Origin of the sequence: Anoxybacillus pushchinoensis (genome assembly GCF_900111795.1) — a bacterium.
GTDB lineage: Bacteria > Bacillota > Bacilli > Bacillales > Anoxybacillaceae > Anoxybacillus > Anoxybacillus pushchinoensis.
Genome location: NZ_FOJQ01000018.1, coordinates 1 through 46,047 on the forward strand (window position 1 = coordinate 1; position 46,047 = coordinate 46,047).

Sequence of the window (46,047 nt, forward strand, 5' to 3'; positions counted from 1 at the left end):
TGATGTGCTCGCATTGTATCATGATCATGCGACATGCGAACAGTTTCATAGCGAACTGAAAAGCGACTTAGATTTAGAGCGACTTCCATCTGGGAAGATGAAAACGAATGCGCTCGTGTTAGTCATGGGAGCATTCGTGTACAACCTTCTTCGTCTGATTGGACAAGATCTATTAAGCGATCCGAGACATCCATTACATCATAAAGTGAAACGCCGCCGCATCAAGACGATCATTCAGACGGTGATCACGATGGCAGGGCGACTCGTCCGCCGATCACGACAGATCTGGATGAAACTGACGCGAAGGAGTGGCTATAGCGAGCCCCTACTGAACGTCTATCAGAAATGGAGAGAGGCAAGATAACGAACGAATGTTCGAGCGCTGATGTCCAACGTCACTCCCTGGGCTTTTTTGTCTATTTTTTGGTTCGTATACCTAAAAAAGAGATTTGTTCCATTTTCGGAAATAGAGATGACATAGGTCATAAGCATAAAAAGGGTTTTATGGATTATCAATCCATAAAAATTACAACAAAATCAAAGTCGATTTCAATTCATCACGGATTCAGGGTCTATGTTTTTATGGATATTATTGGTTAATCAACACACGTGTTTTAAACGCATCTTTCTAACTTTCTCTAGTTGGAGGCTGAATAGTTGCTGTCTCTCTTTATATTTGCAAATAATCGACTAAGTTTTTACATATCGTGTATACTGTTAACAGGTCATATTTCTTCCCCAGCTTTGGTGTCCAATACCGCCCATGAGCCAACCAATGGCGCAATTGCAGTGCGCCTTTATAATCGCTAATATATTTTTTCGCCTGTGGATATTGCTCTTTCCAGCTTTCGAGAATATCTTCATCGAGAGAAGCGCGTTCTGCTTTGTCTTTGTAAATACATCGGAATATTCTGCTAAGGTTATCTTTTTTACGATTATATACTCTTGTTAGATAGTCTATTCTCAGTTTTGCTTCCACAGCGGCCAATAAGTCTAAACACGTTAGATTTTCCAGCTCCTTAATTTTATCTTTAAAATATTGATCCAATTTCTCCGGTGTAAAACCGATGAATTCTTCGGGTATTTCTAGCCCTTTTTTGATATTTTCTTTGTATTTTAAAAGTGCGCTTTTACATAGATTATAAAAATTCACAATATCTTCAAGGCTTTTATTCTCCCCCGAAAATGTGATGCGTCTCTTCACTCGGCAATAACTCCTAACAAGGCATCAGAAAAGGAATCTTTGTTCAAGTCAATAAATTTTATGTTTGGGGGAGGAGTCGCAATTTTCCAAGCATATTCGGGATTTTTCGTTTCACGAATTTTTTCTAAACCTTTTGACAGTCCATCGCCAAAATGAACCATAATTTTTGGTGATTCTGCTTCTTTATCCACTAATAAAAACATAATATTTCCATTTTTACCAATCATGTCTATTCTTCCCATGGCGCCTATAATATTTTTTCCAATTGGCTCTATTACTACTTGTTGATCAGGAAAGTTTACATATAATTTCCTTGTCGTATATTCGCCAAGGTATTCTTCATATTTCTTAACTTCTTCCCATTCAAAAGATAACAGTCCCTTTTCCTGAAGTGGTGTAAGGAACGATTGAATTTGCTTATAAAATGTTGTAATTTCCATTAGCCATTGCTGTTTTTTCTGTTCCCAGTCAATTTTATTTTTTTCGGTTTGTTCCTTTTTCTTTGTTAAAAATTCCTCTAAATTCTCCATTCCCATTTACAATCTCTCCTTTATACAATATTTGTATTCTTATTATATCTTATTTGGCGGCTAACGGGTAGATGCGTTAGAAATGATGGTGAAACAACCGATATATGAAAAATTTCTGTGGCAATCATTAACTTATTCCCCTGTTATGTACTTAAGATGGTAGGAGGGGTACGAAAATTTACTGATTACTTGTGGATACTGTTTAAAATTTTTGTTCAATATCGAACAGAACCCTAATCGGGAAAGAAAAAAGGCAGGGAGTTTTTAGAGTAGTTTGTTTTTAACTGGGCATTGACGTTAAGTTTACTCATACTGCCTGTCATCTGTTGCTTTATATATGTAAAGGCGATTAGTGATAAAATGGAATAAAAAGAGATGGAGGGAAACAAATGAAATGGTCAGAGTTACGTAAGCAATGTCCGAATCAATTTGTTTTGGTGGAGGCTATTTCGGCTTATTCGCAAAATGGCAAACGGATCATTGAGGAAATGGAAGTGATCGATCAGTATCATAGTGCGTCCGATGCATGGAATGGTTATAAGCAACAGCACAAAACTTTTCCGGAGAAAGAATTATATATTTTTCATACAAGTAAAGAAGAAATAGAGGTAGAAGAACAATATTTTATAGGAATTCGGGGGAGAGTATGAATATAAGAATAGAAAATGGATTGCCTATTGTTTCCGTTGAAATAAAGCGTGGTGAAAAAGCTGTTCTTTTAACGGATGTGTTATTGGACACAGGGTGCGCTACGACCATTTTTGATACGGATGCACTCGCACAAATTGGTATCGAATTAGATGGTACCGTCAAGAATTTTGTGTAATGTAAGATAGCAAAAAGTTGAAGAGATTATGTACCAATGTCATTGCCATAAACCAATAGCTGTCAGGCCGCATTGGTACTACTGAAGGAGGTGGCGAAATGATCATCCTAAAACAAGGCAATCTCTTGGAAGATGAAGCAGAAGCTTTGGTGAATACGGTCAATTGTGTCGGAGTGATGGGGAAAGGAATTGCACTGCAATTTAAGCAAGCTTATCCAGAAATGTTTTCGGAGTATGAAAAGGCTTGCCGCCGCAAGGAAGTGCAGCCAGGCAAAATGCATGTCGTTTCCACTAAATCATTATTGAACCCAAAATATATTATTAATTTTCCCACAAAGCGCCATTGGAAAAATAAATCCCGGATGGAAGATATAGAATTAGGGTTAGTGGATTTAGTAAAGGTGGTTAAGGAACTTAATATAAAATCAATTGCGATTCCACCGCTTGGGTGTGGAAATGGCGGATTAAAATGGGCTGAAGTACGTCCTAAAATTGAAGCGGCTTTTAAGCATTTAAAAGAGGTGGAAGTACATTTATACGAGCCTGCAGGAAGCCCTAAACCCGATCAAATAAAGATACGTACGGAAAAACCGAAAATGACAAGATCTAGAGCATTATTTCTTATGCTAATGAATGATTACTCCATTCCAGGTTATCGGCTATCTTTGCTTGAAGTGCAAAAGCTAGCGTATTTTCTCCAAGCAGTAGGGGAACCCCTTAAACTAAGATTTGAAAAAAGCAAATATGGTCCATATGCAGACAATTTAAATCATGTATTATTGCGCTTAGATGGCCATTTTATTCGTGGTTTTGGCGATCGCAGCAGAGATACAGAAATTTACTTAATACCAGATGCAGTCCAAAAAGCGGAGCAGTATTTGATGGACGATTCCGAAGCCTATAAGCACTTAAAAAGAGTAAGGGATATTATTCAAGGGTTTGAAACTCCATATGGGCTAGAATTGCTTTCAACTGTACATTGGGTTGTTAAGGAAAATCCAGATATAAAAGATGATATTCAGTCAATCGTTGAAGAAATTCACAATTGGAACGAACGGAAACGGAAGATATTTAAAGAGAAGCATATTACAAAAGCTTGGCAACATTTGAAAGAAGTAGGGATGCTTAATTAACAAAAATGCTTGTATTACGTTTCATTCAAATTTGAAAATGGGGCTTTTGGTGACAGTATAAACTTTAATTACCTGTAATATTGTTAATTAACTGCATGCTCAACAACAAGGCATTAGCTTGGCTAGTGCCTCTTTTTATGTCGATTAATAGGATTAATTTTTTATTTCGCTGTTTCACTCTCGTTTGTTTATGTACGAAATGACTTCATATTTTTCTTTTCTAACCGATATAAACAGTAGAAACGTATATGTCAAAGGGGCGAACGGTGATGATTGAACGTATTTCTTCTTCTCTTTCTTCCACATATATGTATGAAAAAACGACAGAGCGTCCAGCAGAGCAGCAAAAACAAGAGCAAACCACTGTACAGCAAATGAACGCAAAACAAGAAGAAGAGCGTACTTCAAAAGAAATTTCAAAAGAAAAACTTGAAGAAATCGTCAAAGGAATGAATGAATTTTTACAGCCGAGCCATACGTCGCTAAAATTTGCGGTACATGAAGATTTAAAAGAGTATTATATTCAACTAATCGATGATCGAACGAAGGAAGTTGTGCGCGAAATTCCGCCGAAAAAATTGCTAGATATGTACGCGGCGATGATGAAGTTTGTCGGGTTAATCGTTGACCGAAAAATTTAGGAGGTGGTAAGTTATGAGCATGATGCGAATTGGTGGATTGGCAAGCGGAATGGATATCGATCAAATTGTGCGGGATTTAATGAAAGTCGAGCGTGCGCCAATTGATAAATTAAAACAAAAAAAGCAATTGCTTGAATGGCAGCGCGATGCATATCGCGATATGAACCGGTTGTTGAATGATTTAGACCGCATGATTTTTGATGTCGTTATGCGCCAAAGTACGTTTTTACAGAAAAAAGTGACGAGCTCAAACGAAAATATCGTCACTGCTACAAGCACGCCGAGCGCGTCAAATCAAACAGTTGAGATTAGCAACATTACGCAACTTGCAACCGCAGCAAGATGGACATCGGGAGCAATTGAAAAAACAGGGGGTGGAGCAGTAGACGTAAATGCTTCACTTGCCAGTCAGTTTGGTGAAAGTAACGTACCGAACTCCTTAGAGTTTCAAGTGACAAAACCGGGAAGTACGACGCCAGAAACCGTCAGCATTTCAATCGATCCGAATACAGATACGTTAAATACGCTTATTAATAAATTAAACAGCAACGCGACGTTAGGCGTTCGTGCGTTTTACGATGATTTTACACAGAAAATGGTTATTACTAAAAATCAAACGGGTAGCGGATCTTCTATTGAAGTTACAAGCGGTGCAGAACTTTTCACTAAATTAGGATTTAACCTAGATATACAGGTTGATTCAAGTGATCCATCAAATAAAATCACAAAAACGTTTTTACAACAAGATCCAGGAACAGGACAAAACGCCAAATTTACAATTAACGGTCTTACGACAGAGCGTCCGTCGAACACGTTTACGATTAACGGTATGACGTATACGTTGAAAAACACGCATACCGGGACGGTAACGATTTCATCAACAACAAATACGGATGCGATTTTTAACTCGATTAAATCGTTCGTTGATAAATATAATGAAACGATTGATGAGATCAATAAAAAGTTAAAAGAAACTCGTTATCGTGATTATCAGCCGTTGACGGATGAGCAGCGTGAGCAGTTGACGGAAAAGCAGGCGGAGAAGTGGGAAGAGAAAGCGAGAAGCGGCATTTTGCGCGGCGACTCGATTTTGTCAAACGCCCTTTCTAACATGCGCCAAGCGTTGTATCGAAAAGTCGAAGCCGCGTCAGAAGGGTTTCAACAGCTTGCCCAAATCGGCATCACGACGACAGCAAACTATTTAGAAGGCGGAAAGCTCATTATTGACGAAGCCAAGTTAAAACAAAAAATTGAAGAAAATCCAGAAGCGGTGTATCGTCTCTTTAGCAACAATGGCGAAGGAGCGAACAAAGGCATCGTTTTGCAACTGCGCGATGAAATAAAAAAGACGATCAAAAGCATTGAGGATAAAGCAGGAAATACGTTCAAAGTTGCGAATCAATATGTCATTGGAAAAAGCATTCGCGATCTTGATACGCGCATTAGTGCGGCGGAAGATCGATTAAAACGAGTAGAAGACCGTTACTGGAAGCAGTTTTCCGCGATGGAAAAAGCGGTGCAACGGGCAAACTGGCAAAGCATGTATCTTATGAACGCTTTTGGCGGCTGGGTATAATCATTTAGGAGGTTGAACAGATGAACCCATATCAGTCCTATCAAACAAACGCGGTGCAAACAGCGTCGCCGGGAGAGTTAACGCTTATGCTTTACAACGGTTGTTTGAAATTTATTGCACAAGCGAAAAAGGCGATTGAAGAGAAAAATATTGAAGCGCGCAATACGAACTTGTTGAAAGCGCAAAAAATTATTCAAGAGCTGATGGTGACGCTCAATATGGAATATGAGGTCGCGAAGTCGATGATGACGATGTACGACTATATGTATCGTCGACTTGTAGAAGCAAACATTAAAAGCGACATCACGATTTTAGAGGAAGTAGAAGGGTACGTGAAAGAATTTCGCGATACGTGGAAGCAAGTCATTCAAATCAATCGTCAACGTCAATATGCGCAAGGTGGACAAGCGTGATGAGCGTTGTTTTTACGCTGTTGGAAGCGACGAGGCAGCTTGCGAATGTGTTGCGAGAGCCTGTATCGAAGGAGAAACGCGATGAGGTGATCGCGCGGATTGAGCAGTTGCTTGAGGAGAGGGAGCGGTTGCTTGCGAAGCTCCCTTCTTCTTTGACAGCGGAAGAGCGGAAGATGGGGCAAGAAATATTAGCATTGAATGCCGAGATTGATGAAAAGTTACAGCAATTGAAGCAGCAAATTCAGTTCGACTTAAAGCAAACGAAAAAAACGAAAACGGTTGTCAAACATTATAACCATCCATATGAACCACTGTCTATTGATGGCATGTTTTATGATAAGAAAAGGTAGGTATGAAAATGGTGAAATTATCGCATGAACAATTAGCAGTTATCCAACAGTACGTGGCGCTTTTAGAGACGATTGAAGAAGGATTTGCGTATGTATGTGAAAGTTTTACGAACTATGAGCGAACGCAAGGAGATGTTGTGCTTGCGGATATTTTTATGGCGTTCGGTCAAATTGATGAGACGAATCGGAGTTCGCTCGCACGTTTTTTTGCGGATGATCGCGCGGTGTTAGAGGAAATTGCTCGTTTTTCTGCGGTAGCCGATGAGGCGTGGAAATTAGACGGAAAGCTACATGATCCAAATGCGAAGCAACAAATTGTCGAGAAGCATGTAGCACCAGCATTTGAAGCGTGGAAAGTAAGTGTGATGCAACATCTTCGTCCGTATGTGGAGCAATAATAAAAAGGTGCGAGCGAATCGCACCTTCTATCGTTTAAAACGCCTCTGTAATTGTAATGTTTACTTCTTTTCGTAAGTCAATTTCAAACGGTGATTTCAGCATTTCACCGTTTGGATTTTGTAAAATGCGAATGACCGGACGAAGCGGATATTCAGGGAAAATTTTTGAGACGACACCGCGATATCCTGTGTTTAATACGATGTTTGTGCCGACCGGATAAATAGCAACATACTTTAAAAACGTTTTAATGAGTTCATAATCAAACAACGTGTTGCCTGTTGCGCATAAATATTCAGCTGCTTCATGTGGCGAATGCCGTTTTCGCGCAGTCCACGAATGTATGAGTCGGTGAGTTTTACCCCTTTCGCAAGCAAAACAGCTCCGTTTGGTCCATAAATGTCGACAGCGAGCACATCGCCGCTTTTTGCTTCAAACATGTGCACTTTTCGCATGCGATAACACCTCAGTGAAAAAATAGGAACGCTTTTCATCATCTATAAATTATAGCATAATTATCCATTGTTTTGTTCATCATTTTTTCACAAAAAATGTGACGATTGAGAAGGAGTTTTGTAGGGAATTGTAGAAATAAGTAAACAACCTTTCATAAAAGGAGGAACAGCGTATGAAGTACAACATTCGCGGAGAAAACATCGAGGTTACACAAGCGATTCGAGAGTATGTCGAGAAAAAAATCGGGAAATTAGAACGCTATTTTGAATCAATGGAAGGAGTAACGGTTCACGTTAATTTAAAAGTATATAACGATAAACAGGCGAAAATTGAAGTAACGATCCCAATGCCACAAATTGTATTGCGTGCCGAAGAGCGCCATAACGATATGTATGCGGCAATCGATTTGGTCGTTGATAAACTTGAACGCCAAATTCGTAAACATAAAACAAAAGTAAATCGAAAAATGCGCGAAAAAGAAGCAAATGGTGTGACTCTCACAATAACACCTCCCGTGGCAACAGAAGAGCATGAGGAAGAAGAATTTGAAATTGTGCGTACGAAACGTTTTAGCTTAAAGCCGATGGATAGCGAAGAAGCGATCTTACAAATGAATATGCTTGGCCATAACTTTTACGTCTTTATTAACGCAGAAACGAACCGTACAAACGTTGTGTACAAACGGAAAGACGGCAAATACGGCTTAATTGAAGCGAACTAATCCTATCACTCTCTGTCGAATGAAGACAGGGGGTGGTATAATGTGAAAGGAGGTGAAAAAAGGATGGAAGCGATTTTACGTGAAATTTTAGGAAAGTTGACGAATATCGAAAGTAACTTTCTACAGTTTCAACAAGAAGTGCGTGACCAATTTGCTCGAATTGACGAACGATTCGCACAGATAGATAGACGATTCGCACAAATGGAAGCGCGATTTGCCCAGATTGACGAACGGTTCGCGCAAATTGATGAACGGTTCGCACAAATGGAAGCGCGATTTGCTAACATGGAAGCTCGTTTAACCGCACTTGAACAAGAGATGAAAGAGGTAAACACGCGCATTAGTCGTCTCGAAGAAGAAATGTGTGATGTCAAAAAACGTCTGGAACATGTCGAGATGCAACTAAGCGACGTAAAAGAAACAGTGCATCGTTTAGAAATTCAACTAGCTAACGATGTACAAACATTACTGCGACATATTTATAAAAAAATTGATGAAAAAGGCTATGAAATTTATGCTCTCAACAAACGACTTCACCATGTCGAAGCAACGATCGAACAACTTCAATCACCTCAACGATAACATCTCCCCAGCGTCCCCTACGCTGGCTTTTTCTTTTCTTCCGTATGAGTTGTCACCTTTTCCTGTAAATGATATCATGTAGATTAGTGATTCTATAATTAAGGAGCGTTTTCATATGCTTGGAATGTTGAAAAAAGTGTTTGATCCAAATAAACGGCAAATTGCGCGATTAGAAAAAATCGCAAATGAAATTGATGCGCTCGGTCCACAAATGGCGCAGCTTTCTGATGAACAATTGCGCCAAAAAACAGACGAATTTAAAGCTCGACTTGAAAAAGGAGAGACGGTTGATGATTTGCTTGTCGAAGCGTTTGCGGTCGTTCGTGAAGCTGCAAAACGCGTACTCGGCATGTATCCGTATAAAGTGCAATTGATGGGGGGCATCGCCCTTCATGAAGGCAACATTGCTGAAATGAAAACAGGGGAAGGAAAAACGTTAACGGCGACGATGCCGGTATATTTAAACGCGCTAACTGGAAAAGGCGTTCATGTCGTAACGGTCAACGAATATTTAGCGAGCCGTGATGCGACTGAAATGGGAAAGTTATATCAGTTTTTAGGTTTATCTGTCGGCCTCAATTTAAGCAATATGTCGCGTGAAGAAAAACAAGCGGCTTACCATGCCGATATTACATACGGAACGAACAACGAGTTTGGGTTCGACTATTTGCGCGATAACATGGTGCTATATAAAGAACATATGGTTCAACGTCCGCTTCACTATGCGATCATTGACGAAGTTGACTCCATTTTAATTGACGAAGCCCGTACACCGCTCATTATTTCAGGTACGGCTCAAAAATCAACAAAATTGTACATTCAAGCGAACGCATTTGCGCGCACGTTAAAACGAGACGTCGACTATACGTACGATGAAAAAACGAAAAGCGTCCAGCTGACGGAAGAAGGAATGAACAAAGCAGAGCGGGCGTTTGGGATCGATAACTTATTCGATCTAAAACATGTGACGTTAAACCATCATATTAACCAAGCGTTGCGCGCCCATGTTGTGATGCAGCGCGACGTCGATTACGTTGTCGAAGATGGAAAAATCGTTATCGTCGATCCGTTTACCGGTCGTTTAATGCGCGGACGCCGCTATAGCGATGGACTTCATCAAGCGATCGAAGCGAAAGAAGGGCTTGAGATTCAAAACGAATCGATGACGCTTGCGACGATTACGTTCCAAAACTATTTCCGCATGTACGAAAAGCTGGCGGGGATGACGGGAACAGCAAAAACAGAAGAAGAAGAGTTTCGTAACATTTACAATATGCAAGTCATCGTTATTCCGACAAATAAACCAGTCATTCGCGATGACCGTCCAGATTTAATTTATCGCACGATGGAAGGAAAGTTTCGTGCGGTTGTTGAGGATATCGCAGAACGTCATGCGAAAGGGCAACCTGTCCTCGTCGGTACGGTGTCGATTGAAACGTCTGAATTGTTGTCAAGCATGTTAACGAAGCGCGGCATTCGCCATAACGTTTTAAACGCGAAAAACCATGCGAAAGAAGCGGAAATTATTGCACAAGCCGGCCAAAAAGGAGCCGTAACGATTGCGACAAATATGGCAGGACGAGGAACGGACATTAAACTTGGTGAAGGCGTACGGGAACTTGGCGGTTTAGCTGTCATCGGTACGGAACGCCATGAAAGCCGCCGCATCGATAACCAGCTGCGCGGACGCTCCGGTCGTCAAGGCGACCCTGGTGTATCGCAATTTTATTTGTCGCTTGAAGATGAGCTGATGCGCCGCTTCGGTTCAGAAAATATGATGGCGATGATGGATCGCTTAGGGATGGACGATTCACAGCCAATTCAAAGCAAAATTGTATCTAGAGCGGTCGAATCGGCGCAAAAACGCGTCGAGGGGAACAACTTTGATGCACGTAAACAACTATTGCAGTACGATGATGTATTGCGCGAACAACGCGAAATTATTTATCGCCAACGTTTCCAAGTGCTTGACTCAGAAAACTTGCGCGACATTGTTGAAAAAATGATTCAATCGGTCATTGAGCGCGTTGTACGCATGCATACACCAGATGAAGAAATGCCAGAAGAATGGAACGTGCAAGCGATCGTTGATTATGTGCAAGCGAACCTCCTTCCAGAAGGAGATGTGACTGTCAACGACTTGCGCGGCAAAGATCCAGAAGAAATGATTGAATTCATTTGGAATAAAGTACGTGCACGTTACGATGAAAAAGAAAGCCGCATTCCAGCGGAGCAAATGCGTGAGTTTGAACGCGTCATCGTGTTGCGTGCGGTCGATATGAAATGGATGGAACATATCGATGCGATGGAACAGTTGCGTCAAGGCATCCATTTACGTGCGTACGGTCAAATTGATCCGTTGCGCGAATATCAAATGGAAGGATATGCGATGTTTGAAGCGATGATTGCTTCTATTGAAGAAGAAGTTGCGCGCTATATTATGAAAGCTGAAATCGAAAGCAACCTAGAGCGACAAGAAGTTGCTAAAGGGGAGGCTGTCCACCCGAAAGAAGGCGAAGAAGTAAAACGCAAGCCGGTGAAAAAAGCGGTGGAAGTCGGCCGAAATGATCCGTGCCCATGCGGAAGCGGAAAAAAATATAAACATTGTTGTGGACGATAATCGTCGTTTGCGTACAATAATGATTGAGGTGAAAGACATGATTGATTTAGTAGAAATTAAGCAAGAGCTTGAAAAAATGGCTAAGCGATTAGCGGACATTAGGGGGTCTCTTTGACCTCGAAACGAAAGAGGCGCGCATTGAGCAACTAGAAGCGCAAATGGCTGCCCCTGATTTCTGGGACGATCAAAAAGCAGCCCAAGTGGTCATTAGTGAAGCCAATGCGTTGAAAGATTTAGTTGGTGAATTTCGCTCGCTTGAAGAGCGATTTGAAAATTTAGAGGTGACATACGAGCTTGTGAAAGAAGAGCCAGATGAAGAATTACAAAAAGAGCTCGTGGCTGAGGCGAAAAAATTATCGAAAGACTTTAGTGAATTTGAACTGCAGTTACTATTAAATGAACCGTACGATAAAAATAATGCTATTTTAGAACTTCATCCCGGCGCAGGAGGAACGGAGTCACAAGACTGGGCATCGATGTTGTTGCGCATGTATACGCGCTGGGCGGAGAAAAAAGGATACAAAGTGGAAACGCTCGATTATTTGCCAGGTGAGGAAGCAGGTATTAAAAGCGTCACGTTGTTAATTAAAGGGCATAATGCATACGGATATTTAAAAGCGGAAAAAGGTGTTCATCGCCTCGTACGCATTTCGCCGTTTGACGCTTCCGGCCGCCGCCATACGTCGTTCGTTTCGTGCGAAGTCGTCCCTGAATTTGATGACAACATTGAAATTGACGTTCGTCCAGATGAAATCAAAGTGGATACGTATCGCTCAAGCGGTGCCGGCGGTCAGCACGTCAATACGACGGATTCAGCTGTACGCATTACACATATTCCAACTGGCATTGTTGTGACGTGTCAATCGGAACGTTCACAAATTAAAAACCGCGAAAAAGCGATGAATATGTTAAAAGCGAAATTGTATCAAAAGAAATTAGAAGAACAACAAGCGGAACTTGCGGAGATTCGCGGGGAACAAAAAGAAATCGGCTGGGGAAGCCAAATTCGCTCATACGTCTTCCATCCATACTCGCTTGTGAAAGATCATCGAACAAATACGGAAGTCGGAAACGTTCAAGCGGTGATGGACGGAGAAATTGATGTGTTTATCGATGCGTATTTACGCTCTAAATTAAAACAAGGGTAAGGTGTCCGGCATGGGCACCTTTTGTTGTATATTATTGACGCCTAAAAAAAAGAGCGTGATAATCTGGACATAACGAAAGGAGGGAATAACATGGCAGTAGACAAAAAGTGCTTCATGAGATGATTGAACAGTTAAGCGAATCCGATCAAAAATCAGCCTACGAATTTTTATCGCATTTACTGCAAAGAGTAAAAAAAGATCATAAATGGTGGGATGAAATGGAAGAAGTAAGTGAAGAAGAAGTGTTGTTAACAGGAGAAGAAAAACGCCAGTTACAAGGAGATGAAGGATATGTGACTGGTGGTGATGCAAAACATGAATTTGGCTTACAAGTTGATTTACCGTAAGGAAGCAGTAAAACTTCTTGTAAGCAAGAGAAAGAAGTACAAGAACGGATAGCTATAGCGTTAAAAGGATTGCTTTACAGTCCTCCTCAAGGAGACATTAAAAAATGAGGGGACAACAAGGTTTGTACCGTTTACGTGTTGGCACATACCGCATTCTTTTCCGCATTGATCACCACGAGCAAATAATTTACATCGAGGCGATTGGAAATCGTGGAGACCTATATTAACTTCATTATATTAAATCATTATTGCGTTAATTCGATGTCATTTACTTCCTATATCGGGCATGCTATACTCACGAGGGAAGGTGAGAAGCATGCGAAAAAGAAGCAACATAACAAATCCATTCGTTGAAAAAGTGCTCGAATACGTATACATTCTTGTTGGCTCGGCCGTTGTGGCCGTTGCGTTTAATTTATTTTTACTCCCGAACCGTGTTGCGTCAGGCGGTGTGAGCGGCATTAGTACTATTTTACATGCGACGCTTGGCTGGCAGCCAGCATACGTGCAATGGTCTCTTAACATTCCGCTATTTATCGCAGGCGTGTTGTTGCTTGGAAAACAGTTCGGCATTAAAACGTTAGTTGGCACTGCTTTTTTGCCGTTTGTCGTATATTTGACGCGTGATGTCGCACCGGCAACAAACGACGCTCTACTTGGGGCGTTATTTGGCGGAATTGGTGTCGGCATAGGATTAGGGATTGTATTTCGTGGCCGGGCATCAACGGGAGGAACGGATTTAGCTGCTCAAATTATTCACAAATATATGGGTTTATCGTTAGGGACATGCGTCATTTTAATTGATGGCTTAATTGTGTTAACGGCGGCGTTCGTATTTGATTTAGAACGGGCGTTATATGCGTTAATCGCATTATTTGTCACAAGTAAGACGATTGATTTCGTTCAAGTTGGATTTGGTAACTCGAAAATGGCGATGATCGTCACAAACAAAGAAGAAGAAGTGCGTGAAGCGATTTTGCATAAAATTGACCGCGGTGTGACAAAACTACATGCATACGGCGGATATACAGAAAAAGAGCGGCCTGTTCTTATGTGTGTCGTAGCACAAAGTGAGTTCACAAAATTGAAACAATTGGTGAAAGCCATTGATCCGTCTGCGTTTGTCGTCGTTATGGACGCAGCGGAAGTGCTTGGAGAAGGATTTAAACGTGTCTAACATAAAAATGATGCGATATAATAGAAATGTATGAAAATGTTTACAAGGGGGACGCATATATGAAGAAGAAGCTATTCGGTTTGTTCGCTAGTACGGCGATTGTGTTAGCGGCCTGTGGTGGCGGAAATACTGCAACAGAAAAGCCAGCGACTGGTGGAGAGGCGGTTTCAGCTGCTGAATCTTTGTATAAAAAATCATGTGCAAGCTGTCACGGCCAAAACTTAGAAGGTGGCGTTGGCCCGGCATTAGATAAGACTGGCGGTAAATTTTCTCAAGATGAAATTAAGGATATTATCGTCAACGGTCGTGGAGGCATGCCAGGCGGCTTACTTCGCGGTGAAGATGCTGATAAAGTAGCGGAATGGTTAGCTGCGAAAAAGTAAGAGGATGCGATTTTGTGCATCCTCTTTTTATTTGTAACAGTCTTGAAATATAACTGTAAATAAAATTCGCCCCCTTTTTGCGACAAATGATGATATAATGGACGAGGTAAGAATTTTGCAGGAATATGTAGAAAAACATCGAATACTTAGGTGGTTGCTTATGATTGAAATGCAAGATGTATATAAAACGTATCCGAACGGAGTGATCGCATTAAACGGCATTTCCGTTCGCATTAAGCAAGGTGAATTTGTATATGTCGTCGGTCCAAGCGGTGCTGGGAAATCGACGTTTATTAAAATGATGTATCGCGAAGAGAAGCCGACAAGCGGCAAAATTATGATTAATGGCGTGAACTTAGCGAATATAAAAAATAGCAAAGTCCCTTTGCTTCGCCGAAACATCGGCATCGTATTCCAAGATTTTAAATTGCTTCCGAAGTTAACGGTATATGAAAATGTAGCGTTTGCTTTGGAAGTTATTGAGGAATCGCCGAAAAACATTCGTAAGCGTGTGATGGAAGTGCTCGATTTAGTACGGCTCAAACATAAAGCGCGCTTTTATCCTGATGAATTGTCTGGAGGAGAGCAACAGCGGGTGTCGATCGCTCGTTCAATCGTCAACAACCCAGCAATTGTTATTGCTGATGAACCGACGGGAAATTTAGATCCAGATACATCTTGGGAAATTATGGACATCTTCGAGCGAATTAACGATCGTGGGACGACCATTGTGATGGCGACGCATAACCGCGAAATCGTCAACACGATTCGCAGGCGTGTCATTGCGATTGAGCGCGGCAAAATTGTGCGCGATGAAGTGAAGGGGGAATACGGTTATGAGGCTTAACACCCTTCGCCGCCATTTTCGTGAAAGTTTTAAAAGTCTCGGACGAAACGGTTGGATGACGTTTGCGTCCATTAGTGCTGTCACTGTAACGCTGTTGCTTGTCGGCGTGTTTCTCGTCATTATGCTCAATATTCAACATATAACGAAGCAAATTGAGCGCGATGTTGAAATTCGCGTGCATGTCGATTTGAGCGCGACAGATGCGGATAAAGATGCGCTGCGGGCGAAACTCGAAGCTTTTGCCGGTGTAGAAAAAGTGACGTACTCATCAAAAGATGAGGAGCTTCAAAAATTAATTGACAGCTTTGGGGAAGATGGACAGTCGTTTCGTTTGTTTGAGCAAGACAATCCGTTAAGCGATGTATTTATTGTGAAAGCGGAAAATCCACTTGATACAGAAAAAATCGCAAAACAAATTGAAACTTTGCCTTCTGTCAGCAAAGTCAAATACGGAAAAGGACAAATTGAAAAGCTATTTGCGGCAACGACGACGATTCGCAACGTCGGATTGGCGCTCATTGTCGGATTATTATTTACGGCGATGTTTCTCATCTCAAATACGATTAAAATTACAATTTTTGCCCGTCGTCGTGAAATTGAGATTATGAGATTAGTAGGGGCGACTAACGGATTTATTCGCTGGCCGTTTTTCCTTGAAGGGCTATGGCTCGGTGTATTAGGTTCGATTGTGCCAATTGCCATCGTCCTGTCCGCCTATTCGTACACATTTGATTTATTGTACCCAAGATTAAAAGATACATTTTTTCAACTTCTCCCATTTTATCCGTTTGCATGGCAAGTGGCGACTGTGCTCGTTTTATTAGGGGCATGCATTGGCATGTGGGGAAGCTTGATGTCTGTCAGACGATTTTTGAAAGTATAGAAAGAGAGAGGGGTTTACGGTGCGAAAAAGTTGGGGAATGATTGTTGTCGCTGTGATGTTGCTTGTTTCAAGCGTAGCTGCGCCTGCGCATGCGGTGACGAAGCGCGATATTCAACAGAAAAAAGAAGAAATAAAAAATGTACAACAAAAGCAGTCAACGATTGAAAATAAAATTGAACAGTCGCAACAAGAAATTGAACGGCTAAAAACGGAACAGCAAAGGGTCGATGCGGAAATTAAAAAGCTCGATTTAGCTGTCGAAGAGACGAGTGCTAACATTCGTGCGAAACAACAAAACATCGAAGAAACGAAACGGCAAATTATCGCGCTTCGCAAAGAAATCGAGGAAGTAACAGCCCGCATTGAGCAACGCAATGAGTTGTTGAAAGAGCGGGCGCGTTCGCTGCAAGAAAGCGGAGGAGTTGTTAGCTATTTAGACGTGTTGCTTGGGGCGAAAAGTTTTAGCGATTTTATTGATCGAATGAGCGCTGTTGCGACCATTTTTGAGGCAGACCGTCAAATTATTAGAGAGCAAGAAGCAGATAAAGCGCTAAAGGAAGCGAAAGAGGAAGAACTAAACGATAACTTAGTTCGCCTGCAAGAGCAGCTAAATGAGCTACAAAAGTTAAAACAAACGTTAAGTGAACAAATTGCAGCAAAAGAAAAACTAATGGCGCAGTTGAAAGAGCAGCAAAAGCACGAAGAGGAAAAGCAACTAGCTTTAGAGGAAGAAAAAGAGCTGCTTGAGAAGCAAGAAGCAGCTATGAAAAACCAATTACAAGAAATGATTCGTCGTCAAAAAGAACAGGAAGAAGCGCGGAAACGAGCATTATCAAGCCGCGGATCGTCATCAGAGAGCGGTGGCAGTTTGCCTCCTGTGTCGAACGGTGCGTTTATGCGCCCAGCGAACGGTCCAATTACATCAACATTTGGACCGCGGTGGGGTGAATTTCACTATGGAATTGACATTGGAAAACGAGGGGCTAGTGTGCCTGTTGTTGCGGCAGCTGACGGTTATGTTTACCGCTCATACTATTCCCCGAGTTACGGAAACGTCATTTTTATCATGCATTATATTGATGGACAAGTGTACACGACAGTATATGCCCATCTTGAGTCCCGCCTTGTTGGTGAAGGACAAAACGTAAGCAAAGGACAAATGATCGGCTATATGGGCAATACAGGTCGCTCATTTGGTCCACACTTACATTTTGAGTTGCATCGCGGACCTTGGAATGCATCAAAGTCTAACGCAGTCGACCCATTAAAATATATTCCGTTTTAACGACAAGCACAGCGAATGAGCTGTGCTTTTTACGTATTGGTTGAGAAAGTTGTACGTTCGGTGTAAAATAAATACATCTTCAAATAGTTATGAACGGTACAAGCTATTCATATAATGAAAACAAATGGGCATCGCACACGGTGTGATGCCTTTCATGTATCGAAGGGTGAGGAGGCAAAACATGAACAAAAAAACAATCGCAGCACTTATGGCTTTATCAATGCTGTTCGGCTCAGGTGTGACGTATGTCGGAATGCAGTCACTCTCTTCTCCTACGTCAACGATTACAATCGATATACCAAGGGCAACGGAGAAGTCGTCGAATGAGGAACTGAAAAAAATCGAACAAGCATACAGCATGATTAAACAAAAATACGTTCAAAACATTGACGACCAACAGCTTATTGATGGCGCCATTCAAGGAATGATTGCGACGTTAAAAGATCCGTACTCTGTTTATATGGATAAAGAAACGGTAGAGCGATTTAACGAGTCGCTTGATTCTTCTTTTGAAGGAATCGGAGCGGAAGTGAGCATGGTTGACGGCAAAGTAACGATTGTCGCTCCATTTAAAGGATCGCCTGCGGAAAAAGCTGGGCTCCGTCCGAATGACCAAATTATTAAAGTGAATGGGGAAAGTTTAGAGGGGCTTGATTTGTATGAAGCCGTCTTAAAAATTCGCGGCAAAAAAGGGACGGTTGCTCGCTTGGAAATTATTCGCCCTGGTGTAAACGGTGTATTGACAATTGATGTCGTTCGTGACGAAATTCCGATCGAAACGGTATATGCGTCCATAAAGGAAGTGAACGGCAAACGAATCGGCTATATTGAAATTACGTCGTTTGCGGAAAAAACAGCAGAAGATTTTAAAAAGAAGTTATCCGAGTTTGAGAAAAAAGGAATCGCAGGTCTCATTATCGACGTGCGCGGCAATCCGGGAGGGTACTTACAAAGCGTGGAGGAGATTTTAAAAGATCTTGTTCCGAAAGATAAACCGTACGTGCAAATTGAAGAACGTGATGGCGATAAACAACGCTTCTTCTCCAATATAACGAAGAAAAAAGATTATCCAATTGTTGTGCTTATTGACAACGGGAGCGCCTCGGCATCAGAAATTTTAGCCGCAGCGTTAAAAGAAGCGGGTGGCTATCCGCTTGTCGGTGAAAAAACGTTTGGAAAAGGAACGGTTCAACAAGCGTTGCCGATGGATGACGGCAGCCATATTAAATTAACGTTATATAAATGGCTCACACCAAACGGAAATTGGATTCATCAGAAGGGCATTGAACCAGATGTGAAAGTGAAGCAGCCAGACTTTTTCTACGCTCATCCGTTGCAAATTGACAAGCCGCTTGCGTACGACATGAACAATGAACAAATTAAAAGTGCACAACAAATGTTAAGCGGGCTCGGCTTTAATCCGGGGCGTGAAGACGGCTATTTCAGCAAACAAACTGAACAAGCTGTGCAAGCATTCCAACAAGCCAATAGCTTGCCGGTCACAGGAAAAATTGATAAGCAAACGGCCAATGTGTTGCAAACAAAAGTGATGGAAGCTGTTCGCGACGAGCGATACGACGAGCAATTGAAACAAGCGTTGCAAATGATTGCAAAATAAACATCGCCCCCTGTCTCTTCTGAGGCAGGGGGCGCGTTTTAACTGTGGGGATCGCCTACTAAATAACCGAAAAAACTTTCGGTGTTCGCAAGCCTCCGCTATGGCTTTAGCCTAGCGGTAGTTCAAATGAACAGACTAATAATCCCACGGCGCTTTTGTTTTGTCGGCTTTTCAACGGGAAGTTCCGCTTTTTGTTGCTGTTCCAGTTCGGCGATGCGCCGCTCAAGCTGTTGAATATGTTGAAGCATTTCTTCCATTTCTCGCCGATGTTGCAATAGTTGAAACGAGACGACGTCATCTGCTTTTTGTTCCACTTTTCGTTCGAGTTCATTGAGACGTTGTTCTACCTCTTCCCAATCGACATGTTCCTTCTCTTCTTCCTCTATGCCGAGAAACTTATATTTTTCTAGTTGTTCGACCGCTTCGTTTGTAAACATATAATGTCCTGCCTCGTTTTTTTTGCATGGAATGTTATACTTTTTTACCCACCGTTGCACCGTTTTTGTTGATACGCCGAGCCGTTTAGCTACTGTGCTCGTTTTTAGCTCCATCGTTCCACGCTCCTCCTCATCTTATATGAGAAAACAGTTAGACACTTCGTTTCAAATTCCTTTTACCTTGACAAAACTAGTGCTTATTCGGCAAAGAAAGTGAATTTTCGTCAACCATAAATGCTTGAAATTTGTTACAATACAAAATAGATGATCGGAAAAAACGGAGATGATGGAAATGGAATTATGGGGACTAGAATGGTTGAAAGCATTCGGAACGTTTTGGCTGCAACCGTTGTTATATTATGTAATCATATTTGCATTTTTTATTGGATGGCGTCGCGTGCAACGCGAGCGGCGCGATTTTCATACGCGCGTCTATCGTTCTTCTCGTGAGCTGCGTGCGATCGTTCGCTCACGCAGTTGGTTTGCCATTGTTTTTTCAATTGTCACTGTTGGCGTTGGACTTGTCATTCCGAACGATACGCTCGTTTTTTGGACGATTGTGACAATCGTATGCAGCTTTATGATGCAGCTCCGGCTTTTATCGGCTGCATATATCGGGAGCATCGTCATATTTACTGTTAGTTTTTTTGCGCAAATGGAGTGGGCGAAGCCATTTTTTGATCGTTTTTTCCCGCATATGACGGAAACAAATGTGACTGCCGTCGCGCTTTTAATCGGGTTGCTTTTGTTTATCGAAATGTGGCTCGTTTACCGCGAAGGAGCAGAGCTTAGCTCGCCGCGGCTTGTAACGAGCAAGCGGGGACTTGTCATCGGTGAACAAATGATGCAACGTCTTTGGCTCGTACCTTTTATTATTCCTGTGCCAGGAGAGGGAGTGACGCCGTTTGCAGCGTGGTGGCCGATGATTTCAGGCGGTGATGCGTATTCATTTGTTCTCGTGCCGTTTTTACTTGGCTTTTCCCACCGCGTGCAAACAAACATGCCTACTCATATGGCGAAATGGATCGCAAAGCGCATCGGTTGGCTCGCTACGGTTGTTAGTTTGCTAGCGATTGCTAGCTACTGGTGGGAGCCGCTAGCGATCGTTGTTGCAGTTGTCGCTATTTTATGGAGGGAATGGATTGCTTTATCAGCGAAATTGTATGAACAAAAGCGGCCTCCGTATTTTACAAAACGAGCGAATGGGCTTGTCATTTTAGGCGTGTTGCCGGATACGCCAGCACATAAAATGGCGCTTTCGGTCGGAGAAGTAATTGTGAAGGTAAACGGTATACCGGTCGTGACGGAAGATGAATTTTACGCAGCATTGCAACATAATCGTGCATTTTGTAAGCTAGAAGTATTAAACGAGAGCGGAGAAGTTCGCTTTGCGCAATCGGCTTTATTTGAAGGCGAACATCACGAACTTGGACTGTTATTCGTAAGAGATGAGGGATAGTATGTGGTTTTTGTTAGCGTTAATTGTACCGGCGTTGCTAGTTATTTTATTTACGCGGGTGACGTATAACCATTATGTCGGAACGTTGCTTACTGTCGCGTTGCTCGTAGCATCGTATGTGAAAGGATATACGGATCAATTGTATGAAATTGTTGCTGATATAGCGTCGCTCATCGTCGGATTTTTATATGCTAAACGCATGGTAGAAAAGCAAAAACAGTCGTAAACCTGTCCATATGGGCAGGTTTTTTCATAGAATATTTGTTCGTATTTTTCGCTTTTCGATTCGTGAATATGGTACAATGAAAATAGAAATGAAGTGGAGGGACGATTGTGGACACATTTCAATTAGTATCTGCTTATGAGCCGCGCGGCGATCAGCCGAAAGCGATTGCCGAACTCGTTGCAGGCATTCAACAAGGAAAAAAACATCAAACGTTGCTCGGAGCAACAGGAACAGGAAAAACGTTTACGATTTCAAATGTCATTCAACAAGTGAATAAACCGACGTTAGTCATTGCGCATAATAAAACGTTAGCAGGACAGTTGTATAGCGAGTTTAAACAGTTTTTCCCGCATAACGCGGTCGAATATTTTGTGAGCTATTATGATTATTATCAGCCAGAAGCGTACGTGCCGCAAACGGATACGTACATTGAAAAAGATGCGAGCATTAACGATGAGATTGATAAATTGCGCCATTCCGCAACGTCTGCGTTATTTGAACGGCGCGATGTCATTATTATTGCAAGCGTGTCGTGCATTTACGGTTTAGGTTCTCCGGAAGAATATCGCGAACTAGTCGTCTCCCTTCGCGTCGGCATGGAAATCGAGCGCGATTATTTATTGCGGCGGCTTGTTGATATTCAATACGAGCGAAACGATATTGATTTTCGGCGCGGAACGTTTCGTGTGCGCGGAGATGTTGTTGAAATTTTTCCAGCTTCACGCGATGAGCATTGCATTCGCATTGAGTTTTTTGGCGATGAAATTGAACGCATTCGCGAAGTCGACGCGTTGACGGGGCATGTGATGGCGGAACGGGAGCATGTGGCGATTTTCCCGGCATCGCACTTCGTTACGCGCGAAGAAAAAATGAATATAGCGATCGAAAACATTGAAAAAGAATTAGAAGAGCGGCTTCGCGAGCTGCGTGAACAAGGAAAATTGTTGGAAGCGCAACGACTCGAACAGCGGACGCGCTACGACATTGAAATGATGAAAGAGATGGGTTTTTGTTCGGGCATCGAAAACTATTCGCGTCATTTGACGTTGCGTCCGCCTGGTTCGACCCCTTATACGTTGTTAGATTATTTTCCTGACGACTTTTTAATTGTGATTGACGAATCGCATGTGACGCTGCCGCAAATTCGCGGCATGTATAACGGGGATAAAGCGCGAAAAGAAGTGCTTGTCGAACACGGTTTTCGCTTGCCGTCGGCGCTCGATAACCGCCCGCTCACGTTTGCAGAATTTGAGCAAAAGGTGAATCAAATCATTTACGTATCAGCGACGCCCGGGCCGTATGAACTTGAACATTGTCCGCAAGTTGTCGAGCAAATTATTCGTCCGACAGGGTTGTTAGATCCGACGATTGATGTGCGACCGATCGCAGGGCAAATAGACGACTTAGTTGATGAAATTCAAAAGCGCATCGCTCGCAAAGAACGGACGCTTGTGACGACATTGACGAAAAAGATGGCGGAAGACTTAACCGATTATTTAAAAGATATTGGCATTCAAGTTGCTTACTTGCATTCCGAAATTAAAACGTTAGAGCGAATTGAAATTATTCGCGATTTACGATTAGGCAAATACGATGTGCTTGTCGGCATTAACTTATTGCGTGAGGGGCTTGATATTCCAGAAGTATCGCTCGTTGCTATTTTAGATGCCGATAAAGAAGGATTTTTACGTTCTGAGCGCTCACTCATCCAAACGATTGGACGGGCAGCGCGCAATGCGAACGGGCATGTCATTATGTATGCTGATACGATCACGAAATCAATGGAAATTGCGATCAATGAAACGAAGCGGCGCCGCGCCATTCAAGAAGCATATAATCGCGAGCATGGTATCGTGCCGAAAACGATTCAAAAAGACGTTCCAGATGTTATTCGCGCTACGTTTGCTGCGGAAGAAAAGGAAACGTACGAAACGAAAGATGTTCGTCATTTATCAAAAGAAGAGCGTCTTGCGCTCATTGCCCAACTTGAACAAGAAATGAAAGAGGCGGCGAAAGCTCTTCATTTCGAACGTGCAGCACAATTGCGCGATCTCATTTTAGAACTGAAAGCTGAGGTGTAGCGTATGGATCACATTATCGTCAAGGGAGCGCGTGCACACAATTTAAAAAATATTGATGTCGTCATTCCGCGCAATAAGCTCGTTGTGCTTACCGGCTTATCGGGCTCGGGAAAATCATCGCTTGCGTTTGACACCATTTACGCGGAAGGGCAACGGCGATATGTCGAATCGTTATCGGCATACGCTCGGCAATTTTTAGGGCAAATGGATAAGCCTGATGTCGATTCGATTGAAGGGCTGTCACCCGCCATTTCGATTGATCAAAAAACGACGAGCCGCAACCCGCGTTCAACGGTCGGAACGGTAACGGAAATTTACGATTATTTGCGCTTATTGTTTGCGCGTATCGGACGTCCGATTTGTCCGACGCATGGCATTGAAATTACATCGCAAACGATTGAGCAAATGGTTGATCGATTAATGCAGTATCCGGAGCGGACGAAAATGCAAATATTAGCTCCGATCGTTTCGGGAAGGAAAGGGACGCACGTCAAAACGTTAGAAGAAATAAAAAAGCAAGGATATGTACGCGCGCGCATCGACGGGGAATTGCGCGATGTATCTGAAGACATCTCCCTTGAAAAAAATAAAAAGCATTCAATTGAAGTCGTTGTTGACCGCATCATGATGAAAGAGGGCATTCAGTCGCGTCTTGCCGACTCGCTCGAGACGGCGTTAAAGCTCGCGGAAGGAAAAGTGCTCGTCGATGTCGTCGGACAAGAAGAGCTATTGTTTAGTGAACATCATGCTTGCCCGCATTGTGGTTTTTCTATCGGTGAATTAGAGCCGCGCATCTTCTCGTTTAATAGTCCGTACGGGGCATGTCCATCGTGTGACGGGCTCGGGTCGAAGCTTGAAGTCGATGTTGACTTAGTTATTCCAAATCAAGAGTTAACGCTTCGTGAACACACGCTCGCGCCGTGGGAGCCACAAAGCTCGCAATATTATCCGCAGCTGTTAGAAACGGTATGTCGTCATTACGGCATTGATATGGACGTGCCTGTGAAACAGTTGCCAAAACAACAGCTCGATCTTTTATTGTATGGATCGAACGGTGAGAAAATATATTTTCGCTATGAAAACGACTTCGGCCATGTGCGCGAAACGTATGTGGAGTTTGAAGGTGTCGTGCGCAACGTCGAACGCCGTTATCGCGAAACGACATCGGATTATGTGCGCGAACAAATGGAAAAATATATGACCGAACAACCGTGTCCGGCGTGTGATGGCAACCGTTTGAAAAAAGAAAGTTTGGCTGTTTTTATAGCCGGCAAGCATATTGGAGAAGTGACGGCGATGTCGGTCAATGAAGCGCTCACGTTTTTTGAAACGCTTCAATTGACGGAAAAAGAACAAAAAATCGCTCATTTAATTTTGCGTGAAATTGTTGAGCGTCTCGGCTTTTTAAAAAATGTCGGGCTCGATTATTTAACGTTAAACCGAGCGGCAGGGACGCTTTCAGGTGGAGAGGCGCAGCGCATCCGGCTCGCAACGCAAATCGGCTCGCGGCTAACAGGGGTGTTATACGTGTTAGATGAGCCGTCGATCGGATTGCATCAGCGCGATAACGACCGGCTTATTGCGACGTTACAAAGCATGCGTGATTTAGGGAATACGCTTATCGTTGTGGAACACGATGAAGATACGATGCTTGCGGCAGATTATTTAATTGACATCGGGCCGGGAGCAGGGGCGCACGGCGGACAAGTCGTCGCTGCAGGCACGCCTGAACAAGTGATGAACGCCCCGCAGTCGTTAACCGGTCAATATTTATCAGGAAAAAAATTTATCCCCCTTCCGCTCGAACGAAGAAAGCCAGACGGTCGTTGGCTGGAAGTCATTGGTGCACGAGAAAACAACTTAAAAAACGTCGATGTCCGCATTCCGCTCGGATTGTTCGTGGCGGTGACGGGCGTATCGGGTTCGGGAAAAAGTACGCTCATTAATGAAATTTTGCATAAAGCGTTAGCGCAAAAGTTGCATCATGCGAAAGTGAAACCAGGAGAACATACAGACATTTACGGTATTCATTATTTAGATAAAGTAATCGATATCGATCAATCACCAATCGGTCGCACGCCGCGCTCAAACCCTGCGACATATACGGGCGTGTTTGATGACATTCGCGATTTATTTGCAACGACGAACGAAGCAAAAATGCGCGGGTATCAAAAAGGGCGGTTTAGTTTCAATGTAAAAGGCGGTCGTTGTGAAGCGTGTCGTGGCGACGGGATTATAAAGATCGAAATGCATTTTTTACCTGATGTCTATGTACCGTGTGAAGTATGCCACGGCAAGCGATACAATCGCGAAACGCTAGAGGTAAAATATAAAGATAAAAATATCGCCGAAGTGCTTGATATGACAGTAGAAGAAGCGCTCGCGTTTTTTGAAAATATCCCGAAAATTAAACGGAAATTGCAAACGTTATACGATGTCGGCCTCGGTTATATGCAGCTCGGCCAACCGGCTACAACGCTTTCCGGGGGTGAAGCGCAGCGGGTGAAATTAGCGTCCGAATTGCATCGTCGTTCGACAGGAAGAACGTTATACATTTTAGATGAGCCGACAACAGGCTTGCATGTTGATGATATTGCCCGTTTATTACACGTGCTACAACGGCTTGTGGGACAAGGGGATACAGTGCTTGTTATCGAGCATAATTTAGATGTCATTAAAACAGCCGACTATATTATTGATCTTGGTCCAGAAGGCGGCGATGGCGGCGGACAAATCGTTGCCGCGGGGACGCCAGAGGAAGTCGCTCAAATCGAGCAATCATATACCGGACGATATTTACAACCAATTTTAGAGCGCGATCGTGAACGCATGCGCCAGCGTATACCGAGCGTATAACGCGCTCGGTTTTTGCAAGAAACTTTCCTTGTGATGAAACGTATGTATGAGTAAAGGAAAAAAAGGAGTAGTTGTAAATAGAAGGAAATAAATTACTTGCGTCGTTATGTTATTTTAGCGTATTTTTTGCTCCGTTTTTATTTCCGATTATCGTTTATCGGGGTGGTGATCGGAGGCGTCGTGCATGTCGTTGTGATCATTTGGAATATTATTAAAGGAATTCAAGTATTGCAAGAATCGGGAGGGATGTATGAATGAAAAAGCTTGTCAGGCTTCGTCGTGATCGAATGGTTGCGGGCGTGTTAAGCGGATTAGCGGCTTATATGAATATAGATGCAACCGTTGTTCGATTGTTGTTCGTTGCATTATTGCTTATTACCGGCGTCATGCCATTTGCCGTGTTATATGCGCTTGCTGTGTTTATTATCCCGAATGAGGAGAATGTCCTATGAGATGGCTAGCACATATAGCTGTTAACGCTGTTTTATTGTTGGCGCTTGCAGGATATTTTGAGTCGATTTATTTATCCGGAATTGGAGCTGCGTTTGTAGCGAGCTTCCTTTTGTCTCTATTAAATACGTTCGTGAAACCGCTTCTTATTTTGCTGACGCTCCCGGTTACTGTGTTGACATTCGGTTTATTTTTATTTGTTGTTAACGCGATGACGTTAGCGCTGACGGCATGGTTGATGGGAAGCTCATTTCAAATTGGTAGTTTTAGTACGGCGCTATTTGCGTCGCTCGCTATTTCTCTCTTTCATGTTGTCATTGATTCGCTTAAAAAAGAAAAGTAAGACGTTCTGCTTCGTACGCGGAACGTTTTTATATTTTATATGATTGGGCGTAAAACCCCTATTTTAGGCTAGGGGATGTAAGCCCTAACCGCAGAAACTGTGGGGATCGCCTACTAAATAACCGAAAAAACTTTCGGTGTTCGTAGGAATCCGCTATGGCTTTAGCCTAGCGGTAGTTCAAGTGAAAGTGTTACAATGGAAAAAGGGAAAAGGAGGGGTTTGCATGCCAAAAGTGAGAACAAAAGACTTAATTGATGAGTTTCAGTTTGAGCTCGTAAGCGGAGCAGAGGGGATTCATCGCCCGATTACAACGAGCGATTTATCCCGTCCGGGCATTGAAATGGCCGGTTATTTTGCATATTACCCAGCTGAACGTGTGCAATTGCTCGGGATGACGGAACTATCTTTTTTTGAACGATTAACTCCTGTTGAAAAGCGATTGCGCATGGAAAAACTATGTACGGATATTACCCCAGCGATCATTGTTTCGCGTGGATTAGATGTGCCAAAAGAGTTAATTGAAGCTTCTGAGAAAAAAGAAGTACCTGTTATGCGCTCGCCGATGAAAACGACGCGGCTAGCTAGCCGACTGACAAACTATTTAGAAAGCAAGCTCGCGCCGACGACAGCTGTGCACGGGGTGCTTGTTGATGTGTACGGCGTCGGCGTATTGATTACAGGAAAAAGCGGGGTCGGAAAAAGTGAAACGGCACTTGAACTTGTAAAGCGCGGACATCGTCTCGTCGCCGATGATTGTGTCGAAATTCGACAAGAAGATGAAAACTTGCTCATCGGTAGCGCCCCCGAGCTCATTGAACATTTGCTTGAAATTCGGGGACTTGGAATTATTAATGTTATGACGTTGTTCGGTGCAGGTGCAGTTCGCCCGCATAAACGCATTTCGCTCGTGATCGACTTAGAACTATGGGATCCGAATAAACAATACGATCGTCTCGGGCTTGAAGAGGAAAAAGTAAAAATTATTGATACGGAAGTGACGAAGTTGACGGTTCCAGTTCGTCCAGGGCGAAATTTAGCGGTCATTATCGAGGTGGCGGCGATGAACTTCCGTTTGAAGCGCATGGGGGTCAACGCAGCAGAAGAATTTTCTGCGCGGTTAGCGGATGCAATTGGCGATGCGGAACACGATTATGAATGAGAGGATGGAGAAACATGTTTTTATATATCCAACCACTTGATCGAGTCTTTTTTCAGCTCGGTCCTATTACAATTTATTGGTACGGTGTCATTATTGCGACTGGTGTATTGCTTGGACTTTGGTTGGCAACAAAAGAAAGCGAGCGGCTCGGTATTCAAAAAGAAACATTTGTTGATCTTGTGTTAATTGCTGTGCCGATTGCCATTTTAGGTGCACGTGCGTATTACGTTATTTTTCAATGGGACTACTATTCCAAACATATAGGTGAAATTCCGCAAATTTGGAACGGTGGCTTGGCCATTCATGGCGGTTTAATTGGTGCGATCGCAACAGGTGTTGTGTTCGCTAAAAAACGAGGGCTGTCGTTTTGGAAACTAGCCGATATTGCAGCACCAAGCATTATTTTAGGGCAGGCGATTGGACGTTGGGGGAATTTTATGAACCAAGAAGCGCACGGTGGACCTGTATCGCGCGAATTTTTAGAAAGTTTATATTTGCCAGATTGGATCATTAACCAAATGTACATACAAGGGCAGTACTATCATCCGACATTTTTATATGAATCAATATGGAATGTACTTGGTTTCCTCGTTTTGCTTGCATTACGAAGACGAAATATACGACGTGGTGAGCTGTTTTTAACGTATGTGATTTGGTATTCGATCGGACGCTTTTTCATCGAAGGATTGCGCACAGATAGTTTAATGTTGACGGAAACGATTCGTATGGCGCAGTTTATTTCGCTTTTGCTTCTTTTGGTTGCTGTTGGCTTGATCATCGTGCGGCGCATGAAGGGTTTGGCAAGTGAGCGGTATAACGACTAAGTCGAAAGGGTGAGTGGTTTTGCTGCAAAGGGGTTTGTTTGTTGGATTAAAAACGACATGGACGCTCGGAAAAGTCATTTTTCCGATTACGATCATAGTGACACTTTTACAATATTCCCCTGCTTTGCCATGGGTGACAAATGTGTTAACGCCGATGATGCGTTGGATCGGTTTGCCGGGCGATGCCGCTCTCGTGCTTGTGCTTGGTAATTTTTTGAATTTGTATGCGGGCATTGGTGCGATGTTAACGATGGATTTGACGGTGAAAGAAGCATTTATTTTAGCTGTTATGCTGTCGTTCTCGCACAATATGCTCGTTGAGTCGGCTGTTGCCGCCCAAGTAGGCGTTCGTGTATGGTGGACGGTTGCTGTGCGCGTCGGTTTAGCGTTTACGTCCGCTTGGCTTATTCATGTGTTATGGGATGGCGGAGAACAAATGGCGAAGTACGGCTTTATGCCGCAATCTTCGACAACGCCGCATACGTGGGGAGAAATCATTTGGACAGGGGTCGAAAAGGCGATATATGGTATTGGGCAGTTAGCGCTCATTATTATTCCGCTTATGATCGCTATTCAAGTGTTAAAAGAATTAAAGTGGCTAGATACGTTTTCTACATGGTTGTCTCCATTTACACGAATGCTTGGCATTCGCGAAAACGCGTCGCTTACGATGGCGGCCGGCTTGTTGTTCGGTCTCGCTTATGGTGCAGGAGTCATGATTCAAGCGGTAAAGGAAGACGGTGTGTCGAAAAAAGATTTAACGTTAACATTTTTATTTTTAGTTGCTTGTCATGCGGTTGTAGAAGATACGTTGTTATTTGTGCCGCTTGGCATTCCAGTATGGCCGCTTTTAGTCATTCGGCTAACAACGGCAATTTTGCTTACAGCTACGTTAAGTTTTATTTGGAATCGAATGGAACAACGAAAAAGAAAGGAAGCGACGTATGAATATTAACACGATTTTATTTGACTTAGACGGAACGCTCATTAATACGAACGATTTAATTATTGAATCATTTTTACATACGCTCAACCGTTACTATCCGAATCAATATACGCGTGAAGATGTGCTCGCTTTTATCGGACCGCCGCTCCGCGATACGTTTGAGGCGATTGATCCAGAGCGTGCCGATGAAATGATTGAGACGTATCGAGCGTTTAATCATGCCCATCACGATGCGTTAGTGAAAGAATATGAAACGGTATATGATACGGTACGAACGCTACATGAACACGGATTCAAGCTCGGCATTGTGACGACGAAAATTCGTCATACAGTCAATATGGGCTTAAAGTTAACGAAGCTAGATTCGTTTTTCGAATGTATCGTTACGCTCGATGATGTTGAGCATGCGAAGCCGCATCCTGAACCGATCGAAAAAGCGCTTGCTTGTTTACGGGCAAAGCCAGAGGAAACGTTAATGGTGGGGGATAATCACCACGATATTTTAGCAGGGAAACATGCGGGAACAAAAACAGCAGGAGTTGCTTGGACGATTAAAGGCCGCGAACATTTGGCGACATATGAGCCAGATATGATGCTCGAAAAAATGAGCGATTTATTGAGCATTTTAGGGGTGGCATCGCGTTGAGACGGACGACACGCTATGATGTAAAAGGAACGAACTCGTTATGGCAAGTATATCGAACCGTTTCGTTCTGGAAGGTGTTAAAAAACGTCATCGTTATTTTGATCGGACGCTATACGCCGTTTTTTCCTTTGAAAAATTGGCTGTATCGCACGTTTTTACGCATGGACATCGGCGAACATACGGCGCTTGCGTTTATGGTCATGCCTGATATTTTGTTTCCGGAAAAAATTCGCATTGGCAACAACACGATCATTGGTTACAATACGACCATTTTAGCGCATGAATATTTAGTAAATGAGTATCGGCTTGGAGATGTGATCATTGGCGATGATGTGATGATCGGGGCGAATACAACCATTTTGCCGGGGGTCACGATCGGTGATGGTGCTGTTGTTGCTGCAGGTACGCTTGTGCACCGCGATGTGCCAGCTGGCGCATTTGTCGGCGGCAATCCGATGCAAATTATTCGTCTTAGCGAACGCTAAGACGTTTTTTTATAAAGGAATCACATCGAAAAAAATCGAATGAGTTTGTAGTTGACGAAATGAAAAACGGGGAGTAAACTACAAATAACAATCTTTAATTTGCTAATATATTAGCGAACTAAAGCAAAAAGAAGGACGGGACAAACGATGAGAGTATTTATGTTTGAGAAGCCGCTTGGCATGCGTGATACGTTACCGGACGTATATCAAATTAAACGTAGGTTGCGTGAAGCGATGATGGAAGAAATCGAAACGTGGGGATATTCGTTTATTGAAACCCCTACGTTAGAATACGATGAAACGGTCGGTTCTGCCTCCGCCATTTTAGATCAGCAACTATTTAAATTGCTTGATCGTGAAGGGCATACGCTCGTTTTACGTCCCGATATGACGGCCCCGATTGCTCGTTTAGCAGCCTCGAAGCTATATGAGGAAGGTTGTCCGCTTCGTTTAGCGTATGCGGCAAATGTTTTTCGCGCTCAGCATCGAGAAGGAGGACGCCCCGCAGAGTTTGAGCAAGTAGGTGTCGAATATATCGGCGACGGCACGACGTATGCTGATGCGGAAGTGATCAGCTTAATGATTTTTGCTTTACAGCGCGCAGGATTACGCCATTTTACAGTAACGATCGGCCACATTGGTTACGTCGATGCATTGTTTTTCGATATTTTACGCCATGAACAACGGGTGGAAACGTTGCGCCGTTTTTTGTACGAAAAAAACTATGTCGGTTATCGTGAACACGTGAAATCGTTGCCGCTTTCTTCGATTGACCGCGACCGTCTTTTACGTCTTTTAACGTTGCGCGGCGGTGAGGAAGCCGTGGCAGAAGCAAAAGCATTCGCGATGACAGAAGAAGAACATCGCGCCCTCGATGAGCTAAAGCAGTTATGCGAGCATGTGAAACAATATGGCGTTGCCGATATGGTGAAACTCGATATGAGCTTAGTGAGCCATATGAGCTATTACACGGGTGTGCTTTTTGAGGTGTATGCAGAAAACGTCGGGTTTTTACTCGGCAACGGCGGTCGATACGATGAATTGCTCGCTAAATTTCATCGTCCGTCCCCTGCGACAGGGTTTAGCGTCCGATTAGATCGGCTAATGGAGGCGCTCGGTGAAAAACAACAACAAGGAAAAACGACGTGTATTATGTTTAGCCAAGAACGTTTTGCAGAGGCGTATGCAAAAGCGAAAGAAATGAGACAAAGAGGAGAAAAAGTTGTTTTGCAACAAGTGGCAGGTGTTCGGGATATGGATCAATTTACTGCCGCTTTTGACGATGTTGTGTACGTATTAGGGAAACACGGAAAGGATGAACGATCATGTTGACCGTTGCGATGCCTAAAGGGCGCATTTTTTCAGAGGCGCTTTTCTTATTAAAACAAGCGGGTTATGACATCCCTGATGACTTAGAGCATTCACGCAAGCTCATGATTGATGTGCCAAATGAACAGCTTCGCTTCATTTTAGCGAAGCCGATGGACGTCGTTACATATGTTGAACATGGCGTTGCTGATGTTGGCATTGCGGGCAAAGATGTGCTTCTTGAAGAAGAACGCGATGTGTATGAAATATTAGATTTGCGCATTAGTCCTTGTTATTTGGCGGTGGCGGGATTGCCGAATACGCGCGTCCACCCGGTCGCTCCAAGAGTCGCAACAAAATATCCTCACATCGCCTCCACATATTTTCGTGAGCAAGGCGAACAAGTAGAGATTATTAAATTAAATGGATCTGTTGAGCTAGCCCCGCTCATCGGCTTAGCTGAGCGCATCGTTGATATTGTTTCGACAGGGCGAACGCTAAAAGAAAATGGACTTGTGGAATTAGAACGCATTGTTCATGTCACATCGCGCTTTATTGTTAATCCAGTGAGTTATCGCATGCAAGATCGTGCAATTGAACAAATGGTTGATCGGTTAACCGATGCGATTGAGAGAGGGGAGAAACAATGAGAATTGAACGTGTAACAGGGACGGTTTCGCTTCGACGGACGATTGAAAGCGGTACAGAAGAGCAAAGACAAGCGGTGAAGCGCGTGATTGAGGATGTGCGCAATAACGGAGACGCGGCGTTAAAAAAATATACGGAAATGTTTGATGGCATATGTCTCGATACGCTTGCTGTTACGCAAGAAGAAATTGAAGAAGCATATTGGCTAGTCGACGAACACATCGTGCATATTATTCGCGAAGCGGCACAAAACATTCGCGAATATCATGAGCGGCAACGCGCAACGTCATGGTTTATGACACGTGAAGACGGAACGATTCTCGGACAAAAAGTGACACCGCTTGATGCGGTCGGTTTATATGTTCCCGGCGGCACAGCCGCTTATCCGTCATCGGTGTTGATGAATGTCATCCCGGCGCAAGTAGCTGGAGTGAAACGTATTGTCATCGTTTCTCCGCCGAACGAGCGCGGAACGTTGCCAGCTGTCGTGCTCGTAGCAGCGTGTGAACTCGGTGTGCAAGAAATATATAAAGTTGGTGGGGCGCAAGCGATCGCCGCTTTAGCATACGGTACAGAAACGATTGAGCCAGTCGATAAAATATTTGGTCCTGGCAACATTTATGTTGCGCTTGCCAAAAGGGAAGTGTTCGGTCAAGTCGACATTGATATGATTGCAGGACCAAGCGAAATTGTTGTGCTCGCCGATGAAACAGCGAAGCCAAACGAAATTGCCGCTGATTTATTATCGCAGGCGGAACATGATGAGCGAGCGGTCAGCATATTTGTTACACCGTCTTTATCGCTTGCTTTAAAAGTAGAGGAAGAAGTCGACAAACAACTTGCTACTCTTCCTAGAAAAACGATCGCACAAAAAGCGCTTGATGAATATGGCGTCATTTATGTAACGGATACGATGAAACAAGCCATTGATGTCGTGAACGAATTAGCGCCAGAACATTTAGAAATTATGACAGCGGAACCGTTTGAAATGTTAAGCGCCATTCGACATGCCGGTGCGATTTTTCTAGGATCGTACAGTTCCGAACCGGTTGGAGATTATTTTGCAGGCACAAATCACGTGTTGCCGACAAATGGAACTGCCCGTTTTTCATCTGGGCTAACAGTTGAGGCGTTTATGAAAAAATCAAGCGTCGTCTTTTATAGCGAACAGGCATGGCGACAACATGCGGAAAAAATCGCTACATTTGCGCGACTGGAAGGGCTAGAGGCGCACGCAAGAGCAGTAGAGGAACGGCTAAAAAGGGGTGAAAAATGATGCGGACAGCAACGGTGAAACGAGTGACAAATGAAACGCAAATTGAGCTTACGTTTGCGGTTGATGGGGAAGGAAAAGCAGAGTTGGAAACAGGGGTGCCGTTTTTAACTCATATGCTTGACTTATTTACAAAGCATGGACATTTTAATTTGTCTGTTCGTGCGAAAGGAGATACCCACATTGACGATCATCATACGACGGAAGATATCGGCATTTGTTTAGGGCAAGCGATTCGAGAAGCGCTCGGTGATAAAAAAGGGATAAAGCGATATGGAAACGCCTTCGTCCCGATGGATGATGCGTTAGCGCAAGTCGTCATTGATGTGAGCAATCGCCCGCATCTTGAGTTTCGTGGTGAATTTCCAAGTCAAAAAGTCGGGTCGTTTGACGTAGAGTTAGTGCATGAATTTTTATGGAAACTTGCGTTAGAAGCACGAATGAATGTGCATGTCATCGTTCATTACGGACGGAATACGCATCATATGATTGAAGCGGTATTTAAAGCGCTCGCTCGTGCGCTCGATGAGGCAACGATAATCGATCCGCGTGTGAAATCTGTACCGTCAACGAAAGGAATGTTATAAATGATCGGCATCATTGATTACGGCATGGGAAATTTGTATAGCGTTAGTAAAGCGTTAGAACGGCTCAATGTACCGTATATCGTTGAACATGAGCAACAAGCGTTGCGTCAAGCTGATGGTTTCATTTTACCGGGGGTCGGTTCGTTTAAAGATGCGATGCACATTTTAATCGAAACGAAGCTACATTCGTTTATCCGTGAACAAGTGGCAGAAGGAAAACCGCTTCTTGGCATTTGTTTAGGGATGCAACTATTGTTTGAAGAAAGTGAAGAAAACGGTTTGACGTCTGGCTTAAAGTTGCTTCCAGGTCGCGTCGTTCGTTTTAGCGGTGTGACGAAAGAGGGAGAACGATATAAAGTACCACATATGGGATGGAATGAGCTCGTTTTTCATCAACCATCTTCGCTTTTTGATGATGTTGAGCGAGGGCACGTATATTTTGTTCATTCCTATTACGTGCAAACGAGCGATCCAACAGTTGTACTAGCTAGCGCACAATATGATGTAACTGTTCCTGCGATTGTTGGACGGGGCAACGTATTCGGCATGCAATTTCATCCGGAAAAAAGCGGCGAACTCGGCATGCGTCTATTGCAAAACTATGCGAGAATCGTAGAAAGGAAGAAAAGCTAATGTTTACTATTTATCCGGCTATCGATATGCGCGGTGGGAAGTGCGTTCGCCTTATACAAGGAGATTACAATCGAGAAACGGTATACGGTCATTCCCCAGTTGAAATGGCTCGTTCGTTCGTTTCACAAGGTGCGACATGGATTCATATGGTCGATTTAGATGGGGCGAAGGAAGGTAGACGAATGAATGATACGTTCGTCGTTGAAGTAGCAAAGACGCTTGGGGTGAGCGTTCAAGTTGGTGGAGGCATTCGCACGGAAGAAGATGTGGCGTACTACTTAGAAAAAGGAGTGGCGCGCGTCATTTTAGGGAGTGCCGCCATCTCGAATCCTTCGTTTGTGAAAGCGATGCTTCGCACGTACGGTGAACAAATTGTCATCGGGATTGATGCGAAAAACGGATTTGTGGCAACGGAAGGATGGACGCATACGTCAACAATCGAAGCGGTTGAACTTGGCAAACAACTTGCAGAAGCAGGGGCGGAGACGTTTATTTTTACTGATATCGCCACGGACGGAATGTTGTCGGGGCCGAATGTTGAAGCGGTCGTCCGGCTCGCTCAAGCGACGAACAAGCATGTCATCGCTTCTGGTGGTATACGATCGCTCGATGATTTGCGCGCTTTAAAACGATGGGAACGAGAAGGGATCGCGGGTGCGATTGTTGGCAAGGCGCTATATACAGAGCAGTTTACAGTTGCTGAGGCGTTAAAGGCGGTGGAGGAATGATTACGAAGCGCATTATTCCTTGTTTAGATGTAAAAGACGGCCGTGTAGTTAAAGGGGTGCAATTCGTTTCGTTGCGCGATGCAGGTGATCCGGTAGAGCTTGCGCGCGCATACGATGAACAAGGAGCGGACGAGCTTGTATTTTTAGACATTTCCGCCTCTCATGAAGGACGAAAAACGATGGTCGATGTCGTCAAACGCGTGGCGGCACAGCTTGCCATCCCTTTTACAGTAGGGGGCGGCATTCAAACGGTGGAAGATATGAAAGCGATTTTACGTTCGGGAGCAGACAAAGTATCGATCAACACATCTGCCGTCCTCCGTCCAGACCTCATTAACGAAGGGGCACAATTTTTTGGTACGCAATGTATCGTTGTGGCGATCGATGCTAAATACGACCTGGAGCTTCGTTCTTGGCGCGTGTATACGCACGGTGGACGGCGTCCAACAGAATGGGAAGTTGTCGCATGGGCGAAAGAAGTTGTGAGGCGCGGCGCGGGGGAAATTTTGTTGACAAGTATGGATCGCGATGGGGGAAAAGACGGGTTTGACATAGAGCTTACTAAGCGAGTAAGCGAGGCGGTATCGGTTCCTGTCATTGCATCTGGAGGGGCAGGGTGCGCCCAACATTTTGTCGACGTGTTTCAAATTGGCCGAGCAGACGCTGCGTTAGCTGCTTCGATTTTTCATTATCAAGAAACGTCCGTGCAACAAGTGAAACAGTACGTACGTGAACAGGGGGTAAATGTGCGATGAACATCGAACACATTCGTTTTAATGAGCAAGGGCTTGTACCGGCGATCGTACAAGATGCACATAGTAAAGAAGTATTAACGTTAGCGTATATGAACGAGCAATCGTTGCAAAAAACGTTGGAAACGAAGGAAACATGGTTTTATAGCCGCTCTCGCCAGCAGCTTTGGCATAAAGGTGAAACGTCTGGAAATGTACAAACAGTTGTTGATATTCGCTACGACTGTGACGCCGATGCCCTTCTTGTTCTCGTTGAACCGCACGGGCCAGCGTGCCATACGGGGGAATACTCTTGTTTTCACCGCCGCTTAAGCGATGAAAAGCCTGCGGTCAAGCGTGATCGCTTTGCAATTTTAAATGTGCTAGAGTCGGTTATTGCAGAACGGGAAGCGAAACGTCCTGAAGGATCGTATACGACATATTTATTTGACAAAGGAATCGACAAAATCGCTAAAAAGGTTGGGGAAGAAGCGGCTGAAGTCATTATCGCAGCTAAAAACCGTTCAAAAGAAGAACTGCGATGGGAAGCGGCAGATTTATTGTATCATTTGCTCGTTTTGTTGCGCGAGCAGCGCGTGTCGCTCGATGATGTTCTTTCCGTATTAGCTGAGCGCCATCGTTAATGCTTTTTTTCCCATCCATGTTGTTCTGAAGCGAAAATGTGGTATACTGTCTTTCGGTGAATGAAATCAACATGGAGGGTTCGATGGAAAAACATTTGCAAAAACGTGTCGGGAAAGTGATTCCGTTTATTCAAGACGGTACGTACTTTTTTAATAAAGGTTTAACATATTATCGCCGACGTGATTTGCATAAAGCGAAAGCGTATTTGCAACGTGCGGTGCAACTTGAACCAGAGCAGAGCGCGTTCGCGTGTCAATTGGCGATTATATTGTCAGAATTGGGGGAATATGCGCAATCGAACGAATGGTTATTGCGCATCGTTGAGCGTGACGATCAGTTAACGGAGTGTTTTTATTTTTTAGCCAACAACTATGCCCATTTAGGATTGTTCGGCGAGGCGATGAAATATGCTGAGCGCTATATGGAATGTGAGCCTGATGGGGAATTTGCGGAGTATACGCTTGATTTATTAGATATTTTAACGATTGAGCAAGAAGATGAAGAATGGCTCAATTATGATGATATATTAATGAAACAAGAACAGGCGCACACATTGCTTGAAAAAGGGGAGTTTCAAGAAGCGATCGCTTTATTTGAAGAAATGATTGAGCAACATCCAGAAAATTGGGCTGCGTACAACAATTTAGCGCTTGCCTATTTTTATCAAGGGAATATCGGAAAAGCGAGACAAATGATTGAATATATTTTGAAACAAAATCCAGGCAATTTGCATGCGCTTTGTAACGATGCAGTGTTTTCTTATTATTTACAAGAGCATGGACGGCTTTTCTCACTCACTCAGTTGCTGCAAAATGTGCATCCTATTTCATTTGAGCATCGATATAAGCTCGGCGTTACGTTCGCGATTGTTGGGCGCTACGACTTAGCTTTTCAATGGTTGCGTCAGCTACAACGCCGCGGTTTTGAAGGCGATGCTCCATTTTATTATTGGTATGCGTATGCAGCGTATCATATGGGGTATTGTTCGTTAGCGGAGACGATGTGGAAAAAGTTAGTTTCGCTTCATCCTGATAAACAAGGGAGTGAACCGTGGCGTTATCGTGAGCAGACGATTGAACATATTCAAGCGTTGTTCGAAAAACAAGATGTAGCTTCTTCGATGTATGCGCTATATTTAATCAGCAAATCATTTATGAAAAACGATTGCCCGTTTCCGAAACAGTCATGGTCTCATCCGCTTTTACAGCAGTGGAGCGATTATGTATACGATGGACGGCAAACGTCATCATGTGTGATAGATGCGCATCGTATTGTAACGTTGCTCATTCAACATAACGGATTTGAATATGAGCCGTTATATATTGCTTGGTTTTCTTTTTTTATCGAGGCAATAAAAGAAATCGATTCGTTTTCTAATCACGAAGGATGGGCAGCGGCGTTTGAATATATGTTTCGTAAACGTCGTGGTGAGCGTGTGACACAACGAATGCTTGCAGAACGTTATGGGGTGTCAGTAGCAACGATCGGAAAGTATGTGAAAGTTATGAAACAGAAGTGGCACGGATGAGCAAGTTAATAGACCCTTTTGTTTTGTTGTATTACGATAGACATATGGAAAAGATAAAATGAAGATTTGTTTATGCGGAAAGGGTGAAGAAGACGTGTCACAAGAAAAAGTGTATGACGTAATTATTATCGGTGCTGGGCCTGCAGGAATGACGGCGGCGGTATATACATCGCGTGCGAACTTGTCAACGCTCATGTTAGAGCGTGGCGTTCCCGGTGGGCAAATGGCCAATACAGAAGAGGTGGAAAATTATCCGGGATATGATCATATTCTTGGACCGGAATTGGCGTCAAAAATGTTCGAGCATGCGAAAAAGTTTGGTGCTGAATACGCATACGGTGATGTAAAAGAAGTCATTGACGGCGAACAATATAAAACGGTTGTGACGAGCAACCAACAATATAAAGCTCGTGCGATCATCATTGCGACGGGGGCAGAGTACAAAAAACTTGGTGTGCCTGGCGAAAAAGAATTAGGGGGACGTGGCGTTTCATACTGTGCCGTATGTGACGGAGCCTTTTTTAAAGGAAAAGAGCTTGTCGTCGTTGGCGGTGGAGATTCGGCTGTTGAAGAAGGTGTATATTTGACGCGCTTTGCAAGTAAAGTGACGATTGTCCACCGTCGCGATCAGCTGCGCGCACAAAAAATTTTACAGCAGCGCGCATTTGCGAATGAAAAAATTGATTTTATTTGGAATCATACGGTGAAACAAATTCACGAAAAAGACGGTCGCGTGGGTAGCGTAACGCTCGTTCATACGCAAACAGGAGAAGAGCGCGAGTTTCCGTGTGATGGCGTGTTTATTTACATCGGTATGGTGCCTTTAACAAAACCGTTTGCTTCGTTAGGCATTACAAACGAGAACGGCTATATCGAAACGAATGAACGGATGGAAACGAAAGTGCCTGGCATTTTCGCGGCAGGGGATGTTCGTGAAAAGTCGCTCCGTCAAATTGTTACAGCAACAGGCGACGGAAGCATTGCGGCGCAAAGTGCACAACATTACGTAGAAGAATTAAAGGAAAAGCTTAACATTCAGTAATGAAAACGTAATGTGGCTTTAATTGAACTGTAACACGCTTGAAACAATAAAAGAGTATGATAAAAGTAAGTAATTGACCCCCTTTTTATATATACTTGTTGGCACGGGCTCTCGTCCCGTGCTTTCTTTTTGTGATGGACGTGAAAACGTTTCAAAATTTATACTTTGTGACCGTTTGTAAGAAATAGTATAATGAAAAAAACATCTTTATTATTGTTATTTGAGGTGAACGGACGTTGCAACGAGTAACGAACTGTGTATTAGTGAAAGACGGACGCATTCTCTTGTTAAAAAAACCGCGGCGTGGTTGGTGGGTCGCGCCGGGCGGGAAAATGGAGCAAGGAGAATCTATACGAGAAGCGTGTATTCGTGAATACCGCGAGGAAACAGGTTTATACATTAAAAATCCACAATTAAAAGGGGTATTCACGTTTGTAATGAAACGAGGGGAAGAAGTCGTTTCGGAATGGATGATGTTTACGTTTTTTGCGGAACATTTTGAAGGGGAAAACGTATTACAATGTGAGGAAGGAGAGCTCGCTTGGCATCCAATTGAACATATATCGACGTTGCCGATGGCGCCAGGCGATTACCATATTATTGACTATGTCGTGAAAGGCACGGGCATTATGTACGGCACATTCACGTATACAGAGGAATTTGAGTTGTTGTCTTACCGGCTTGATCCGAGTTAAAGAAAGGGGAGAGGGCGATGAGCAAAGGCTCAGCACACGTTCAAATGGTGATTATTACAGGAATGTCGGGGGCGGGGAAGACGGTCGCGATCCAAAGCTTTGAGGACTTAGGCTATTTTTGTGTCGATAACTTACCGCCGACATTGTTGCCAAAGTTTCTCGAATTAATTCGGGAATCGGGCAATAAAATGAATAAAATTGCACTTGTTATGGATTTGCGCAGCCGCGACTTTTTCGACCGTCTTTTTGCCGCGCTTGATGATTTAGCAGAAACGTCATGGGTGGCACCGCAAATTTTGTTTTTAGATGCAAGCGATGCTACGCTCGTGAGCCGCTATAAAGAAACGCGCCGTTCTCATCCGCTTGCACCGAGCGGATTGCCGCTTGAAGGCATTCGGCTAGAGCGCCAATTGCTTGAAGAGTTAAAAGGGCGTGCTCAAATGATTATTGATACGTCTAGCCTAAAGCCGCGCGAGCTGCGCGAAAAAATTGTGCAAACATTTGCGACACCGGCGACGACAACATTTTCTGTCAATGTCGTCTCGTTCGGATTTAAATACGGTTTACCGATTGATGCAGATCTCGTTTTTGATGTCCGCTTCTTACCAAATCCGCATTACATTGAACATATGCGTCCGAAAACAGGATTAGATGAAGAAGTATCGTCTTACGTATTAAAGTGGACGGAAACGCAAAAATTTATTGAAAAAGTAACAGATTTGCTTTCGTTTATGCTCCCGCACTATAAACGGGAAGGAAAAAGTCAAGTTGTCATTGCGGTCGGATGCACGGGCGGGCAACACCGTTCGGTTACGTTAGCTGAGTATATTGCACGCCACTTTGCGCATGAATATACAACGCACGTGTTTCATCGAGATATTGCAAAAAGAAAGGATACGCACCGATGAAAAAAATAGTTGTCATCGGTGGGGGAACGGGGCTTCCTGTTTTGCTGCGCGGGCTGAAACAATATGATGTTGATTTAACCGCCATCGTAACTGTCGCAGATGATGGTGGGAGCTCAGGAAGATTGCGTGACGAACTTGATATGCCCCCGCCTGGAGATATTCGAAACGTGCTTGCTGCTCTTTCTGACGTCGAGCCGCTCATTATTGAATTGTTTCAACATCGGTTCGAAAACGGAAATGGGTTGTCAGGTCATTCGCTTGGGAATTTAATTTTAGCAGCGATGACGTCAATTACTGGCGATTTTGTGCATGCGGTTCGCGAAATGGGAAAAGTGTTGAATGTGCGTGGAAAAGTGTTGCCGGCAGCCAATGAAAGCGTTGTGTTGCATGCGGAAATGGAAGATGGGACAATTGTATCAGGTGAGTCAAAAATCCCGTATTTCGGAAAAAAAATTAAGCGCGTCTTTCTAACCCCAGAACATATTGAACCGCTCAATGAGACGATTACAGAATTACAAACAGCCGATTTAATTGTCATCGGACCTGGGAGCTTGTATACAAGCATTTTACCGAACTTACTCGTTCCTAAAATTGGCGAAGAGGTATGCCGATCAAAAGCGAAAAAAGTATATATATGCAACGTCATGACTCAAGCAGGAGAAACGTTAAACTATACGGCGAGCGATCATGTGAAAGCGCTATATGATCATATGGCATGTGCCTTTTTAGATGCTGTCATTGTAAACGACGCGCCGATTTTACCAGAAACGAAAGAGCGCTATGCGAAAGAACTTGCGGCTCCGGTCGTTTGTGATACAGCTGAATTAGAGGCGCTCGGTTTGCAGGTTATTTGTGATGCGATCATTGATGAGCGAGATGGAACGGTGCGTCACGATACGAAAAAAGTAGCGGCGTTGCTCGTTTCGCTTCTTGCACCTCCTTCGCACGACATACATTGATAGGAGGTGAAGTGGTTGTCATTTGCATCGGAAACGAAAAAAGAGTTGACGAATATAGAAGTGAAAACGTGTTGTTTAAAAGCAGAATTATCCGCTTTAATTCGAATGAATGGCTCTATTTCATTTTCCAATCGGCGTTTACTGTTAAATATTCAAACGGAAAACGCAGCAATTGCTCGGCGAATTTATACGTTATTGAAAAAAGGATATGATGTAGCTGTCGAATTACTTGTACGTAAAAAAATGCGCCTAAAGAAAAACAATGTATATATTGTACGCGTCGTTGAAGGGACGAATGAACTATTATCTGATTTAAAAATTATGGAAGAAGGGTTTTCGTTCGTTCATTCCATTTCACAAGAGCTTGTGCAAAAAAAATGTTGCAAGCGCTCGTACTTGCGCGGTGCCTTTTTAGCTGGAGGGTCTGTCAATAACCCGGAAACGTCGTCGTATCATTTAGAAGTTTTTTCGCTGTATCGCGAACATAACGAATCGCTTTGTGAACTGATGAACACGACGTTCCATTTACATGCACGCACGTTAGAAAGAAAAAAAGGGTTTATTACGTATTTAAAAGAAGCGGAAAAAATTGCGGAGTTTTTAAGCATTATCGGGGCACATCAAGCGTTGTTGCGCTTTGAAGATGTACGCATCGTGCGCGATATGCGCAATTCGGTCAATCGGCTCGTTAATTGCGAAACAGCTAATTTAAATAAAACCATTGGAGCAGCGTTGCGCCAAGTCGAAAACATTCGGTATATCGACGAGACGATTGGGCTCGATCAACTGCCAGAAAAACTTCGTGAAATTGCGAAATTGCGCATTGAGTATCAAGATGTAACATTGAAAGAACTCGGTGAAATGGTTTCCGGAGGGAAAATTAGCAAGTCAGGAATTAACCATCGTCTGCGAAAACTAGACGAAATTGCTGAACGACTCCGTGCGGGCCAGCCGATTGATTTTCATAAATCTTTGTAACTATGGGAGGAATGTGTGATGGTGGAAAAACAAGTAGAAGTACGGTTAAAAACAGGATTACAAGCGCGTCCAGCAGCGTTGTTTGTTCAAGAAGCGAACCGTTTTTCAGCCGATGTTTATATTGAGAAGGACGGCAAAAAAGTGAATGCGAAAAGCATTATGGGATTAATGAGCTTAGCGATCCATACAGGGGCAGTAATCACGATTTATGCTGACGGTCCAGATGAGCAGGAAGCGCTAAACAAGCTCGTGAAATACGTTGAACAAGAATAAAAACAAGGCGGTTGCACCGCCTTGTTTTTATTTCTCATCTACGCGTGTTAATACGCGGTCGATTAAACCGTATTCTTTCGCCTTTTCTGCCGTCATAAAGTTGTCGCGATCCGTATCACGCTCAATGACTTCGATCGGTTGTCCTGTGTTTTCGGACAAGATGCGATTTAACTTGTCACGCAAGAATAAAATACGCTTTGCAGCAATTTCAATTTCTGTCGCTTGACCTTGTACGCCACCAAGCGGCTGATGAATCATAATTTCGCTATTTGGTAACGCAAACCGTTTTCCTTTGGCGCCCGCTGCGAGTAAAAATGCGCCCATAGAAGCAGCCATACCGATACAAATCGTTGATACGTCTGGTTTAATAAATTGCATCGTGTCGTAAATTGCCATGCCGGCTGTAATGGATCCACCCGGACTGTTAATGTAAAGAGAAATATCTTTTTCAGGATCTTCTGCTGCTAAAAATAAAAGTTGAGAAACGATTGAGTTTGCGACGTGGTCATCAATCGCGCTTCCTAAAATGATGATGCGGTCTTTTAATAAGCGAGAGTAAATGTCATATGCGCGTTCTCCGCGACTCGTTTGTTCAATGACTGTAGGAATTAAATTCATACTTTTCCTCCTCCAATAAATCGTTTTTTATGTACTTCTATCATACAAAAAAGGTCAATAAAGGTCAAATAAAACACCTTCTGCTTATATGTATTCGCTTTTTTTCTTCTACATCCCTTCTTCCATCGTTTCCTCTTCCTAAAATTTTAAACGTCATTTCTCTTGCAATTTTTTTATGTGTTCACTATAATGGTAAGTGCATTTATCATTGCGCCCTCGTAGTGTAGTGGATAGCACGAGAGATTCCGGTTCTCTTAGCGTGGGTTCGAATCCTGCCGAGGGCGTTTTTTTTATCTCGATGGTTCAGATTAAAAATCACCAAACCCTTGATACGACTGCGTTTGCGGTCGTTTTTTATTTTTCGAAAATCCGATTGAAAACGATAGAATTCGAAAAAATTTTGCACGAATTTTGCACGGCTATTTTGCATGGTAGAGCTCCTCCATCGCGAGATCAACCTGCCGAGATTCTTTTTGTTCCATCTCGTCTAAAATGTGCGAATACGTTTGTAAGGTGGTCACAATATCTTTATGCCCCAGCCGCCGGGAAACGTATTTAATATTCACCCCTTTATATAGGAGCATGGATGCATGGGTGTGTCGGAGCCCGTGGCAGGTGATGGTTTTAACCCCGACTTTTTTGCACAGCGCATCGCGAAACTTGAAATGGATGTGGATATGCTCCGCTCGGATATGGTTGATGTGAAAACTCGTCTTGCGGTGGCGGAGAGCAACATTAAAGACATGCGTGAAGATATTTCAGCGATCAAAAGCAACACAACATGGATTTTGCGTTTGATTATCGGCGGTATTGTGGGAGCGTTACTCACTTTTATCATTCAGGGAGGCGTTCAATAATGGAAGCGATTCTTTCGATTGAATTCACGGCATATGTGGCGCTAGCAGTATTATTGTATGCCATTCGTGAAGCAACAAACATTCCTAATCGTTTTATTCCAATTGTTGCAGTGTTTCTAGGCGTTGCTTTCTCCATATTCGAAAGCAGCGCTTTTTCTTTTGATGTGTTAGTCAAAGGGCTTCAATATGCGCTGTATGGCGTTGGTTCGGTGGCAACAATAAAATATGTGCTTGAAAAAGGAGAGGGCCGGAAGTCAACTACCCCCACTTAGCTAACGCTTGAAGCGGGGGCTTGCAACTCCCCAGAAGTGCGAACGGACTTCGTCCTCCTTCCTTGACTTGGGGTTGCATCAGGGGCAGGTTGACGACTACCCAACGACATAGGTCATGCCTATATCGCTACCGAGTGGCTCGGCATGTCTGTAGGCAGTACTTGACTTCCACGCACAACAGACGGATGTACGCTCGATGTTTTACGGTTGCAACGTTTCCTGCAACCAACTCCCTACATCGAGTAACGGGGATTGGAGTGCCTTGATTCAACGGTTTTCTCCACATTCTTATTCTATCATATACAAAAGAAAGGAG

55 protein-coding genes, 1 tRNA gene and 2 pseudogenes are annotated in these 46,047 nt (G+C 43.5%); 51 read left to right on the forward strand and 7 right to left on the reverse strand.

Annotated elements, in window-relative coordinates; genetic code table 11:
* Positions 1 to 364 (forward strand): transposase (locus tag BM213_RS06715; RefSeq protein ID WP_208601877.1); only part of this gene is annotated, 364 nt, incomplete at its 5' end.
* A gap of 306 nt (positions 365 to 670) precedes the next feature.
* On the opposite strand, the gene BM213_RS06720 is transcribed toward BM213_RS06715, so the two are convergent.
* Both BM213_RS06720 and BM213_RS06725 read right to left on the reverse strand, forming a co-directional pair.
* Positions 671 to 1,204: a hypothetical protein gene (locus BM213_RS06720; RefSeq protein ID WP_091702269.1), complete on the reverse strand. Its 534-nt coding sequence runs from the start codon at positions 1,202 to 1,204 to the stop codon at positions 671 to 673.
* Positions 1,201 to 1,740, reverse strand: a complete 540-nt coding sequence (locus tag BM213_RS06725; protein WP_091702272.1) for a hypothetical protein — start codon at positions 1,738 to 1,740, stop codon at positions 1,201 to 1,203. Before BM213_RS06725 ends, BM213_RS06720 begins: the two co-directional genes overlap by 4 nt.
* Positions 1,741 to 2,123: 383 nt before the next feature.
* On the opposite strand from BM213_RS06725, the gene BM213_RS06730 reads away from it, so the two are divergent.
* The 8 genes from BM213_RS06730 to BM213_RS06765 all read left to right on the forward strand — a co-directional run bounded on the left by BM213_RS06730 (position 2,124) and on the right by BM213_RS06765 (position 7,071).
* The gene (locus tag BM213_RS06730; protein WP_091702274.1) at positions 2,124 to 2,384 is read left to right on the forward strand and encodes a hypothetical protein; all 261 of its coding nucleotides are present in this window, start codon (positions 2,124 to 2,126) and stop codon (positions 2,382 to 2,384) included.
* Positions 2,381 to 2,560, forward strand: coding sequence for a hypothetical protein (locus BM213_RS06735; protein ID WP_091702277.1), 180 nt, complete (start codon positions 2,381 to 2,383; stop codon positions 2,558 to 2,560). Before BM213_RS06730 ends, BM213_RS06735 begins: the two co-directional genes overlap by 4 nt.
* 98 nt (positions 2,561 to 2,658) lie before the next feature.
* Entirely contained in the window at positions 2,659 to 3,693 is a 1,035-nt protein-coding gene (gene darG / locus BM213_RS06740; protein ID WP_091702280.1) for a type II toxin-antitoxin system antitoxin DNA ADP-ribosyl glycohydrolase DarG, read from the forward strand.
* Between the two features lie 269 nt (positions 3,694 to 3,962).
* Complete coding sequence (gene flaG / locus BM213_RS06745; RefSeq protein WP_091702282.1) at positions 3,963 to 4,334, forward strand: flagellar protein FlaG; 372 nt, start codon at positions 3,963 to 3,965, stop codon at positions 4,332 to 4,334.
* A gap of 13 nt (positions 4,335 to 4,347) precedes the next feature.
* Positions 4,348 to 5,910 (forward strand): flagellar hook-associated protein 2, encoded by a 1,563-nt coding sequence (locus BM213_RS06750; protein ID WP_091702285.1) that lies wholly within the window; start codon positions 4,348 to 4,350, stop codon positions 5,908 to 5,910.
* A gap of 20 nt (positions 5,911 to 5,930) precedes the next feature.
* Positions 5,931 to 6,323: a flagellar export chaperone FliS gene (fliS, locus tag BM213_RS06755; RefSeq protein ID WP_091702288.1), complete on the forward strand. Its 393-nt coding sequence runs from the start codon at positions 5,931 to 5,933 to the stop codon at positions 6,321 to 6,323.
* Entirely contained in the window at positions 6,323 to 6,673 is a 351-nt protein-coding gene (gene fliT / locus BM213_RS06760; RefSeq protein ID WP_004892626.1) for a flagellar protein FliT, read from the forward strand. The genes fliS and fliT overlap by 1 nt, the downstream gene beginning before the upstream one ends.
* Positions 6,674 to 6,681: 8 nt before the next feature.
* Entirely contained in the window at positions 6,682 to 7,071 is a 390-nt protein-coding gene (locus BM213_RS06765; protein WP_091702290.1) for a DUF8042 domain-containing protein, read from the forward strand.
* Between the two features lie 34 nt (positions 7,072 to 7,105).
* On the opposite strand, the gene BM213_RS06770 is transcribed toward BM213_RS06765, so the two are convergent.
* Together BM213_RS06770 and BM213_RS06775 are read right to left on the reverse strand one after the other, a co-directional pair.
* On the reverse strand, positions 7,106 to 7,339 hold the full coding sequence (locus tag BM213_RS06770; protein WP_244149207.1) for a hypothetical protein: 234 nt from the start codon (positions 7,337 to 7,339) through the stop codon (positions 7,106 to 7,108).
* A complete protein-coding gene (locus tag BM213_RS06775) occupies positions 7,306 to 7,524 on the reverse strand; it encodes a hypothetical protein (RefSeq protein ID WP_091702293.1) in 219 nt (72 codons plus the stop codon). The genes BM213_RS06770 and BM213_RS06775 overlap by 34 nt, the downstream gene beginning before the upstream one ends.
* A gap of 173 nt (positions 7,525 to 7,697) precedes the next feature.
* Here BM213_RS06775 and hpf point away from each other — a divergent pair, with 173 nt between their 5' ends.
* The 12 genes and pseudogenes from hpf (at position 7,698) to BM213_RS06835 (ending at position 19,136) form a co-directional block, all read left to right on the forward strand.
* Entirely contained in the window at positions 7,698 to 8,246 is a 549-nt protein-coding gene (hpf, locus tag BM213_RS06780) for a ribosome hibernation-promoting factor, HPF/YfiA family (RefSeq protein ID WP_091702295.1), read from the forward strand.
* Positions 8,247 to 8,309: 63 nt separating this feature from the next.
* Positions 8,310 to 8,828: a hypothetical protein gene (locus tag BM213_RS06785; RefSeq protein ID WP_091702369.1), complete on the forward strand. Its 519-nt coding sequence runs from the start codon at positions 8,310 to 8,312 to the stop codon at positions 8,826 to 8,828.
* 115 nt (positions 8,829 to 8,943) lie between these two features.
* Positions 8,944 to 11,448, forward strand: coding sequence for a preprotein translocase subunit SecA (gene secA, locus BM213_RS06790; RefSeq protein ID WP_091702298.1), 2,505 nt, complete (start codon positions 8,944 to 8,946; stop codon positions 11,446 to 11,448).
* Positions 11,449 to 11,488: 40 nt separating this feature from the next.
* Positions 11,489 to 12,596, forward strand: a protein-coding gene (gene prfB / locus BM213_RS06795; protein ID WP_128682681.1) for a peptide chain release factor 2 whose coding sequence is annotated in 2 segments (ribosomal slippage) — positions 11,489 to 11,560 and positions 11,562 to 12,596 — 1,107 coding nt in all. Because the reading frame shifts where the segments join, the coding sequence is not laid out codon by codon here.
* Between the two features lie 119 nt (positions 12,597 to 12,715).
* Positions 12,716 to 12,943 carry a hypothetical protein gene (locus BM213_RS06800; protein WP_208601878.1) on the forward strand — a complete coding sequence of 76 codons (228 nt, stop codon included), beginning with the start codon at positions 12,716 to 12,718 and terminating at the stop codon, positions 12,941 to 12,943.
* Positions 12,912 to 13,170: pseudogene (locus BM213_RS06805) on the forward strand (type II toxin-antitoxin system RelE family toxin). Before BM213_RS06800 ends, BM213_RS06805 begins: the two are co-directional and overlap by 32 nt.
* A gap of 89 nt (positions 13,171 to 13,259) precedes the next feature.
* Positions 13,260 to 14,120 (forward strand): YitT family protein, encoded by an 861-nt coding sequence (locus BM213_RS06810; protein ID WP_091702301.1) that lies wholly within the window; start codon positions 13,260 to 13,262, stop codon positions 14,118 to 14,120.
* A 59-nt stretch (positions 14,121 to 14,179) separates the two neighbouring features.
* Positions 14,180 to 14,503, forward strand: a complete 324-nt coding sequence (cccB, locus tag BM213_RS06815) for a cytochrome c551 (protein ID WP_091702304.1) — start codon at positions 14,180 to 14,182, stop codon at positions 14,501 to 14,503.
* A gap of 160 nt (positions 14,504 to 14,663) precedes the next feature.
* Positions 14,664 to 15,350 (forward strand): cell division ATP-binding protein FtsE, encoded by a 687-nt coding sequence (ftsE, locus tag BM213_RS06820; protein ID WP_091702306.1) that lies wholly within the window; start codon positions 14,664 to 14,666, stop codon positions 15,348 to 15,350.
* Positions 15,340 to 16,233, forward strand: a complete 894-nt coding sequence (gene ftsX / locus BM213_RS06825; RefSeq protein ID WP_091702309.1) for a permease-like cell division protein FtsX — start codon at positions 15,340 to 15,342, stop codon at positions 16,231 to 16,233. The genes ftsE and ftsX overlap by 11 nt, the downstream gene beginning before the upstream one ends.
* Positions 16,234 to 16,252: 19 nt before the next feature.
* Positions 16,253 to 17,518, forward strand: a complete 1,266-nt coding sequence (locus BM213_RS06830; protein WP_091702311.1) for a murein hydrolase activator EnvC family protein — start codon at positions 16,253 to 16,255, stop codon at positions 17,516 to 17,518.
* 181 nt (positions 17,519 to 17,699) lie between these two features.
* Positions 17,700 to 19,136, forward strand: coding sequence for a S41 family peptidase (locus BM213_RS06835; RefSeq protein ID WP_091702314.1), 1,437 nt, complete (start codon positions 17,700 to 17,702; stop codon positions 19,134 to 19,136).
* A 122-nt stretch (positions 19,137 to 19,258) separates the two neighbouring features.
* Here BM213_RS06835 and BM213_RS06840 read toward each other — a convergent pair whose 3' ends face one another.
* Complete coding sequence (locus tag BM213_RS06840; protein WP_091702317.1) at positions 19,259 to 19,687, reverse strand: MerR family transcriptional regulator; 429 nt, start codon at positions 19,685 to 19,687, stop codon at positions 19,259 to 19,261.
* A 178-nt stretch (positions 19,688 to 19,865) separates the two neighbouring features.
* Between BM213_RS06840 and BM213_RS06845 the strand changes: the two genes are divergently transcribed.
* The 27 genes from BM213_RS06845 to BM213_RS06975 all read left to right on the forward strand — a co-directional run bounded on the left by BM213_RS06845 (position 19,866) and on the right by BM213_RS06975 (position 43,984).
* The gene (locus tag BM213_RS06845) at positions 19,866 to 21,032 is read left to right on the forward strand and encodes a PDZ domain-containing protein (RefSeq protein WP_091702319.1); all 1,167 of its coding nucleotides are present in this window, start codon (positions 19,866 to 19,868) and stop codon (positions 21,030 to 21,032) included.
* Between the two features lies 1 nt (position 21,033).
* Positions 21,034 to 21,258, forward strand: coding sequence for a CsbA family protein (locus BM213_RS06850; RefSeq protein ID WP_004892581.1), 225 nt, complete (start codon positions 21,034 to 21,036; stop codon positions 21,256 to 21,258).
* Positions 21,259 to 21,365: 107 nt separating this feature from the next.
* Positions 21,366 to 23,339 carry an excinuclease ABC subunit UvrB gene (gene uvrB, locus BM213_RS06855; RefSeq protein WP_003397331.1) on the forward strand — a complete coding sequence of 658 codons (1,974 nt, stop codon included), beginning with the start codon at positions 21,366 to 21,368 and terminating at the stop codon, positions 23,337 to 23,339.
* A 3-nt stretch (positions 23,340 to 23,342) separates the two neighbouring features.
* Complete coding sequence (gene uvrA / locus BM213_RS06860) at positions 23,343 to 26,195, forward strand: excinuclease ABC subunit UvrA (protein WP_091702322.1); 2,853 nt, start codon at positions 23,343 to 23,345, stop codon at positions 26,193 to 26,195.
* A gap of 96 nt (positions 26,196 to 26,291) precedes the next feature.
* Positions 26,292 to 26,453 carry a hypothetical protein gene (locus tag BM213_RS06865; RefSeq protein WP_425265920.1) on the forward strand — a complete coding sequence of 54 codons (162 nt, stop codon included), beginning with the start codon at positions 26,292 to 26,294 and terminating at the stop codon, positions 26,451 to 26,453.
* On the forward strand, positions 26,450 to 26,647 hold the full coding sequence (locus BM213_RS06870) for a PspC domain-containing protein (protein ID WP_091702325.1): 198 nt from the start codon (positions 26,450 to 26,452) through the stop codon (positions 26,645 to 26,647). The genes BM213_RS06865 and BM213_RS06870 overlap by 4 nt, the downstream gene beginning before the upstream one ends.
* On the forward strand, positions 26,644 to 26,988 hold the full coding sequence (locus BM213_RS06875) for a phage holin family protein (protein WP_091702328.1): 345 nt from the start codon (positions 26,644 to 26,646) through the stop codon (positions 26,986 to 26,988). The genes BM213_RS06870 and BM213_RS06875 overlap by 4 nt, the downstream gene beginning before the upstream one ends.
* A 223-nt stretch (positions 26,989 to 27,211) precedes the next feature.
* Positions 27,212 to 28,147 carry an HPr(Ser) kinase/phosphatase gene (gene hprK, locus BM213_RS06880; RefSeq protein WP_003397323.1) on the forward strand — a complete coding sequence of 312 codons (936 nt, stop codon included), beginning with the start codon at positions 27,212 to 27,214 and terminating at the stop codon, positions 28,145 to 28,147.
* A gap of 14 nt (positions 28,148 to 28,161) precedes the next feature.
* A complete protein-coding gene (lgt, locus tag BM213_RS06885; RefSeq protein ID WP_091702331.1) occupies positions 28,162 to 28,971 on the forward strand; it encodes a prolipoprotein diacylglyceryl transferase in 810 nt (269 codons plus the stop codon).
* Positions 28,972 to 28,990: 19 nt separating this feature from the next.
* Positions 28,991 to 29,926 carry a nucleoside recognition domain-containing protein gene (locus BM213_RS06890; protein WP_091702333.1) on the forward strand — a complete coding sequence of 312 codons (936 nt, stop codon included), beginning with the start codon at positions 28,991 to 28,993 and terminating at the stop codon, positions 29,924 to 29,926.
* Positions 29,916 to 30,563 carry a pyrophosphatase PpaX gene (gene ppaX / locus BM213_RS06895; RefSeq protein WP_003397320.1) on the forward strand — a complete coding sequence of 216 codons (648 nt, stop codon included), beginning with the start codon at positions 29,916 to 29,918 and terminating at the stop codon, positions 30,561 to 30,563. The genes BM213_RS06890 and ppaX overlap by 11 nt, the downstream gene beginning before the upstream one ends.
* Positions 30,560 to 31,048 carry an acyltransferase gene (locus BM213_RS06900; protein ID WP_003397319.1) on the forward strand — a complete coding sequence of 163 codons (489 nt, stop codon included), beginning with the start codon at positions 30,560 to 30,562 and terminating at the stop codon, positions 31,046 to 31,048. The genes ppaX and BM213_RS06900 overlap by 4 nt, the downstream gene beginning before the upstream one ends.
* 147 nt (positions 31,049 to 31,195) lie before the next feature.
* Positions 31,196 to 32,380, forward strand: coding sequence for an ATP phosphoribosyltransferase regulatory subunit (locus BM213_RS06905; RefSeq protein ID WP_091702336.1), 1,185 nt, complete (start codon positions 31,196 to 31,198; stop codon positions 32,378 to 32,380).
* The gene (hisG, locus tag BM213_RS06910) at positions 32,374 to 33,006 is read left to right on the forward strand and encodes an ATP phosphoribosyltransferase (protein WP_003397317.1); all 633 of its coding nucleotides are present in this window, start codon (positions 32,374 to 32,376) and stop codon (positions 33,004 to 33,006) included. The genes BM213_RS06905 and hisG overlap by 7 nt, the downstream gene beginning before the upstream one ends.
* A complete protein-coding gene (gene hisD, locus BM213_RS06915; protein ID WP_091702337.1) occupies positions 33,003 to 34,280 on the forward strand; it encodes a histidinol dehydrogenase in 1,278 nt (425 codons plus the stop codon). Before hisG ends, hisD begins: the two co-directional genes overlap by 4 nt.
* Positions 34,277 to 34,864 carry an imidazoleglycerol-phosphate dehydratase HisB gene (hisB, locus tag BM213_RS06920; protein WP_091702340.1) on the forward strand — a complete coding sequence of 196 codons (588 nt, stop codon included), beginning with the start codon at positions 34,277 to 34,279 and terminating at the stop codon, positions 34,862 to 34,864. Before hisD ends, hisB begins: the two co-directional genes overlap by 4 nt.
* Complete coding sequence (gene hisH / locus BM213_RS06925) at positions 34,865 to 35,497, forward strand: imidazole glycerol phosphate synthase subunit HisH (protein WP_091702342.1); 633 nt, start codon at positions 34,865 to 34,867, stop codon at positions 35,495 to 35,497. It abuts the gene before it with no gap.
* Positions 35,497 to 36,225 carry a 1-(5-phosphoribosyl)-5-[(5-phosphoribosylamino)methylideneamino]imidazole-4-carboxamide isomerase gene (hisA, locus tag BM213_RS06930; RefSeq protein ID WP_091702345.1) on the forward strand — a complete coding sequence of 243 codons (729 nt, stop codon included), beginning with the start codon at positions 35,497 to 35,499 and terminating at the stop codon, positions 36,223 to 36,225. The genes hisH and hisA overlap by 1 nt, the downstream gene beginning before the upstream one ends.
* Positions 36,222 to 36,980 (forward strand): imidazole glycerol phosphate synthase subunit HisF, encoded by a 759-nt coding sequence (gene hisF / locus BM213_RS06935; protein WP_091702348.1) that lies wholly within the window; start codon positions 36,222 to 36,224, stop codon positions 36,978 to 36,980. The genes hisA and hisF overlap by 4 nt, the downstream gene beginning before the upstream one ends.
* Positions 36,977 to 37,600, forward strand: a complete 624-nt coding sequence (hisIE, locus tag BM213_RS06940; protein WP_091702351.1) for a bifunctional phosphoribosyl-AMP cyclohydrolase/phosphoribosyl-ATP diphosphatase HisIE — start codon at positions 36,977 to 36,979, stop codon at positions 37,598 to 37,600. Before hisF ends, hisIE begins: the two co-directional genes overlap by 4 nt.
* 83 nt (positions 37,601 to 37,683) lie before the next feature.
* The gene (locus BM213_RS06945) at positions 37,684 to 39,129 is read left to right on the forward strand and encodes a tetratricopeptide repeat protein (RefSeq protein ID WP_091702353.1); all 1,446 of its coding nucleotides are present in this window, start codon (positions 37,684 to 37,686) and stop codon (positions 39,127 to 39,129) included.
* A 94-nt stretch (positions 39,130 to 39,223) separates the two neighbouring features.
* Positions 39,224 to 40,171: a thioredoxin-disulfide reductase gene (gene trxB / locus BM213_RS06950; protein WP_003397307.1), complete on the forward strand. Its 948-nt coding sequence runs from the start codon at positions 39,224 to 39,226 to the stop codon at positions 40,169 to 40,171.
* A gap of 236 nt (positions 40,172 to 40,407) precedes the next feature.
* Positions 40,408 to 40,866 carry an 8-oxo-dGTP diphosphatase gene (locus BM213_RS06955; protein ID WP_003397305.1) on the forward strand — a complete coding sequence of 153 codons (459 nt, stop codon included), beginning with the start codon at positions 40,408 to 40,410 and terminating at the stop codon, positions 40,864 to 40,866.
* A 17-nt stretch (positions 40,867 to 40,883) separates the two neighbouring features.
* The gene (gene rapZ, locus BM213_RS06960) at positions 40,884 to 41,774 is read left to right on the forward strand and encodes an RNase adapter RapZ (RefSeq protein WP_091702355.1); all 891 of its coding nucleotides are present in this window, start codon (positions 40,884 to 40,886) and stop codon (positions 41,772 to 41,774) included.
* Entirely contained in the window at positions 41,771 to 42,733 is a 963-nt protein-coding gene (locus tag BM213_RS06965) for a gluconeogenesis factor YvcK family protein (RefSeq protein WP_091702358.1), read from the forward strand. Before rapZ ends, BM213_RS06965 begins: the two co-directional genes overlap by 4 nt.
* A 15-nt stretch (positions 42,734 to 42,748) precedes the next feature.
* Complete coding sequence (gene whiA / locus BM213_RS06970; RefSeq protein ID WP_091702361.1) at positions 42,749 to 43,711, forward strand: DNA-binding protein WhiA; 963 nt, start codon at positions 42,749 to 42,751, stop codon at positions 43,709 to 43,711.
* Positions 43,712 to 43,729: 18 nt separating this feature from the next.
* Positions 43,730 to 43,984, forward strand: a complete 255-nt coding sequence (locus BM213_RS06975; protein ID WP_003397301.1) for an HPr family phosphocarrier protein — start codon at positions 43,730 to 43,732, stop codon at positions 43,982 to 43,984.
* A 27-nt stretch (positions 43,985 to 44,011) separates the two neighbouring features.
* On the opposite strand, the gene clpP is transcribed toward BM213_RS06975, so the two are convergent.
* Positions 44,012 to 44,602 (reverse strand): ATP-dependent Clp endopeptidase proteolytic subunit ClpP, encoded by a 591-nt coding sequence (gene clpP / locus BM213_RS06980; RefSeq protein ID WP_003397299.1) that lies wholly within the window; start codon positions 44,600 to 44,602, stop codon positions 44,012 to 44,014.
* Between the two features lie 212 nt (positions 44,603 to 44,814).
* Here clpP and BM213_RS06985 point away from each other — a divergent pair.
* Positions 44,815 to 44,886: transfer RNA gene (locus BM213_RS06985), tRNA-Arg, on the forward strand.
* 135 nt (positions 44,887 to 45,021) lie between these two features.
* On the opposite strand, the pseudogene BM213_RS14935 reads toward BM213_RS06985, so the two are convergent.
* Positions 45,022 to 45,246, reverse strand: a pseudogene (locus BM213_RS14935) (tyrosine-type recombinase/integrase); the annotation flags it as partial.
* Between the two features lie 21 nt (positions 45,247 to 45,267).
* Between BM213_RS14935 and BM213_RS06995 the strand changes: the two are divergent.
* Positions 45,268 to 45,459 (forward strand): hemolysin XhlA family protein, encoded by a 192-nt coding sequence (locus BM213_RS06995; protein WP_208601880.1) that lies wholly within the window; start codon positions 45,268 to 45,270, stop codon positions 45,457 to 45,459.
* Complete coding sequence (locus tag BM213_RS07000; protein ID WP_091702366.1) at positions 45,459 to 45,731, forward strand: hypothetical protein; 273 nt, start codon at positions 45,459 to 45,461, stop codon at positions 45,729 to 45,731. The genes BM213_RS06995 and BM213_RS07000 overlap by 1 nt, the downstream gene beginning before the upstream one ends.
* The last annotated feature ends 316 nt before the right edge of the window (positions 45,732 to 46,047 follow it).

Bases quoted from the DNA above. Each gene is read 5' to 3' on its own strand.
- hisA (WP_091702345.1), top strand. From the start codon at position 35,497: ATGTTTACTATTTATCCGGCTATCGATATGCGCGGTGGGAAGTGCGTT.
- BM213_RS06725 (WP_091702272.1), bottom strand. From the start codon at position 1,740: ATGGGAATGGAGAATTTAGAGGAATTTTTAACAAAGAAAAAGGAACAA.
- clpP (WP_003397299.1), bottom strand. From the start codon at position 44,602: ATGAATTTAATTCCTACAGTCATTGAACAAACGAGTCGCGGAGAACGC.
- fliT (WP_004892626.1), top strand. From the start codon at position 6,323: ATGAGCGTTGTTTTTACGCTGTTGGAAGCGACGAGGCAGCTTGCGAAT.
- hprK (WP_003397323.1), top strand. From the start codon at position 27,212: ATGCCAAAAGTGAGAACAAAAGACTTAATTGATGAGTTTCAGTTTGAG.
- hpf (WP_091702295.1), top strand. From the start codon at position 7,698: ATGAAGTACAACATTCGCGGAGAAAACATCGAGGTTACACAAGCGATT.
- BM213_RS06785 (WP_091702369.1), top strand. From the start codon at position 8,310: ATGGAAGCGATTTTACGTGAAATTTTAGGAAAGTTGACGAATATCGAA.
- hisD (WP_091702337.1), top strand. From the start codon at position 33,003: ATGAGAATTGAACGTGTAACAGGGACGGTTTCGCTTCGACGGACGATT.
- secA (WP_091702298.1), top strand. From the start codon at position 8,944: ATGCTTGGAATGTTGAAAAAAGTGTTTGATCCAAATAAACGGCAAATT.
- BM213_RS07000 (WP_091702366.1), top strand. From the start codon at position 45,459: ATGGAAGCGATTCTTTCGATTGAATTCACGGCATATGTGGCGCTAGCA.
- hisG (WP_003397317.1), top strand. From the start codon at position 32,374: ATGTTGACCGTTGCGATGCCTAAAGGGCGCATTTTTTCAGAGGCGCTT.
- BM213_RS06750 (WP_091702285.1), top strand. From the start codon at position 4,348: ATGAGCATGATGCGAATTGGTGGATTGGCAAGCGGAATGGATATCGAT.
- BM213_RS06995 (WP_208601880.1), top strand. From the start codon at position 45,268: ATGGATGTGGATATGCTCCGCTCGGATATGGTTGATGTGAAAACTCGT.
- BM213_RS06800 (WP_208601878.1), top strand. From the start codon at position 12,716: ATGATTGAACAGTTAAGCGAATCCGATCAAAAATCAGCCTACGAATTT.
- hisH (WP_091702342.1), top strand. From the start codon at position 34,865: ATGATCGGCATCATTGATTACGGCATGGGAAATTTGTATAGCGTTAGT.
- darG (WP_091702280.1), top strand. From the start codon at position 2,659: ATGATCATCCTAAAACAAGGCAATCTCTTGGAAGATGAAGCAGAAGCT.
- BM213_RS06845 (WP_091702319.1), top strand. From the start codon at position 19,866: ATGGAATTATGGGGACTAGAATGGTTGAAAGCATTCGGAACGTTTTGG.
- BM213_RS06850 (WP_004892581.1), top strand. From the start codon at position 21,034: ATGTGGTTTTTGTTAGCGTTAATTGTACCGGCGTTGCTAGTTATTTTA.
- BM213_RS06975 (WP_003397301.1), top strand. From the start codon at position 43,730: ATGGTGGAAAAACAAGTAGAAGTACGGTTAAAAACAGGATTACAAGCG.
- BM213_RS06905 (WP_091702336.1), top strand. From the start codon at position 31,196: ATGAGAGTATTTATGTTTGAGAAGCCGCTTGGCATGCGTGATACGTTA.
- cccB (WP_091702304.1), top strand. From the start codon at position 14,180: ATGAAGAAGAAGCTATTCGGTTTGTTCGCTAGTACGGCGATTGTGTTA.
- ppaX (WP_003397320.1), top strand. From the start codon at position 29,916: ATGAATATTAACACGATTTTATTTGACTTAGACGGAACGCTCATTAAT.
- BM213_RS06775 (WP_091702293.1), bottom strand. From the start codon at position 7,524: ATGCGAAAAGTGCACATGTTTGAAGCAAAAAGCGGCGATGTGCTCGCT.
- lgt (WP_091702331.1), top strand. From the start codon at position 28,162: ATGTTTTTATATATCCAACCACTTGATCGAGTCTTTTTTCAGCTCGGT.
- BM213_RS06735 (WP_091702277.1), top strand. From the start codon at position 2,381: ATGAATATAAGAATAGAAAATGGATTGCCTATTGTTTCCGTTGAAATA.
- BM213_RS06840 (WP_091702317.1), bottom strand. From the start codon at position 19,687: ATGGAGCTAAAAACGAGCACAGTAGCTAAACGGCTCGGCGTATCAACA.
- BM213_RS06810 (WP_091702301.1), top strand. From the start codon at position 13,260: ATGCGAAAAAGAAGCAACATAACAAATCCATTCGTTGAAAAAGTGCTC.
- BM213_RS06965 (WP_091702358.1), top strand. From the start codon at position 41,771: ATGAAAAAAATAGTTGTCATCGGTGGGGGAACGGGGCTTCCTGTTTTG.
- hisF (WP_091702348.1), top strand. From the start codon at position 36,222: ATGATTACGAAGCGCATTATTCCTTGTTTAGATGTAAAAGACGGCCGT.
- ftsE (WP_091702306.1), top strand. From the start codon at position 14,664: ATGATTGAAATGCAAGATGTATATAAAACGTATCCGAACGGAGTGATC.
- rapZ (WP_091702355.1), top strand. From the start codon at position 40,884: ATGAGCAAAGGCTCAGCACACGTTCAAATGGTGATTATTACAGGAATG.
- BM213_RS06730 (WP_091702274.1), top strand. From the start codon at position 2,124: ATGAAATGGTCAGAGTTACGTAAGCAATGTCCGAATCAATTTGTTTTG.
- BM213_RS06870 (WP_091702325.1), top strand. From the start codon at position 26,450: ATGAAAAAGCTTGTCAGGCTTCGTCGTGATCGAATGGTTGCGGGCGTG.
- BM213_RS06765 (WP_091702290.1), top strand. From the start codon at position 6,682: ATGGTGAAATTATCGCATGAACAATTAGCAGTTATCCAACAGTACGTG.
- hisB (WP_091702340.1), top strand. From the start codon at position 34,277: ATGATGCGGACAGCAACGGTGAAACGAGTGACAAATGAAACGCAAATT.
- BM213_RS06875 (WP_091702328.1), top strand. From the start codon at position 26,644: ATGAGATGGCTAGCACATATAGCTGTTAACGCTGTTTTATTGTTGGCG.
- flaG (WP_091702282.1), top strand. From the start codon at position 3,963: ATGATTGAACGTATTTCTTCTTCTCTTTCTTCCACATATATGTATGAA.
- BM213_RS06835 (WP_091702314.1), top strand. From the start codon at position 17,700: ATGAACAAAAAAACAATCGCAGCACTTATGGCTTTATCAATGCTGTTC.
- ftsX (WP_091702309.1), top strand. From the start codon at position 15,340: ATGAGGCTTAACACCCTTCGCCGCCATTTTCGTGAAAGTTTTAAAAGT.
- BM213_RS06945 (WP_091702353.1), top strand. From the start codon at position 37,684: ATGGAAAAACATTTGCAAAAACGTGTCGGGAAAGTGATTCCGTTTATT.
- hisIE (WP_091702351.1), top strand. From the start codon at position 36,977: ATGAACATCGAACACATTCGTTTTAATGAGCAAGGGCTTGTACCGGCG.
- uvrA (WP_091702322.1), top strand. From the start codon at position 23,343: ATGGATCACATTATCGTCAAGGGAGCGCGTGCACACAATTTAAAAAAT.
- fliS (WP_091702288.1), top strand. From the start codon at position 5,931: ATGAACCCATATCAGTCCTATCAAACAAACGCGGTGCAAACAGCGTCG.